This window comes from Pseudooceanicola onchidii (assembly GCF_004959925.1).
Classification (GTDB): Bacteria; Pseudomonadota; Alphaproteobacteria; order Rhodobacterales; family Rhodobacteraceae; genus Pseudooceanicola; species Pseudooceanicola onchidii.
The window spans coordinates 1-57,671 of the sequence record NZ_SPUW01000001.1; the positions used below are offsets into that span (position 1 = coordinate 1).

At 61.9% G+C, this 57,671-nt stretch carries 51 protein-coding genes (1 of these 51 running past the window's edge); 17 read left to right on the forward strand and 34 right to left on the reverse strand.

What is annotated here, in order from left to right; genetic code table 11:
• Positions 1 to 458: 458 nt before the first annotated feature.
• Entirely contained in the window at positions 459 to 1,010 is a 552-nt protein-coding gene (locus E4S58_RS00005; protein WP_136634280.1) for a fasciclin domain-containing protein, read from the forward strand.
• 71 nt (positions 1,011 to 1,081) lie between these two features.
• Positions 1,082 to 1,537 carry a peptide-methionine (R)-S-oxide reductase MsrB gene (gene msrB / locus E4S58_RS00010; protein ID WP_136634281.1) on the forward strand — a complete coding sequence of 152 codons (456 nt, stop codon included), beginning with the start codon at positions 1,082 to 1,084 and terminating at the stop codon, positions 1,535 to 1,537.
• Between the two features lie 161 nt (positions 1,538 to 1,698).
• On the opposite strand, the gene E4S58_RS00015 is transcribed toward msrB, so the two are convergent.
• The 3 genes from E4S58_RS00015 to E4S58_RS00020 all read right to left on the reverse strand — a co-directional run bounded on the left by E4S58_RS00015 (position 1,699) and on the right by E4S58_RS00020 (position 2,863).
• Positions 1,699 to 2,076: a response regulator gene (locus E4S58_RS00015; protein WP_136634282.1), complete on the reverse strand. Its 378-nt coding sequence runs from the start codon at positions 2,074 to 2,076 to the stop codon at positions 1,699 to 1,701.
• A gap of 341 nt (positions 2,077 to 2,417) precedes the next feature.
• Positions 2,418 to 2,594: a hypothetical protein gene (locus E4S58_RS17795; protein WP_169052558.1), complete on the reverse strand. Its 177-nt coding sequence runs from the start codon at positions 2,592 to 2,594 to the stop codon at positions 2,418 to 2,420.
• Positions 2,595 to 2,656: 62 nt separating this feature from the next.
• Entirely contained in the window at positions 2,657 to 2,863 is a 207-nt protein-coding gene (locus tag E4S58_RS00020; protein WP_136634283.1) for a cold-shock protein, read from the reverse strand.
• Between the two features lie 320 nt (positions 2,864 to 3,183).
• Here E4S58_RS00020 and E4S58_RS00025 point away from each other — a divergent pair, with 320 nt between their 5' ends.
• From E4S58_RS00025 to E4S58_RS00035, 3 genes are all read left to right on the forward strand, one after another.
• Positions 3,184 to 3,978: an alpha/beta fold hydrolase gene (locus E4S58_RS00025; protein WP_136634284.1), complete on the forward strand. Its 795-nt coding sequence runs from the start codon at positions 3,184 to 3,186 to the stop codon at positions 3,976 to 3,978.
• Positions 3,979 to 5,076, forward strand: a complete 1,098-nt coding sequence (locus tag E4S58_RS00030) for a PAS domain-containing sensor histidine kinase (RefSeq protein ID WP_136634285.1) — start codon at positions 3,979 to 3,981, stop codon at positions 5,074 to 5,076.
• A gap of 331 nt (positions 5,077 to 5,407) precedes the next feature.
• Positions 5,408 to 5,866, forward strand: coding sequence for a hypothetical protein (locus E4S58_RS00035; protein ID WP_136634286.1), 459 nt, complete (start codon positions 5,408 to 5,410; stop codon positions 5,864 to 5,866).
• Between the two features lie 176 nt (positions 5,867 to 6,042).
• Here E4S58_RS00035 and E4S58_RS00040 read toward each other — a convergent pair whose 3' ends face one another.
• Positions 6,043 to 6,417 (reverse strand): hypothetical protein, encoded by a 375-nt coding sequence (locus tag E4S58_RS00040; RefSeq protein WP_136634287.1) that lies wholly within the window; start codon positions 6,415 to 6,417, stop codon positions 6,043 to 6,045.
• 982 nt (positions 6,418 to 7,399) lie between these two features.
• Here E4S58_RS00040 and E4S58_RS17800 point away from each other — a divergent pair.
• A complete protein-coding gene (locus E4S58_RS17800; RefSeq protein ID WP_169052559.1) occupies positions 7,400 to 8,191 on the forward strand; it encodes a hypothetical protein in 792 nt (263 codons plus the stop codon).
• A gap of 742 nt (positions 8,192 to 8,933) precedes the next feature.
• Here the strand turns inward: E4S58_RS17800 and E4S58_RS00050 are convergent.
• Positions 8,934 to 9,392 (reverse strand): Lrp/AsnC family transcriptional regulator, encoded by a 459-nt coding sequence (locus E4S58_RS00050; RefSeq protein ID WP_136634289.1) that lies wholly within the window; start codon positions 9,390 to 9,392, stop codon positions 8,934 to 8,936.
• A 115-nt stretch (positions 9,393 to 9,507) separates the two neighbouring features.
• Between E4S58_RS00050 and putA the strand changes: the two genes are divergently transcribed.
• On the forward strand, positions 9,508 to 12,900 hold the full coding sequence (putA, locus tag E4S58_RS00055; protein WP_240789416.1) for a bifunctional proline dehydrogenase/L-glutamate gamma-semialdehyde dehydrogenase PutA: 3,393 nt from the start codon (positions 9,508 to 9,510) through the stop codon (positions 12,898 to 12,900).
• Between the two features lie 4 nt (positions 12,901 to 12,904).
• Here putA and E4S58_RS00060 read toward each other — a convergent pair whose 3' ends face one another.
• The 10 genes from E4S58_RS00060 to E4S58_RS00105 all read right to left on the reverse strand — a co-directional run bounded on the left by E4S58_RS00060 (position 12,905) and on the right by E4S58_RS00105 (position 24,935).
• Positions 12,905 to 14,149, reverse strand: a complete 1,245-nt coding sequence (locus E4S58_RS00060) for a hypothetical protein (RefSeq protein WP_136634291.1) — start codon at positions 14,147 to 14,149, stop codon at positions 12,905 to 12,907.
• A 22-nt stretch (positions 14,150 to 14,171) separates the two neighbouring features.
• Positions 14,172 to 15,407, reverse strand: coding sequence for a glycosyltransferase family 4 protein (locus E4S58_RS00065; RefSeq protein ID WP_136634292.1), 1,236 nt, complete (start codon positions 15,405 to 15,407; stop codon positions 14,172 to 14,174).
• Positions 15,404 to 16,495, reverse strand: coding sequence for a non-hydrolyzing UDP-N-acetylglucosamine 2-epimerase (gene wecB, locus E4S58_RS00070; RefSeq protein WP_136634293.1), 1,092 nt, complete (start codon positions 16,493 to 16,495; stop codon positions 15,404 to 15,406). The genes E4S58_RS00065 and wecB overlap by 4 nt, the downstream gene beginning before the upstream one ends.
• Positions 16,492 to 17,991, reverse strand: coding sequence for a hypothetical protein (locus E4S58_RS00075; RefSeq protein WP_136634294.1), 1,500 nt, complete (start codon positions 17,989 to 17,991; stop codon positions 16,492 to 16,494). Before E4S58_RS00075 ends, wecB begins: the two co-directional genes overlap by 4 nt.
• Positions 17,992 to 17,999: 8 nt before the next feature.
• A complete protein-coding gene (locus E4S58_RS00080; protein WP_136634295.1) occupies positions 18,000 to 19,205 on the reverse strand; it encodes an ATP-grasp domain-containing protein in 1,206 nt (401 codons plus the stop codon).
• Positions 19,206 to 19,286: 81 nt separating this feature from the next.
• Complete coding sequence (locus E4S58_RS00085) at positions 19,287 to 20,552, reverse strand: lipopolysaccharide biosynthesis protein (protein ID WP_169052560.1); 1,266 nt, start codon at positions 20,550 to 20,552, stop codon at positions 19,287 to 19,289.
• Positions 20,553 to 20,583: 31 nt separating this feature from the next.
• Positions 20,584 to 22,014, reverse strand: coding sequence for an aminotransferase class I/II-fold pyridoxal phosphate-dependent enzyme (locus E4S58_RS00090; RefSeq protein ID WP_136634297.1), 1,431 nt, complete (start codon positions 22,012 to 22,014; stop codon positions 20,584 to 20,586).
• Positions 22,015 to 22,108: 94 nt separating this feature from the next.
• A complete protein-coding gene (gene neuC, locus E4S58_RS00095; RefSeq protein WP_136634298.1) occupies positions 22,109 to 23,257 on the reverse strand; it encodes a UDP-N-acetylglucosamine 2-epimerase in 1,149 nt (382 codons plus the stop codon).
• Positions 23,254 to 24,279: an N-acetylneuraminate synthase family protein gene (locus E4S58_RS00100; protein ID WP_136634299.1), complete on the reverse strand. Its 1,026-nt coding sequence runs from the start codon at positions 24,277 to 24,279 to the stop codon at positions 23,254 to 23,256. Before E4S58_RS00100 ends, neuC begins: the two co-directional genes overlap by 4 nt.
• On the reverse strand, positions 24,276 to 24,935 hold the full coding sequence (locus E4S58_RS00105) for a NeuD/PglB/VioB family sugar acetyltransferase (RefSeq protein WP_136634300.1): 660 nt from the start codon (positions 24,933 to 24,935) through the stop codon (positions 24,276 to 24,278). The genes E4S58_RS00100 and E4S58_RS00105 overlap by 4 nt, the downstream gene beginning before the upstream one ends.
• 122 nt (positions 24,936 to 25,057) lie before the next feature.
• Between E4S58_RS00105 and E4S58_RS00110 the strand changes: the two genes are divergently transcribed.
• Positions 25,058 to 26,089 (forward strand): MraY family glycosyltransferase, encoded by a 1,032-nt coding sequence (locus E4S58_RS00110; protein WP_136634301.1) that lies wholly within the window; start codon positions 25,058 to 25,060, stop codon positions 26,087 to 26,089.
• Positions 26,086 to 26,775 (forward strand): acylneuraminate cytidylyltransferase family protein, encoded by a 690-nt coding sequence (locus E4S58_RS00115; RefSeq protein WP_136634302.1) that lies wholly within the window; start codon positions 26,086 to 26,088, stop codon positions 26,773 to 26,775. Before E4S58_RS00110 ends, E4S58_RS00115 begins: the two co-directional genes overlap by 4 nt.
• Positions 26,776 to 26,784: 9 nt before the next feature.
• On the opposite strand, the gene E4S58_RS00120 is transcribed toward E4S58_RS00115, so the two are convergent.
• The 5 genes from E4S58_RS00120 to E4S58_RS00140 are packed head-to-tail and all read right to left on the reverse strand — an operon-like array spanning position 26,785 to position 32,091.
• Positions 26,785 to 28,113, reverse strand: a complete 1,329-nt coding sequence (locus tag E4S58_RS00120; RefSeq protein WP_136634303.1) for a polysaccharide deacetylase family protein — start codon at positions 28,111 to 28,113, stop codon at positions 26,785 to 26,787.
• Positions 28,114 to 28,156: 43 nt separating this feature from the next.
• On the reverse strand, positions 28,157 to 29,272 hold the full coding sequence (locus tag E4S58_RS00125) for a DegT/DnrJ/EryC1/StrS family aminotransferase (protein WP_136634304.1): 1,116 nt from the start codon (positions 29,270 to 29,272) through the stop codon (positions 28,157 to 28,159).
• A 3-nt stretch (positions 29,273 to 29,275) separates the two neighbouring features.
• A complete protein-coding gene (locus tag E4S58_RS00130; protein WP_136634305.1) occupies positions 29,276 to 29,848 on the reverse strand; it encodes an acyltransferase in 573 nt (190 codons plus the stop codon).
• Positions 29,845 to 30,789, reverse strand: coding sequence for a Gfo/Idh/MocA family protein (locus tag E4S58_RS00135; RefSeq protein ID WP_136634306.1), 945 nt, complete (start codon positions 30,787 to 30,789; stop codon positions 29,845 to 29,847). Before E4S58_RS00135 ends, E4S58_RS00130 begins: the two co-directional genes overlap by 4 nt.
• 3 nt (positions 30,790 to 30,792) lie before the next feature.
• Entirely contained in the window at positions 30,793 to 32,091 is a 1,299-nt protein-coding gene (locus E4S58_RS00140) for a nucleotide sugar dehydrogenase (protein ID WP_240789489.1), read from the reverse strand.
• 405 nt (positions 32,092 to 32,496) lie between these two features.
• Between E4S58_RS00140 and E4S58_RS00145 the strand changes: the two genes are divergently transcribed.
• From E4S58_RS00145 to E4S58_RS00165, 5 genes are all read left to right on the forward strand, one after another.
• Positions 32,497 to 34,470: a nucleoside-diphosphate sugar epimerase/dehydratase gene (locus E4S58_RS00145; RefSeq protein WP_136634307.1), complete on the forward strand. Its 1,974-nt coding sequence runs from the start codon at positions 32,497 to 32,499 to the stop codon at positions 34,468 to 34,470.
• A gap of 72 nt (positions 34,471 to 34,542) precedes the next feature.
• Positions 34,543 to 35,409, forward strand: coding sequence for a phosphoserine phosphatase SerB (gene serB / locus E4S58_RS00150; protein WP_136634308.1), 867 nt, complete (start codon positions 34,543 to 34,545; stop codon positions 35,407 to 35,409).
• A gap of 48 nt (positions 35,410 to 35,457) precedes the next feature.
• Complete coding sequence (locus E4S58_RS00155; protein WP_136634309.1) at positions 35,458 to 35,790, forward strand: ArsR/SmtB family transcription factor; 333 nt, start codon at positions 35,458 to 35,460, stop codon at positions 35,788 to 35,790.
• Positions 35,787 to 36,266, forward strand: a complete 480-nt coding sequence (locus E4S58_RS00160; protein WP_136634310.1) for an SRPBCC family protein — start codon at positions 35,787 to 35,789, stop codon at positions 36,264 to 36,266. The genes E4S58_RS00155 and E4S58_RS00160 overlap by 4 nt, the downstream gene beginning before the upstream one ends.
• A gap of 36 nt (positions 36,267 to 36,302) precedes the next feature.
• A complete protein-coding gene (locus E4S58_RS00165) occupies positions 36,303 to 36,623 on the forward strand; it encodes a YciI family protein (RefSeq protein WP_136634311.1) in 321 nt (106 codons plus the stop codon).
• Between the two features lie 65 nt (positions 36,624 to 36,688).
• Here the strand turns inward: E4S58_RS00165 and E4S58_RS00170 are convergent, their stop codons facing one another.
• The 6 genes from E4S58_RS00170 to polA form a co-directional block, all read right to left on the reverse strand.
• The gene (locus E4S58_RS00170) at positions 36,689 to 39,031 is read right to left on the reverse strand and encodes an aldehyde dehydrogenase family protein (RefSeq protein WP_136634312.1); all 2,343 of its coding nucleotides are present in this window, start codon (positions 39,029 to 39,031) and stop codon (positions 36,689 to 36,691) included.
• Positions 39,028 to 39,417 carry a hypothetical protein gene (locus E4S58_RS00175; protein WP_169052561.1) on the reverse strand — a complete coding sequence of 130 codons (390 nt, stop codon included), beginning with the start codon at positions 39,415 to 39,417 and terminating at the stop codon, positions 39,028 to 39,030. The genes E4S58_RS00170 and E4S58_RS00175 overlap by 4 nt, the downstream gene beginning before the upstream one ends.
• Complete coding sequence (gene deoC / locus E4S58_RS00180) at positions 39,404 to 40,393, reverse strand: deoxyribose-phosphate aldolase (RefSeq protein ID WP_136634314.1); 990 nt, start codon at positions 40,391 to 40,393, stop codon at positions 39,404 to 39,406. Before deoC ends, E4S58_RS00175 begins: the two co-directional genes overlap by 14 nt.
• 127 nt (positions 40,394 to 40,520) lie before the next feature.
• Positions 40,521 to 41,168, reverse strand: coding sequence for a 2-dehydro-3-deoxygalactonokinase (locus tag E4S58_RS00185; protein ID WP_136634315.1), 648 nt, complete (start codon positions 41,166 to 41,168; stop codon positions 40,521 to 40,523).
• A gap of 52 nt (positions 41,169 to 41,220) precedes the next feature.
• Positions 41,221 to 42,981, reverse strand: coding sequence for a SulP family inorganic anion transporter (locus tag E4S58_RS00190; protein ID WP_136634316.1), 1,761 nt, complete (start codon positions 42,979 to 42,981; stop codon positions 41,221 to 41,223).
• Positions 42,982 to 43,254: 273 nt separating this feature from the next.
• Positions 43,255 to 46,062, reverse strand: a complete 2,808-nt coding sequence (gene polA / locus E4S58_RS00195) for a DNA polymerase I (RefSeq protein ID WP_136634317.1) — start codon at positions 46,060 to 46,062, stop codon at positions 43,255 to 43,257.
• A gap of 272 nt (positions 46,063 to 46,334) precedes the next feature.
• Here polA and E4S58_RS00205 point away from each other — a divergent pair, with 272 nt between their 5' ends.
• Positions 46,335 to 48,356 (forward strand): hypothetical protein, encoded by a 2,022-nt coding sequence (locus tag E4S58_RS00205; protein ID WP_169052562.1) that lies wholly within the window; start codon positions 46,335 to 46,337, stop codon positions 48,354 to 48,356.
• 74 nt (positions 48,357 to 48,430) lie between these two features.
• Here the strand turns inward: E4S58_RS00205 and E4S58_RS00210 are convergent, their stop codons facing one another.
• The 4 genes from E4S58_RS00210 to E4S58_RS00225 form a co-directional block, all read right to left on the reverse strand.
• On the reverse strand, positions 48,431 to 49,936 hold the full coding sequence (locus tag E4S58_RS00210; RefSeq protein ID WP_136634320.1) for an MFS transporter: 1,506 nt from the start codon (positions 49,934 to 49,936) through the stop codon (positions 48,431 to 48,433).
• On the reverse strand, positions 49,933 to 50,553 hold the full coding sequence (locus E4S58_RS00215; protein WP_169052563.1) for a TetR/AcrR family transcriptional regulator: 621 nt from the start codon (positions 50,551 to 50,553) through the stop codon (positions 49,933 to 49,935). The genes E4S58_RS00210 and E4S58_RS00215 overlap by 4 nt, the downstream gene beginning before the upstream one ends.
• 138 nt (positions 50,554 to 50,691) lie before the next feature.
• The gene (locus E4S58_RS00220) at positions 50,692 to 50,868 is read right to left on the reverse strand and encodes a zinc-finger domain-containing protein (RefSeq protein ID WP_136634322.1); all 177 of its coding nucleotides are present in this window, start codon (positions 50,866 to 50,868) and stop codon (positions 50,692 to 50,694) included.
• 114 nt (positions 50,869 to 50,982) lie between these two features.
• A complete protein-coding gene (locus E4S58_RS00225; protein WP_136634323.1) occupies positions 50,983 to 51,456 on the reverse strand; it encodes a DUF1203 domain-containing protein in 474 nt (157 codons plus the stop codon).
• 166 nt (positions 51,457 to 51,622) lie between these two features.
• On the opposite strand from E4S58_RS00225, the gene E4S58_RS00230 reads away from it, so the two are divergent.
• Positions 51,623 to 52,789: an MFS transporter gene (locus E4S58_RS00230; protein ID WP_136634324.1), complete on the forward strand. Its 1,167-nt coding sequence runs from the start codon at positions 51,623 to 51,625 to the stop codon at positions 52,787 to 52,789.
• 214 nt (positions 52,790 to 53,003) lie between these two features.
• Here E4S58_RS00230 and E4S58_RS00235 read toward each other — a convergent pair whose 3' ends face one another.
• From E4S58_RS00235 to E4S58_RS00250, 4 genes are all read right to left on the reverse strand, one after another.
• Complete coding sequence (locus tag E4S58_RS00235; RefSeq protein WP_136634325.1) at positions 53,004 to 54,482, reverse strand: NAD-dependent succinate-semialdehyde dehydrogenase; 1,479 nt, start codon at positions 54,480 to 54,482, stop codon at positions 53,004 to 53,006.
• A gap of 75 nt (positions 54,483 to 54,557) precedes the next feature.
• Positions 54,558 to 55,547 carry a P1 family peptidase gene (locus E4S58_RS00240; protein ID WP_136635766.1) on the reverse strand — a complete coding sequence of 330 codons (990 nt, stop codon included), beginning with the start codon at positions 55,545 to 55,547 and terminating at the stop codon, positions 54,558 to 54,560.
• 155 nt (positions 55,548 to 55,702) lie between these two features.
• A complete protein-coding gene (locus E4S58_RS00245) occupies positions 55,703 to 56,041 on the reverse strand; it encodes a cupin domain-containing protein (RefSeq protein WP_136634326.1) in 339 nt (112 codons plus the stop codon).
• Between the two features lie 61 nt (positions 56,042 to 56,102).
• Positions 56,103 to 56,660, reverse strand: a complete 558-nt coding sequence (locus E4S58_RS00250; RefSeq protein WP_136634327.1) for a hypothetical protein — start codon at positions 56,658 to 56,660, stop codon at positions 56,103 to 56,105.
• 185 nt (positions 56,661 to 56,845) lie between these two features.
• On the opposite strand from E4S58_RS00250, the gene E4S58_RS00255 reads away from it, so the two are divergent.
• Positions 56,846 to 57,671, forward strand: partial view of a coiled-coil domain-containing protein gene (locus E4S58_RS00255; RefSeq protein ID WP_136634328.1) — the 5' portion only. It continues 248 nt past the right edge of the window; only the first 826 of its 1,074 coding nucleotides appear in the window; the start codon lies at positions 56,846 to 56,848; its stop codon lies off the right edge, out of view.

Consider the following 57,671-nt stretch of genomic DNA (forward strand, 5'->3'; position numbering starts at 1 on the left):
GGCGCATCCCGCATAGCGATAAAGCTCTCGAAGAGAACTTCGATCATCGCCATCGAGTGCTCCATGGACGGAATTGTACAAAATGCTCCCTGTGGTCCGGCAAGTGCCGGTTACAACACCTGACACTATGACTGGCTGAGTGACCAAATCAAGCCTCATGGCGAGCAGTAACGAGCGCAGAGTCACCCTTCGCGTGCCGACCAGTTTGCATGATCAACACTTGGGTCAGCCGGTGCGGACGGAAAGCCGTCATTCGCTGCGGCGCGCGCTATTGTCCTGTTTGGGTCAGCATTTCCGTCACGCACGTGCTTTTGTGACCGGATATTGCATCCTCCAGGGCACAGAATGATTTATCTATGAAAACAAAAATCGTGTCGTTTTGAAACTTTCCACCCGGACCGACCCGTGTCTCCTGTATCGCAAGGCGAATGGGTCTTGCTTCACAAAGGAGACTGACCATGACCTTCAAGACACTTTTCGCCGCTTCCACCACAGCCATCGCTCTGGCCACGGCGAGCTTCGCAGCGAACCCGACCGTCGGCGGTGCGCCGATGCTGGAAGAGCGCAACATCATCGAAAATGCCGTGAACTCGCCGATACACACGACCCTGGTTGCCGCGGTCAAGGCCGCGGACCTGGTGGAAACGTTGCAGGGCGTGGGTCCGTTTACGGTGTTCGCGCCGGTCAATGACGCCTTTGCCGCCCTGCCGGCCGGAACCGTCGACACCCTGCTGAAGCCCGAGAACAAGGCGATGCTGCAAAAAGTGCTGACGGCGCATGTCGTCGCGGGTGATTGGTCGGCAGCCGATATCGTTGCGGCCACCAAAAAGAGCCGCGACGGTTTCTACCACTTCAACGCCGTGTCGGGCGACGCTCTCTCGGCCAAGGTCGTAAATGGCAACGTCTATATCTTCGACGAAAGTGGCAATGCCGCCAAGGTGACCGTGGCCGATGTCGATCAGTCGAACGGCGTGATCCACGTGGTCAACTCGGTCCTTGTGCCCAAGTAACGTCCGCACAGGTTGACCAACGCTCTCTCCGCCTTGGCGGGGAGAGCATCATCAAAGCTACAGGAGGTCCCATGAAACGCCGATCAATGATGGCCGGACTGCTTGCCTGCACCGCATTCCCGCTGCGGGCCGCCGAAGGCCCTTTCGAGGTAACGCGCAGCCCCGCGGAATGGCGCGCGATGCTCTCGGACACCGAATACAAAGTCATGCGTGAAGAGGCGACGGAACGCGCCTACTCCAGTCCGCTGGACAAGGAAAAACGCACCGGCACCTATCACTGCAAGGGCTGCGAGTTGCCGCTCTATAGCTCGAAGCACAAGTATGACAGCGGCACCGGCTGGCCCAGCTTCTGGCAAAGCCTGCCGAACGCGGTCGGGACCAAGGCGGACAACAAGCTTTTCGCCACCCGGACCGAGGTCCACTGCCGCCGCTGCGGATCTCATTTGGGACACATATTCGACGACGGACCGCAGCCGACCGGCAAACGGCATTGTCTCAATGGGGTAAGTCTGGTTTTCCGGACCTGACGTGTGGCGCTTTCGCCGTCTAAGATGTTGATATAATTCACAAATTCTCGGCTCCAAGCTCCAGAAACGCCAAGCATCACAGAATCAGTCGGCTGGGGCGCATCGTTGAAGGCATAGCAAGCGAGTGTGCAACTTCTGCACATGACGACACGGGAATGCCATCAATGGTTCGCTTCGAACTTGCTCAAAGCAGATTCCAAGTCGCTTAACATCAAAGGTTTGCGCAGGCAAACGCATCCCAACGGAAGGTCCGCAGGGGGAAGATGAGTGCCGCCGGAAATTATCAGAATATGACAGCCGGTCTGCAAGTCCCTGACATAAGCCGCCAAGGCCAACCCGTCCATTGAGCCCGGCATGTCGATGTCAGTCACCAGAAGGTCAAAATTCATCCCGTCCGTGATCAACGCGACCGCCTTGTCAGCATCCGCTGCCTCGCGGACAGAATGCCCCAAGTCCGACAGGCACAGCGCAAGGTCCATTCGGATAATCGCGTCGTCTTCGACAAGCAGGATTTCGAATGACCGTGAGACTCGATCCATGGCACGCACCTTTCGCTGAACTGGAAGCGCGCCGCTAAGCGGTGGACACGAGACCCTATGTCACCAACGGGGCAATCGGGGTCTTAGTTCCTTTGCTGACATAGAAATCCCGCGGAACCCAAACCAGTTTCGTCGCCACCCGGAACAGCGGCCAAATCGAGGTCTCGCCCGTCCGGGTGTCGTATCGTCAGCGATGATCGGATTGCGTTGACAGCAGGGTTCCGTTGCCCAGCCTCAAGAAGAACTCTCGCCAGCTGAGGTCCATACCGCGGGGCTCCGGATTTTCCGACGACGGTTTGCCACGTGCGCTTAAAGACGGTTCCGTCACAGCTTCGGCCACTTCATTCATCGTTGCTCGCGGCCGCGTCCCGAGCTGCTCTCGCGGCTTTCAGACGTTCGCCCTTGGCTGCGCGTTCACGCGCTTCTTCGTCGATGATCAGTTTCGCCGCTGCCGTAGTCTTATCCAGCTGCGTGCGGGGTTGCTCGGGCATGTCCTTGAACGCGCCCTCAGCTTTCAAGTGGCGCCCCCCGTTGCCACGCTGCGGGGGGACGCCTTGAATGAGGTCCTGGAGGGACCGCTTCAAGCGAGAGCCAGATTGGTCGCGGATTCGCGCCCGTCACGACCAGCTTCAACGTCGAAGGTCACTTTCTGACCGTCTTCGATGCGGGTCAGACCCGCGCGTTCGACGGCGGAAATATGCAGGAAGACATCCTTGCTGCCCGACTCGGGTTCGATGAAGCCGAAGCCTTTGGTTGCGTTGAACCATTTCACGGTGCCATTGGCCATGTCCGTGTTCTCCAAAATAAGTGCTGCCCGCAGAATGCGGCAGCCCGGCACAGTCGGTCCTGATCGATCAACTGAGAGCCGTCTTGTCGGAGGCAGAGGTTCGAGAGAAAAAACGTAAGCTTCACGTATATGGATGCGACCCTGCCGCATTGCAATGATCAACTGTGCAGAAACCGAGAATATGCGCGGTCCGCGATCTGTCGCGCGACAGAAAGCTAAACTGGATCATCTTGTGCCGGAGGGGCTTGCATGGACTCTTGGGACACCATTCGACACAGTCGTGACCAAGCACACCATCCATGCCAACGACCGGAAAGCCCTTGTCCGCACTCAAGCGACACAATGTAAAAACGACCGGGGCCGATGGTCGACAGATGATGTTCGCGCATGGTTTCGGTTGCGATCAGACGATGTGGCGCCTCGTTGCACCCGGTTTCGAAACCAACTTCGGCGTGGTGACGTTCGACTACCTTGGCGCGGGTGGATCGGACAAGTCAGCCTACGATCGTGACCGTTATGCCTCGCTGGCAGGCTACGTCAGTGATGTCGTCGAAATCGGCCGGGAACTTGACTTGCGCGATGCGGTATTCGTCGGGCATTCGGCCAGCGCGATGATCGGGGCACTCGCAGCAATCCGGGAACCCGATATGTTCAGCGACCTCGTGATGGTCTGCCCGTCCCCGCGCTATGTCGATGGCCCCGATACGGGGCATCGCGGCGGGTTCAGCCAAGGTGACATCGACAATTTGATCCGCTCGCTGGAAGAGAACCCTTTGGCATGGTCGGCCTCCATGGCCCCCGCGATCATGGGGACCCCGAAAGACCCGATGCTCGGGGCGGAACTGACGGAAAGCTTCTGTCGTCTCGACCCGCGGATCGCCCGCGATTTTGCCAGAGCGATATTCAATGCGGACAATCGCGCCGATCTGCCGAACGTCACGGCACGCACGCTGATCCTGCAATGCCGACAGGATATCCTGGCCGAAGTCTCTGTCGGCGAATACGTGCGCGATATGGTCCCGGACAGTTCGCTGGTCGTGCTTGACGCCACGGGCCACTGTCCGCACCTCAGCGCACCGGATCAGGTTGTCGCCGCTATGCGAGGTTTCCTCTGAATGTCCGCGGATGGAGAGGCGGCGCCGACCCGCGACCTGCTTGATGACGCGCCCTGCGGGTTCCTCCTGATCGACGAACTCGGCCAGGTGATCTCCGCGAACAGGACGCTCTCGGAATGGATCGGCGTTGCGCCCGATGACATCACAGGGCGGTCCGTTACTGCGATCTTTGGCCTCGCCAGCAGTGTCGTCTTCGAAACCAGCCTTCTGCCTCTCCTGCGATTGCAACAGGATGTCTCGGGCGTCAGCCTCGATCTGGCCGCGAACGACGGAACCTCTACCCCCGTGATGATAAGCGCCAATACCCACGGCGACGGGGCGTCCCGCATCACACGTCTGGTCCTGGTCAAGGCCGCTGCCCGTCGTGAATACGAGCGTGAACTCATCGACGCACGCGCGTCGGCCGAAACGCGGCTATCCGCGGAACAAGACCACGGCGAACTGCGCGAACAATTCGTCGCCGTTCTGGGACATGACCTGCGAAACCCAGTGGCGTCAATGTCGTCTGCCATCCGGATGTTGTCGCGCGATCTCGATGAAGCGAAGAAAGCGGAACTGCTCCTCTTGATGCAGGGCAGTGTCCAGCGCATGTCGCGCCTGATCGACAACGTGCTGGATTTCGCCCGCAACCGACTGGGCGGCGGGATCGAGCTGGACATCGGGAACGGGGATCTGAAAAGCGCGATCGTTCAGGCGGTGGATGAACTGAAATCCGTCGACCCGAACCGCGAGATCGAGCTCGATTTGTCGATCACCGAGCAGGTCGATTGTGACACATGGCGGATTGGCCAACTTGTGTCGAACCTGCTTGGCAATGCGCTGGTCCACGGCGACCCGGCGCACCCCGTGACGCTGGACGTGTCCACGCAAGCGCCTGGCCACCTTGAGATTTCCGTCTGCAACAAGGGAGAGCCTATTCCGGACGAATCCATGGCAAAGTTGTTCGATCCGTTCGAGCGAAACGGCGCTGCGGGCAAGCAAGGCCTTGGATTGGGGCTCTATATTGCCTCCGAAATTGCCAAGGCGCATGGTGGTGCCATCGACGTCACATGTGACGAGGTCATTTGTTTCACGTTCCGGATGCCTGCCGCTGCCTGAGGATAGTGACACCGAATAACCGGACAGACGTCGGCTTTTGGGGTAACGGCGAAACTCCCCAATCTCTGGTCCTGATGAAGGAAGTCTCAATGGGGTTGTTTGACCACAAAATCTTGCAACGACAGAAAGGCGACTGATCGCCAATAGCTGACGTTCACCGCACTGAGCACCGATGTCCGCAAAGGGCCGAGAGCGACGCCGCATGATGCGTGGTCAGTCATTTGCCCCTGCGGCGCAGCGAAGGTCGGGAGAGAGCCCAACCTGTTTGATGCTGCGTATTGCATGAAGGTCTGCTATCTGGGCCCAGACAAAATTTTCTGAGGGCCAAACTATGTCGGATGACTGGATTATGATTGTTCCAAGACTTCCGGAACATATTCCTTCATCCGACAAGGCTGAAGCCGCACTTGGACTTTTGGAAACGTCGATGCCCGACGCCGACGAATTCGAAGTTATTCAAAAAGAGCACGTCCAATTTTTTGATTGTGGTGCAAATCTTGAAACGATCGACTGCCCTCAGTGCAGTGCCAATATCGGCTTTGATTGGTGGGGCGAAACGATGTCTTCAGATTATGATGAAGAGAGAGGTTTCCGACTTGATGCCTACCCAGTGCCTTGCTGTTCGAAACCAGTCGCACTCAATGAGCTGGTTTATCAGTTTCATCAAGCGTTCGGTTGCTTCGCTTTGAGCGTTATGAATCCGAATATTGGAAAGCTGTCCGACGATGCCTTAAAAGAGATCGAGGTTGCACTGGGTTGTGAGGTCTCAGTCGTGTATCGACACCTTTGAACCTTGCGCGCATTGCTGACATTGGCGCAGCTGTAGCGAAAGTCCGTTTAGTCCCGCCCAGCCGACCTTCAGCCTCCGAAAATGCTGCGCGATGGACGAATGGCCGTTATGGGGAAGCCGCACCGCGGTGATCGGCCAGGGACTGAACGGCAGGTTGGGGCCGGTAGCCACGGGTTTCACAGCTTCTGAAATAGCCAGCCAAGGATAGCGTATGCCGTCACCGGATCCTGGATGTGCACTTTCACTTCGGCAGCAGATGTGACTTCGGCTCCCGGAAAAGTTTGAACGAGTTCGTCCAGGCTAAGCCCCAAGTCCGAAATGGCAGGACCTCGAAAATACCAAAGAACCCAGGACTTGTTGAGCACAGCCGCAAAGTACCACCGGCCATCTTTGGAAAAACGGAGTTCTCGATCGATGTAGCCGTGGCCACCGAACTGCGACGAGAGCGCCGTAGGTAGATTGGCCCGTGCGAATAGTTGGTAGGCAGCACGAGCGGCCATCGAGGTGTTGTCCCCAATTTGCTTTGCCAACTCCTGTTCGTCGATAGCCATAGGGCGCCTCCGCTTACTTGCTTATGTTGCTTCGTCGATACACCGTTGGCAAGCAACCAAAAGCCTCACACCGTGGTGAAGATGCCGCGCGATGGACGAATGGCCGATCTAGTGAACGTCGCACTGCGGCGGTTGATGCCGCGTCGAAGGTCCGCAATGGGTCGGCGGCGCCCGCAGACCTGGCGCGCCAAGGCGTGGGTTCTGCTGCGCCGCCGAAAGTCTGCTTCGAGCCCACGCTGTCTGATTTTGCGAGATTTAATAACGGAAGCATCTGTGGTTCTACGACTTTCTAATGAACTATAGCATTGTGGTTTGAGCCAGTCGGATCGCTGAACTGGTTTCGTTCTATAAAAGAGGCAAGTTGTGTGAACACGAAAAAGCAGCTGCGACACATCGAGCGTGATCTAAACGGCATCGTCGCCGCGATCACTCAGGTATCAGGAAGGCGCGCACGCCGGGCACGACGTGTCGCACAGATCGCAACTGGCAAGATCACTGGCGCGGCCACTATTGGTGGCATGCTAATGTTCATCTCTGCCTTCGGGTCAGCTTCGACTGGTACGGCCATTGGTGCATTGAGCGGAGCGGCTGCTACGTCCGCACAAATGTACTGGATCGGCTCGATCTTCGGCATGGGAGCAATTGCGGGCGCAATCATCCTGCCTGCCATAGGAGCCGTGCTCGGCCTGCTTGGCGTGTTCTTCATTTCGCGGGGGCTGTTTGGACGACCTCGGAAGCCGGAGAAGATGCATGAGTTCGAAGTGCGGACATTGTTTGCCAGCCTGCGCCTGGCCGATCCCATCGCTTCGCATCTTGCCGATGATGCGCCTGCGCCATCAAAAGACGTGCTAAGGGTCTATTCTCATGAAGGCTTACTGCCACTCTGCGCTTTGATCGGCGACCGTCTGATTGCCCCCAACAACCCGAACGAAACGGATACTGAATGCCAATCATTCGAAGACACACTCGCCCTGCTGCCCCAGTGGAAACTACGACGACACCATCGCCGACTATCCCGTCGCGCCTCGAAACTTGCACGGTCGAGGAAAGCGACAGGCATTCAAGGCTTGCTTCGATCGTCATCGCGGTCACGTTTCAGCGCCTGATCGAAGGCGCGTACCGTGAGTGGACGCTGGAAGAAGAATTGGTGTTCCAAGCGCTACGTCGCTCCATCGGTTCTCTAAGAACAGCAAGCGCTCAAGAGCTTTCGGACTATCTGTGTTCGCTTTCTCAAGACCAGCTTCGCGGCGTTGCGTCGAACGTGAAAGGCATCTACCACGAGCTTTTGTTCGTGGAGGCCGAAAACGGAGATTGGGACTCCGTGGCAGCCGAGGTGAAAGAGTTCACCAATCATCCGGGCGCCGACGTCGAATTTTTTGTCGATGGCAATGTAATCGGGGAAGTGCAACTAAAGGCCGTTGCGTCGGAAGCGCAGGTTCTGGAGCATCTGGCGCGTTACCCTGATATCGAGATCAGAGTGACTGATGAAGTGGCGGCGAAAATGCCCGGCATCGAAAGCTCGGGATTTTCCAACACCGAGCTGACTCGTAATGTCTATGATAGGCTCGCGGTGCTGCAGAGGGATGGCTTGGTTGAGGAGATAAGCGAGGGGCTGGCCACCTCTTCGCTCGTCAGTTCTGCCATCATTGCGGGCAAGGCGGTGCGAGGGCAGCACCTCTCGGGAACACAGATTCGATCATTCCTAGTCGATGCTGGTATCGGCGCGAGCACTGCTGCCGTCTTGGACGTTCTGCTGCTGCCTTTGACGAGCTGACAGTAGGAAGCGGACCTTTCATCATCGCACAGCGCTTATAAACCTTGTATTCTTCCGCACTGCTGACCTGGGGATCTTGGTTATTGCCACGTGGTGCCATGAAGGTCCGAAATGGGAAACCGCGCTTCGGCAGCGGTGATCCAGGCCAATGACCGGTGTGGGCCGGGAGGTGACGTAGTGGCTGACCTGAGCCCCGGCGCTTCTCCGGACTTCCCGAGATTCAGCTGGTGCGTCGTACTAATCTCATCCAGCATGGCGCTAATGAACCGAGCGCCGTCGTCCTAGCCCTGAACGCGGGCGATAGGAAGACACTAGGGTGGCAAATACGGACAGAGGCACTCGACCGGATGCGCAAACAGGATTTGATCGAAGGTGTAGCGACGCCGATTTGACCCGCCCAGTTCACGCCCTTTGCCTTGAGCGAATGGCTTCGCTGGTTAGGGCGTCCGGGTTCCGATGGATGGGGAGGGAGTTTAATTGGGCTGAGATGAGGACCTGAGGCGCCAGTCATTCATTTGATATTCTCAAGGTAAAGCAACCGATCTTCACCAATACAGTTTAGAACAGGCTAGGCATTGGGTCCTGAACAGCTTACGCAACTCTGCGTATTGCTTTGATGTGCGAGTTTCTCGGGTCTAAGCTCTGCAGCAAAGTTTGGTTCGACAACGCTCAGTGCGACCTCCCGCAACCAACACCAAACGCCCCGTGCCAAAAAGGCCGGGGCGTTCGGCGTTCGGGGCACCTAAACCTCGATCTCCGCATTCTCGATCACCGCTTCCATCGCCACGAAGCTTGAGGTCGACGCCACACCAGGCAGGGCCGAGATCTGGTCGCCCATGATCGTACGGAAATGCGTGATGTCTCGGCTGCGAACCTTGAGAAGATAGTCGAAATTGCCGGCGATCATGTAGCATTCCTCGACCTCGGCGATCTGGCGGACCGCGTCGTTGAACCGGCGTAGCGCCGCTTCGGTGGTGTCCAGAAGTCGGACCTCCATGTAGGTGACGTGGCTCAGCCCGAGCTTGCGCGGGGACAGGACCGCGCGGTAGGCCGCGATCACGCCCGATTTCTCCATCGCCTGAACGCGTTGTGTCACCGGCGTCTTGGACAGGCCGACCCGGCGGGCAAGCTCGGTCATCGAAATCCGCGCGTTCTGCTGCACCTCCCTCAGGATGGACAGGTCGATCTTGTCGAGCGGCATATGATCCTCCGTGTGACCCGATAAAAGTCGATACGTCTCTCAAGTATCTCACAAAAGGGCGCTCTGTCCATTCAGGCTGCGGTACAAAGGTCGCAACATGCCCACGGAGCCTGCCATGACAGCTGACCTGACCGCCTTTACCCCCGATGCCAAGTTCGCCGACGAGGCGCGTCTGACCGACCAGCTGATCGCCAACAGCACCCTGACCCCTGCCACCCGTCAGGCCATCCATGCCCGCGCCGTCGACCTGATCACAAAGGTGCGCAACGACGCCGCGCCCAGCCCGATGGAGGCCTTCCTGACGGAATACGGCCTGTCGACGCAGGAAGGGGTCGCGCTCATGTGCCTGGCCGAGGCCATGTTGCGTGTGCCCGACACCCAGACGATGGAGGCGCTGATCGAGGACAAGATCGCGCCGTCGGACTGGGGCCAGCACCTGGGCGCGGCCTCGTCGAGCCTTGTCAACGCCTCGACCTGGGCGCTGATGCTGACGGGCCGCGTGCTGGACGACAGGCATCCCGGGGTTTCGGGCGTGGTGCGGGGCGCGATCAAGCGGTTGGGCGAACCGGTGATCCGCGTGGCCGTGGGGCAGGCGATGAAGGTGATGGGCCGCCAGTTCGTGCTGGGCGAGGCGATCGCCCCAGCCATGTCGCGCGCCCGGGGGATGGAGGCCAAGGGCTATACCTACAGCTATGACATGCTGGGCGAAGCCGCGATCACGGGCAGGGATGCCGAGCGGTATTTCCAGGCCTACAGCAACGCCATGGCCGAGATCGCGCGCGCCTGCAGCCACGCGGACGTGGCCGAGAACCCGGGCATCTCGATCAAGCTGTCGGCGCTGCATCCCCGCTACGAGGTCGCACAGGAAACGCGGGTCATGGACGAACTGGTGCCGCGCGTTCTTGACCTTGCGCGGCAGGCCAAGGCGGCGGGCATGGGGCTGAACATCGACGCCGAAGAACAGGACCGGCTGGTGCTGTCCCTCAAGGTGATCCGCGCCGTTCTGTCATCCCCGGATCTTGCCGGATGGGATGGCTTTGGCGTCGTCGTGCAGGCCTATGGCAAGCGGGCGGGGCTGGTCATCGACTGGCTGGGCGCGCTGGCGACGCAGCTGGATCGGCGGATCATGGTGCGGCTGGTCAAGGGCGCCTACTGGGACACGGAAATCAAGCACGCGCAGGTCGAAGGGCTGCCCGGCTTTACCGTGTTCACCACCAAGCCCGCCACAGACGTCAGCTATATCGCGCTGGCCGAAAAGCTGTTTTCCATGGCCGACCGGATCTATCCGCAGTTCGCCACCCACAATGCCCACACCGTGGCCGCGATCCTCGAGATGGGGCAGGGGCAGCGATACGAATTCCAGCGCCTGCACGGGATGGGTGAAAGCCTGCATGACATCGTGCACAGGGCCGAGGGCACGCGCTGCCGGATCTACGCGCCGGTCGGCAAGCATTCGGACCTGCTGGCCTATCTCGTCCGGCGTCTGTTGGAAAACGGCGCGAACAGTTCCTTCGTGCATCAGATCGTCAACCCGGCGGTCACGCCAGAAACCATCGCGACCGATCCCTTCGATGCGGTCAGAACCGCCACCTCGCCCGCCGGGCTGGTGCCGCCGCAGCGGATCTTCGGGGCCCGCGAAAATTCGCGTGGCTGGGATCTGACGGACGATGCGACCTTGGCCGCCATGGACCGGACCGATGACATCGCCGATGTCACGCCCCGCACCCTGCGCCCGGCGACCGGAACCGAGGTCGAGGTGCTGAACCCCGCCACCGGTGCGGCGATTGCCACCGTGCGCGAGGCGGACGCAGAAACCGTCGACCGCGCCATTGCCGACGCCCGGCTTTGGGCGGCCCCGGTCGCGACCCGTGCCGATACCCTGCGCCGCGCCGCCGACCTGTATGAGGCCAACGCCGACCGGATCTTCGGCATCCTGGCCCGCGAGGCCGGCAAGACCCTGCCCGACGCGGTCGGAGAGCTGCGCGAGGCCGTCGACTTCCTGCGCTTCTACGCGGATGAAGCCGAGCGTAAGGGCTTGGAACCGGCCGGGATCTTTGCCGCCATCAGCCCCTGGAACTTTCCGCTGGCCATCTTCACCGGCCAGATCGCGGCGGCGCTTGCCGTGGGCAACGCGGTCCTGGCCAAACCGGCCGAGGCGACGCCGGTGATCGCGGCCCTTGCCGTCGACCTGCTGCACGAGGCCGGGGTGCCGCGCGACGCGCTGCAACTGCTGACCGGCCGGGGCGGTGTGGTGGGCGCGGCCCTGTCGTCTGACCCGCGCATCGCGGGCGTGGTCTTCACCGGCTCGACCGCCACCGCCAAGACGATCCGCCGCGCCATGGCCGACACCCTCGCCCCCGGTGCGCCGCTGATCGCCGAAACCGGCGGGCTGAACGCCATGATGGTCGACAGCACGGCCCTGCCCGAACAGGCGGTGACGGATATTATCACCTCGGCCTTCCAGTCCGCCGGTCAACGTTGTTCGGCCTTGCGCTGCCTCTATCTGCAGGAAGACGTCGCGGACCATATCCTCACCCTTCTCAAGGGCGCGATGGACGAGCTGACGCTCGGCGATCCCTGGCACCTGTCGACCGACGTGGGCCCGGTCATCGATCAGGCGGCCCATGACGCGATCAGCGCCTATGTCGACGCCGCCCGCCGCGACGGGCGCGTGCTGCACGAGGTAGCCAGCCCCGGGCAGGGGTTCGTCGCCCCGGTGATCCTGCGCGTTGCCGGGATCGCCGACATGGAGCGTGAGGTCTTTGGCCCCGTCCTGCACGTGGCCACCTTTCGCAGCCGCGACCGCGCCCGGGTGATCGACGACATCAACGCCATGGGCTACGGTCTGACCTTCGGCCTGCACACCCGGATCGACAGCCGCGTGCAAGAGGTCACCGACACGATCCACGTCGGCAACCTTTATGTGAACCGCAACCAGATCGGTGCCATTGTCGGATCCCAGCCCTTCGGCGGTGAGGGTCTGAGCGGGACCGGCCCGAAGGCCGGCGGTCCGAACTACCTGAAACGGTTCGCCAGGGCCGAGGCGCAGCAGGCCGAGGGCGATTGGCAGGAGGACTGCGACCCCAAGGCACTGGCCGCCCGGATCGCCGATGCCCCGACCGGCACCGAAATTTCCCGTACCGCAATGCCCGGCCCGACCGGAGAGGACAACACGCTGACCCTCGTCGCCCGGGGCCCGATCCTATGCGCAGGTCCGGGACCCAAAGCCGCCGCCGCGCAGGTCGCCGCTGTCGAGGCGCTTGGCGGGATCGCCGTATCCACCGACGGCCACCTTGCCGCGGGGCCGCTTGAGACCTTGGCGGGCATCGAAGGCGTGCTGTGGTGGGGCCCCGACCCGCGCCCCTACGCGCAGGCTCTCGCCCGCCGCGACGGTGCGATCCTGCCGCTGATCACCGGCCTGCCCGACCTCGGACACGTGGCCCACGAACGTCACGTCTGCATCGACACGACGGCCTCGGGCGGCAACGCGGCTTTGTTGGCGGGGTAGGCTGTCAGCTATGTTGCCACGAACGGATATTTCGCGGTGGTGTCAGGAAGGCCATGTAGAGGACCTTGAGGAACAGGAAGGTCATCAGAACGTAAAAGATGTTGAACGCCGAAAAGAGCGAGACGATCCCGCCAGAGTTCAGCAACGGCAGAAGGATGTTCGTGACCGCGATGCTCATCAGCGGAGCGGTGATAATCTTGTTACTGTTGATTGATGTGCGCAGAGCATTGCACATGAGCCCGGTGATGAAGCCGACCGGTATGGCGACGAACCAGAAACCACTCCGTCCAAATAGGTACACACCCTCTCCGGCAAGAGTGATCGTCAGATTGGTTTCGCCGGCCAGCACGACGGAAGGATCCGGGTGAACAAGGTACGTAACGTACTGGCCGCTGCCCAACATCAGATATTCGATCGAATCCCGGGGGATATCCATCATCATTGCCGTCAGGCGTGACCCGAAGATTGGCATGAGTGACAGCCAGCTGCTTGGGTGCGGCGTTTCGAAGATCTCCCAGCTCGCGATCAGACCCCAAGCAGTGCCTTCCGTGGCTCGGATAAAGAGGTACTGCGCTGCGGCCGTAAGGCTCTGCGCGTCCATGATGATCGCGGAGTAATAGATCAAGGCGCCTGTCAGAGCAGCGCCAATCAATGCCTGAACCCCCCAGGACAGCAACGGTATGACAATAAAGAGGAACGGCAAGAGCCCGACAATGATCCCGGACTTGTAGCCCATCATGGCCAGCGTCCCGAGCGTCAGGAGCAAGTGCACAATCGGAAAACCGTATCGGATCCCCTGTGTGCGGCCAATCCTGTACAAAATACCGGAAAGAGCCAAGGCCGTGGGCACCCAGAACTGAACGAAGGTCTTGTAAAGAAAGCCGAAGCCGCCGAACGACACACGAACGGCGCCCCGATGCGTCTTGCCCGTCAGGATGTCCTGACCGACCAAGGCGAAGACGATCAGGGCAGCAACAATTAGGAAAAGCGTGATGAACCGACCCAAGTTGGTCAACTGCCCCTGAGTGAGGCGGATCTCTTCCTGAACAAACCGACTTCCCGACCGGAAATATTGGGACAGGAAGAACGAAAACGCGAAACAGCCAAGGTAAAATGGATAGGCCAGTCGCAGATCATAAACTGTCTGGATCGACAGGTAATAGACGTTCAGAACAACATCGCTGACCGTGTAAAGCCCAGCCAGTGGCAAAAGCAGGTAAAGCAGGATAATGATGTAGACGACCCGCATACCGGCCCTTTCTACCAAAAGTTCAGGTTGCCAGATCCTGTGTCAGGATGACGTCCAACTGCTTGCCAAGCTCGGCGTAATTATACTCGGTCTCCACGGCATTTCGACCATTTTGACCCATGCGACACCGGTCCTCATCGGACAGCGCCGCCAGCTTGTTGACGGCTGCGACAATGGCCTCGGGGTCTCCCGGAGCGATCGCGACGCCCGCATGATGGGCCGACACCGGATTGTAGGGGCCTGAATCAACGGCATAGATGATTGGTTTGGCCGCAGCGAGATAGTCGAAGAGCTTGTTGGGCGATACACCGAATTTGAACAGCGGTTCTGCTGGCAATCCGATGTAGCAGGCGTCGAAGTGCGACAATAACGACTGCACCTGGGTCTTCGGTATCGCATCAATGAAGGTCACATTGTCCAGTTGCTCGCGCTGTGCGTAGGCCTTGAGCTCGTCTTTGTTTCGGCCGTCGCCGACAAGAACAAACTCAATGTCAGTTCTGGTCCGCAACTGAGCCGCCGCTGCCAAAAACACATCGAGGTTGTTGGCCTCGCCCAAGGTACCCGCATAGCCTACGATGAACTTCCCTGTCGGCAGTTGGTCATTGACCGAGGGTGCAAGCGGGTCTGCCATGGAACGGTCCCCCAGAAGTACGCCGTTCGGCAGCCAATGAAATTTCCCCCGGTCCATGCCCCGCGATGCCATGTGATCGACCGCGTTTTGAAGGTTCGAGATCACCTGATCCGACACGCGATAGGCGCGGTCTTCGACCCACTGAAGCAGCCTGATGAACGGGTGTGAAGGTTCGTAGTTTCCAATGATGACGAGCGACAGGGGCCAGATGTCTCGCACCTCGAAGACCAACTTGGCCTTGACCCTGCGCGCGACGCGTTCAGCGCCCAGAAACCCCAGCAAACCAGGGGAGGAGTAGAGCACCACATCGGGCTTTGGGACACCGTGCCGCAACAAACCGGGCAGTTTCAGGCCGAACTGAATCCATCCCAGGATTCGTTTTTTGTGATGCGCATGCGGATAGTCGAGCGTGGTCACGCGAACCATCGTATAGCCATCAACGCTTTCTTTGAACGGCGCTGCCTTGGCTATCTCCGGTTTGACCATGAGGTGGTGTTTTCGGACCGAAATCACATAGACATCGTGTCCCTGCTTCGCCAGTTCACGCGCCAGGTAGTGTTGTCGAAGGTGGCCGCCGACCGCAGGTGTCGACGCGTACTGACAGACCAGCCATATCGTCTGTCTCATGCCAGATAGGCCCTGATCACCTGAGCAATTCGATCACTCGCGTCGCCTAGACCGTATGGTTCGACAGCTGCACCGGCCACGCCGCGAGCCGAAAGGATCGCATTCTGGATCGCCTTGCTTCCCTGGGCCGGGCTGACGAGCCGGTTCCAGCCAGAATCCAAAAGTTCGACCCACTCGGTCTCATCTCTCAGTGTGACGCAAGGGACCTTATGGAAAAATGCCTCTTTCTGGACGCCACCGCTGTCGGTCGCGATTACGACGGCAGAGCGCTCCGCCTCGACCATCTGCAGGTATCCGAGCGGTTCTACGCAGGTCAGCTTGCTCAGCAGTTGATCCAGACCCGTTGCCGAAATCTTCGCCCGGGTGCGCGGATGAAGAGGCAATAGAACAGGTATCTCCTTTGCGATGGCTGCCAGCGCGTCCAATATCGATCCAAGGCGATCAGGATGGTCCGTATTTTCCTGGCGGTGAACCGTGGCGAGAATGTAGTCGCGATCTTTCAAGCCGAGCGATGCCAGAAGCTCTCCCTTTTCGGCGGCTTGTTTTCCGAAATGCACAGACGCATCGTACATCACGTCGCCAACACGGTGCACCTTGCCGCTCTCGATGCCTTCATTGGCCAGGTTACGGTCGGCGGTGTCTGTCGGGGTGAACAGGAGGTCAGAACAGTGATCTGTCAGCCTACGATTGATTTCCTCGGGCATCTTCATGTTGAAAGATCTCAACCCGGCTTCAACGTGGGCGACGGGAATGTGCATTTTCGCAGCACACAGGGCACCGGCCAGAGTTGAATTCGTATCACCGTACACCAGAACCATGTCTGGTCGAACCTGCGACAACACCCCTTCGACGGCCTCAAGCATGCGTCCGGTCATCGCACCGTGCGTACCGCCCGAGATGTGCAGGTTGTGATCCGGAGCCTGCCCCATGAGATCCGTGAAGAACACGGTCGACATGTTGTCGTCATAGTGTTGACCGGTGTGGATCAGGACTTCGCGTAGCCCTTCAGTTTGTCGGATAGCCCGGGTGATCGTCGCCGCCTTGATGAACTGGGGGCGGGCGCCGAGGACAGTGGCAATCGTCTTCACAAGTCTGCACCTTCAAGTCTTTTGATATCGAATTGGTCTGCGGCGGCGTCCGCCATGAAACGGGCCAAGGCCGTCGCGGGGGTCTTATCGTCAATGGGTGCGCCTGTCTTGGTCCGATTTTCAACACCAGTTGATGACAGGCGGACCAGTGCCGCTAGAATGGAAGACGGCTCGGTTTCCACCGATGTCATGCCATCCGACAGATGTTCATAATGGGATACCCCATATCCCGTCGTCAGGACAGACGGGATGCCGACACCCGCGGCCTCGATAACAACCGAGGAGAATTCTGTCACATGGACCGTTGAGAGCTTCAGCACCAGACTCAACGGCGCAAGTGAGGCGGCGTGTACCGGCAAGACGTTCGCGTGCCCTGCGAAACGTCGCGCAATTTCGTCAACTTGGTCAACGTGCCCCGGATGGCAGCGAACCGCCCAGCTGAATCGATCCGCGCCCGGAAGGGCAAGTAGGTCCTCCACCTTGGACAAAAGGGCAGAAGGTTCAGGCTGCAGCGTGACAAGAATGATCGGCCTCTCGCCTGCGGCTTTTTTCAAGGCAAGAAATTCAGGGCTGGTTCCGAGCAGATCTTCATCCATGTGCATCCACGGAATGCCGGACACGTAGCTTCTTCGACGGGCGCCGATCCAATTGGACAAATTGGAATGCTCTGCCTCGCTCCAGGTCATGAAGGCGGATGGGATCAACGAAGATTCCGATGTTGCGCTTGGCCATTCGCCATACATGCAATGGTGCGCGCCCTGTACCCCGTGTTGAAGGTCTGCCACCGGAATGCCCTGCCGCTGTGCGGCACTGGTGAATGCCATGCCAGTTGTCGCATACCACGTCACGGCGATCGCGATGTCCAGCGGACTGTGGGCGAACTGGGCTTCGAAAATACTGCGGCGTTTCACAAAAGCCGTCCACGTCCTGCCCCAGGCGTCCCGGGTCAGCCCATCCGTCTGCAAGCCGCGCGCCCTGGCGAGCTGGGAAAAGTCTGTGATTGCGGTATGGGTTGTCTTGTCTTTAGCACCGAGCGCCATCTTCACTCGGACCAAAATCTCGTCCCGACCGATGGAAAATGACGGCCCGATGGCGGGCCGCCTGTACTCTCCTCTGGCAGGTACTTCGAAAACCGTCATACGTTTATTCATGCCGCTGGCGGCTTCGGCAAAAGGATGCGCGAACGCGTCCGGCCATCCTGCGGGCAGGCGGAAAAGTCTCGATGTCGAATAAGACAACATCGCGACCTCTGCCTTGCCATCCGGTCGGCTTGGCCTGTTCCATTCGTGAGCCACGATATTCCAAAGGCCCTTCAATCGCTGCGCGCGACTTTGAGCGGCACCTTTCACGCCAGCAAGATTATTGGCCATCAGGCGTTGACGAACCAATGGATACACTTCGGCGAAACCGGGATCCGACAGCAGTCGTTCACCTTCGGTCGAAGTTTCACACGATCGGATGGCCTCGATCAGCGCGCGGTGCGTCAGGTGGGTCATGGTCTTGGTCAAGGTGCGAAGACACCAAGGTCCTTGGTCAGTGCCAGCAACTCATCCATGCTGTCATGCGTCAACACGATCATGCCCTCGCAGGGCTCGCCGGCAAATTTATGCGGTTTCATGTAAGAATCGAACACACGCGACGGATGCGTCTGCCGGATACGTTCTGCGACGTCAAAACTCTCACGTGTCCAGCAAAAGTACTGAACCAGAGGCTTCGGCGTGGAAATGGAATAGTCGATTTTTTCCGGAAGGAAACAATTGACATGCGCCTTGGCAAAATCTTCGCCTGACGCGAATGAGACAAAGCGCTCGTAGCCCATCCGATTGGCAAAATCGATTGGAACGGCCTGTTTGCCATCCATGCGCATTTCAACATGAAACGCCCCGTTGACGACCCGGGACGCAGCAAGGGTTTTAACTGCACATTCGGTCAGAGAGCTATCGCGATCTGGATCAATGACGGGATTGAACAGGAAGAAATGTGCTGCGAATGTCCCGTTCTGAAGGATGTAGCGCTCAAATACGCGGACCAGAATCCTTGGTTTGCCGTCCTCAACTACACCTTCGTAATCGTACTGATCGCCCGCGACGGCGGCTTCGAAGAAGCTGTCGGGACCGGCGTGGCGGACCTTGTCGTCCTCCGGGCCAAGCTGGATCACGCCAGCGCTGCCTGTTCCGCTGATCGGCTTTCGGATGCATGGTTTATGTTCGAAAAGCTTGGGATCCCTGCCATAGGCTGGCTGGGCGACCCCAGCCTCCGCAAGCGCGTCACGCCAAGCCAGCTTGTTGTTGTTCAGAACCCCGGTATCCGTGCCGACTGAAATAAGATCGAAGGCTTCTGCGATGCGGGCCTGCGCGGGCAGCAGCAGGTGTTTGATCGACACGCAGACGGCGATAAGCCGAAAATCGGCAAGTGATTTCAGGATCGCCTCAAGGTCGGTGAGTGGATCCAAAGCAATCAGCGCATCGGAGTAGAGCATCTCATGCGTCTGAGGAACATCCGTGATCAGAAGTACTTTCAAACCCAGACTTTTCGCGGCGCGGGCCGCGGAATAGGAGTGTCCGTTGCGGCCCATTGATAGGACGACGACGAATGGGCCAGCGGGTTTGCGCGCAGTCCGTCTCGATAGCCGCCATTCCAACATGGTTCGGAGGAGGCCGACTTTCATCGCCTTTCGGCCCAAAGTCATTTTCAGCTTTGAAATGGCCACTGAAATCTCCTTGCCAAATGCAAACTACCCTCGGGTCGCCGGAGACATAGCCGAGAATTCAGCAGGCAACCATTGGTAACTTCAGCTGCGGGCGAAGGGGACGGCGCGGATCCAGGGCATCGGATGCGCACGGATCGCGAACCCGAAGGTGACGAGGAATGACACCAGTTGGCCGAGGGCGTAGGCCTGTCCGGCCCCGACGAGGCCATGTGCCTTGATCAATATGATGGATGACGGAACAGCCACACCGGCAGAGACAAGCGTAGCCAGAGACAGCCAACCGGTACGCCCCGCATAAAACAGGTAATTCGTTACCGTATAGTACCAGGCCGTGAACACCGTTCCGGCAATGATCCAAGGAAGCACGGCAGCTGCCGGTTCAAATTCAGGAGGTGCGACCCAGGTAACGAGCGCAGGGCTCACGACTGCGGCGGGGGCTGCGATCATAGCGATACCAATCATGTAGATATAGCTCAGACGGACCACTCGCGCGTTTATGGCGTCGTCTTCCTTGGACAGCAGCCTCATGAGAACCGGTGCGAAAGCACGATTCACGGATACGATGACCAGGTTGAGAACCAATCCGATCTGAGCCGCCACCATGTAGGTTCCAAGCGCGTCGAGTCCCAACAGGTTCGACACCAAGAGACGGTCGGCAAAGGACAGTGTCAGGCTTCCCAGAAGATGCGGCAGAAGGGGCACGCCGAACCGCAGCGCGTCCCGTGCCGCTTCGCCGTCCAGGCCTCGCAGGATATAGCCCCCGCGGTAAAGAGAACGCAGGCACAACAGGCCGACCAGAATGAAGGCAAGGGTCATTGCAAAAGCGCGCCCCTGCCAGCTTTGCCAAATTGCCAAGACGAAGAGGATTGAAAACCCGACGTCAGTGAAGGCTTGCAGGATCCGAGTCGCACCGAACGCAGCGGCCCGCCGCTCTGCCTGCCAGATAGCCAGCCGCAAAAGGATCACACTATTCGCAGCTGCCGCGCAGATCGCCGCCAGAACCCATGGGGTGGGCATCTTTGCGACGCTGTGCAAAAGCGGTGAGAGTAATAGGTACGCCAAGCTGAGTATCAGCCAGAGAAGGGCGGTGATCCTGACGCACGCGTTGACGTAACTGTTGAAATCCCAGTCGTCCTGAAAATACCTGACGCTCAGTGCGCCGTTCAATCCCAGCCCGACAAGCGGGGTGGCGATGTTCACATAGATAAGAAACAAACCGACGAGCCCGTAGTCGGCCGGACTAAGCACGCGCGTCAGCAGAGGCAGCAGCAACACGGGAACGGCGGTCGCCACCGCGCTGGTTCCGGCATAGATCACGACAGACGTCAGGAAACGGCGGATGTCCATCGTCAGCCCAGCACTGTCGTGGGGAAGCGGTTCATCGGGCCGACAAAGTATTGCGCAGGGTGTCGGTGACGCGCGCGATAGTATCATCGTCCATGTTGGAGCCGGAGGGCAGGCATAGTCCGCGTGCGAACAGACCTGCCGAAACCGGTTCGTTGGCGCCGTCGTCATGTGCGTAGAACCGGCAGTGACGCAAGATGGGCTGCATGTGCATGGGTTTCCACAGATGGCGTGCTTCGATCCTGTGTTCCCCAAGACGAGCGATGATTTCGTCCGGAGATTTGCCTTGTTCAACCTGATCCAGCGTCATGCACGACAGCCAGCGGTTCGAAAAACTCCAGTCCGGCTCTGGCATCATCGTGGCCCCCGCGATGTCAGAGAGTTGAGACTTGTAGACATCTCCGACGTGCCGACGACGCGCCACGCGGTCATCCAGCACCTTCATCTGGCCCCGCCCCACGCCCGCCAGGATGTTGCTGAGCCGATAATTGTATCCGATTTCAGTATGTTCGTACCAGGCGACCGGCTGACGTGCTTGCGTGGCGAGATGGCGTGCGCGTGCGATCACTTCGGGATCATCGCCGACCAGCATTCCCCCGCCAGATGTGGTGATGATCTTGTTCCCGTTGAACGAGAAGCACCCCAGTTTGCCAATCGTCCCAGACGACCGCCCCTTGTACTTTGCGCCAAGTGATTCAGCGGCGTCTTCAAGGATCGGCACGCCATACTTTGCGCAAATCTCGCAAAGCGGATCATAGTCGGCGCTTTGACCATAAAGGTTCACCACGACGACGGCCTTTGGCATTTTGCCGTCTCGTCGGGCATCGTCAAAGGCGCGCTCCAGCGCGGCAGGCGACATGTTCCAACTTTGCGGCTCGCTGTCGATCAAGACAGGCTCTGCTCCCAGATAGAGAACCGGGTTCACGCTTGCGATGAAAGTGAAGTCCGAGACAAAAACGGTATCGCCTTGTCCGACGCCAAGAAGGTCGAGCCCCAGATGGATCGCCGCGGTGCCGGACGACAATGCGCAGGCCGCGGCGCTGCCGACATACTCTGCGACATCACGTTCGAACTGGTCGACATTGGGTCCTAGCGGGGCGATCCAATTCGTTGAAAAGGCCTCATTCACATAAGCCAGTTCATCCTCACCGATGTGCGGGGTGGACAAAAGGACCTGACCGCCAAGGTCGCGGCGATGAACAATCCGGATAGGCATGCCGTCGTCAGAAAGCACCGGCAGTTGATCGATACGTTTTGCGTCCATCGCTTCGATCATCTGCTTGGGCGTCGCGGACGGCCCGACTGTGATGGATCGCGTTTCAGGAAGGCGGCTCAAACTATCTGTCACGCCTGCTCCATCTAGCAGCAGTCGCCTGATGTCGCCATCCGTCACGGTCCGGAGAAAGCGCCCTTCAGTGTCGACGAGCAGCACCACGCCGATGGTCGAGTCGTCGATCGCTTTCATGCAGTCCCTGATCGGAACATCGCGTGTGACGCATCTCATGCCGGAGTGGCCCATTTCGTCCCCACAATCATGGTCGCGCCAACAGGCGCTGTGTTCAAAAACTGTAGCGTTTCTTGATCAAGCGTCGCGAAATGTCGAGAGAGGCGAGAACGTCTGGAAGTCGTTCTGCGCATCCTCCCGCGTCATAAACGCTTTCATAAGGTCCATCGTATGCCAAGGCCTTCGCGATGGTGTCGCTGATTGCGTGTGCCGTAACATCGCAGTCGAACACCGAACTACCCCTGTCGCGCAACGTTTGCCGATCACCGATGTTCACGACAGCCGTGCGCAACGAGGCCGCTTCGATGATGCCTGACGAGGAATTTCCAATCAGCAGATCGCTTGCCGCGAGCAGAGAAAGGTAACGGTCACGTTCAAGGTGCGTGAACCAGTGGAAACGGGCCGGGCGGTCGGCTTCGGATGCGGATCTTGCGTTGCGGTAGGTGGCTGAGATTGCAGCACTTCCCGCATCGGAATTAGGGGCCATGATTACGACGTCGGCATTTTGATCCGACAATGCCGACAAAAGCTCGGACGTCTGCAGCGCGGCCAGATCGGCGTCCTGAACGACTGGGTGAAAAACGACCATGAACAGCGGTCCGGATGGTCGCAGGCCGAGTTCAGTTCGCAGATCTTTGGCGTCAATTGGGGTGAAGCCGCGGATTGCGTCAAGGCCCGGCGCTCCGAGCCAGTGAATGTTCTCGGGGACTTCGCCCATCCGAAGAAGCCTGTCCCGGGCAGCCTCAGTCGGTGGAAAATGGATGTGAGCCAAGGCGCTGATCGCCCGACGGAATTGGTCATCCACAGTCCCGGAGCGCTCGCCCCCATGAAAATGGGCGATTGGAATCCCTAGAAAGACAGCAGCCAAGGCGCCGGCGACCATTTCTCCGCGATCGCCAAGCAGTAGGAGGAGATCGGGACGGATCTCGGCCAGCGCGGCAGTGATCGACTGCATTTGTTGCGCGACCGACGTCGACATCTCGGCCCGGTCCTCCCCGACCATCGGGACTTCTGCCAATCGACGCGACGCAAACCCGGAGCCTTCGATGTCCGTGGCGGTCAGGCCGTGAAGACCTGAAAGGTGCTGGCCGGAAATCAGGATCTCGAGATCCAGGCGTGGATCTGCATCGATCGCGCGGAGCGACCTTTCCATCAAGCCGAAATCAGCACGCGAGCCCGACAGATAAACGATCCGCCGTGTCACGAGATATCTTCTTCTCGTATCGGGCTGCCTGCAGGGCGGTCCTTGGTCAGCATCGATCCTACGGCCCGGGTCAACTCGGAAGGCGCGAGCCCTCCTTCAGGGCGCAGGATCCGAATGTGATCGAACGTAAGCTTGTCGCCTGCCGACAAGTCTCGCGCGGCGACAAGCGACCGCCGGACCAGGCCTCTGGCTTCGATTTCACACGATTGCGGGGCCTTCACACCATCCCCAAGCATCGCCGAGGCGCGCCGCATGTGCAGGACCAAATCGGCCAACTCGCCGGGCTCCATGGATGCGGCATGGTCAGGCCCGTCCATGGTTCGGTCCAATGTGAAATGCTTCTCGTAGGCGACCGCCCCAAGCGCCACGGACATCAACGCCGCGATAGGGCCATCGGAATGGTCAGAATAGCCGACGGGCAGGTCAAACTTTTCGGACAACGTGCGGATCGCAAGGAGGTTCAAGCTATCGTCGGGGGCGGGGTAGGCGCTTGTGCAATGCAGAATGCAAAGATCATCCCGAAGGTATTTGACAGCTTTCCCTTTCGTCTGGCTCACTGTCTCCACGGCCGCTTCAACTTCCGCCATCGTGCCCATTCCGGTGGACAGGATTATCGGTAACCCAAGCCCGGCCAGGTATTCAATGAAGGGCAGATTGGTCAGCTCTCCGGAAGGAACCTTGATGCGCTGGACGCCCAGTTCACAAAGCAAGCGGGCGCTGGCGGCGTCGAACGCGGTCGACATGAACTCGATCCCGGCGGCGTCACAACGCTTGCGCAGGATACGGTGCTCATCGGCGGTCAGTTCGAGGGCCTTGAGAAGGTCGTACTGGTTGGCCTGATCGGTCGTTCGCTTTTGATAAGCCACGGTCCCGGTTCCGGCCACGACCGTGGCGTCGGCGCTGAACGTCTGGAACTTGACGGCATCTGCCCCGGCCTCAGCCGCGACGTCGATCAGCCGCTCAGCCAGATCAAGACGCCCGTTGTGATTGACGCCGGCTTCGGCAATGAAGAACAGGCTCATGTTTCGTTTCTACCTTCCAGACGGTGGACCGGAGTGCCGACCCAGGTTCCCGGGTGTTCGATGTCGTTCAGGACAGTGCCGTTGGCCCCTATCACGACGTCGTCGCAAACCTTGCTTTGTTGGCGCAACACGGCGCCGGCGCCGATCCAGGTCCTGTCACCCGCCTTGCAGCCTCCTGTCATAATTGCACCGCAGCTGATGTGAGCCCAATTGCCGACATTGCAGTCATGTTCGACAATGGCACCGGTGTTCACGATGCAGCCGAAACCGATATTGGACCGCGGACTGACCACGGTTCTGGCCAGCATGCAGCTGCCGACGCCGATGTTCGAATGGCTGCTGACAATCGCGGAGGGATGGACGATTGTCGCCAGACCGTAACCGCGACCTGTCAGAGCTGCGGCGGCACCTTCGCGTGTGCGATTGTCGCCGATCGCCACATGGACCAACCAGTTTTGGGCAGGGTGGCTGTCCTGGGTTGGCAGGCCCTTTTGGACCGGTTCACCCAATAGGTCTCGCCCCGTCGGCGCACTGTCGAAAACGGCGACTGGACCTGCAAAGCCCGATTGCCGCAGCGCATCCAATACGACGGCGGCATGTCCGCCTGCTCCGACAAGGGCAATACCAATCTGAGACTTGCTGGAAATGACCGTCATTGTGTCCCTGAGTGGCGTCTGTTTGCGATTTGCTTAACGCGGCTCAGCTTGAAACTCCACCAGCATTCCTTTAGCTGACGGCATCGTACTCTGGGCAGGCAGCAGTTGAGGGATTTCAGTCAGTGACTTACCTTGTGTTGTCCGGTTGTCTGGCGTTTTGCGCTGGTGTCATTCTTACTGGCGTCGTCCGATATGCGGCTTTGCGCCGGGGTGTCATGGACGTGCCGAATGCGCGCTCTTCACATTCGGTTCCCACACCACGCGGCGGCGGTCTTTCGTTTGTGGCCATCACCTTGGCGTTTTCGGCAGTGGCCGGAGCTGCAGGTTGGATCCGACAAGACCTGGCATTGGCCTTGGGGATCGGGGGCGGTCTGATTGCGGCAATCGGAATCGCCGACGATGTGTGGACGCTCGGCACCAGGCTCAGGCTGATGGCCCATGCCGCGTCCGCCGTGCTGGTCATGGTCTTGCTTGGACCGGTAGCCACTTTGCCATACCCCAGCGGTGAACTGGCATTCGGGCCATTCGCCTGGATCATCACCTTTCTTTTCGCGATATGGCTCGTCAACCTGACGAACTTCATGGATGGCATCAACGGTATCTCAGGTGTTCATGCCCTGGCCTTCTGTTTGGTAACGCTAATTCTGGCCTTGTCCGCCGAGGACCATTCGACTGCTACGGCGAGTGTCGTATTGGGCGCCGCAGTCGGCGGATTTCTGGTTTGGAACTTCCCTGTCGGCAAGATCTTCATGGGGGACGCGGGCTCGGGTTTCTTGGGTATGGCCGCCCTGATCCTGATGCTGGCACGGGGCTGGTCAGCCTCAGAAGGATCCGCCGTCCTGATCCTTCTTGCGCCGTTCATCACTGACGCCACGCTCACCTTGGTCTTGCGATTGGCAGAGGGGGAGGCCGTCATGCAAGCGCATCGTCGCCATTTGTATCAAAGGCTTTCGCGGATCTGGGGCAGCCACGTCAAGGTTACCGTGTGCTTCGCGGCGGTTGAGCTTCTGGTCATGCTTCCTTTGGCTCTTTGGGCCAGCGGATTTTTTGGCCACCCTGCATCAGGCACTGCATTGCTTCTCGCCTATGCCCTGTGCGCAGGAACCTGGCTGCTCACTCTTCGGCCGACACAGCGCAAAGATCCGGCGCGATGAAAATTCTTGCCGTCATTCCTGCTAGAGGTGGATCCAAACGCTTGCCTGGCAAGAATGTCCGGCCGTTAGGGGGCATTCCACTTCTCGGGTGGTCTGCCCGTTTCGCAACGTCCTCGGGTTTGTTTTCTCGGGTCGTGTTGTCCACCGACGACCCTGCCATCGCCAAAGTCGGAGAAGCATTTGATCTGTCAGTTCCTGGCCTGAGGCCTGCGGAATTGGCCAGCGATACGGCAACGTCTGCGGACGCAGCCCTGCATGCGCTTTCGGTCGCATCGGGCGGACCTTTTGATGCGCTGGCCCTGTTGCAACCGACCAACCCTTTCAGGGACGCCAAGGACTGGCTCCGGGCGATCGATTGTCTCGGCTCGTCCGACGCTCCGGCAATCATCGGGGTATCGCAAGCGGATCATCCGCCACAGCACATGTTCTTGCACAGGGACGGAGCCTTGGCCCCACTCTTTCCCGAAGGTTTGAAGAAAAGAAGTCAGGACCTGCCTGAAACAGTATTTGTAAACGGCTCGATGTATTTGGTCCGGACCGAAGTTCTTGAACAGACCCGTAGTTTTTTCCCTGATGGCACCAAGGCTGTGTTGTGCGCGGATCGGGCTGCGTCAATCGATATCGACACGCATGAAGACTTTGACGACGCCGAATGGCTGGTCCATCGAAGAGGTCTTGCCCCTTAGCGCGGTCAGTCACGCCCGGTTGACGAGGTGTTCGAAAAGGGCCCAGTCCTGTGCGGACACGAAATGACTGTTGTGCCAGAGCAGTGTGAACGTGCCGCCATATGCCATAGCGCGGTCCTGCAGTGTCTCGAAGGCCGAATAGGCTTCTTCAGTGTATCCCAAGCCCATGTACTTGGGTGCAATCACCGAACACTCCATCGCGATCAAGGGGCGTTGCTGCAATTTCAATTCACGACCTTCGGCAAAGCTCCACATCGGAAAGGCGTGCGCAGTTCCGTACCTGAAACCCGCGGCATCCGGAAAACTGCCCGAGGTGTCGTAGGCAAAGCCGGCGGCCTCGAGATGCTCGGGTGTCTGCGCCATGTCCCAACGAAGATAATGCTGCCGATTGCCTTGCCCGTGAACATCTGTGGACATTCCGATCTGTTCGAGCGTGTTCAGAAGATTTGCACGTTCTTCCGAAATTTGCCGAAGGTCACGGAAGGTGTTGTAGCTGCCGTGCAGGCCCAAACGGTGGCCTCTGTTCGCAAGTCGCGCAAGCAGGTTGCGTATCCGCGGTTCACGTAGACAATAAGACCCGTCAATGGCACCACCGGAATGTCCCGAAATGATGTAGAATTCCCCGTGCTGCCCCGCGGTCTCAAGCACCTTCATATATCTGTCGAAGGTATTCGCGCTATCAAGATGCCCGATCCCAAGCGGCGCGAGACAGCCGTTCAGCGCGCGTCGGATCGCCAATCCCGGGTCTTTTCGATTGATGATGTCGCCGCCGACCGACCGGGCCCAAGCCAGCGGTTTCCGCAGATCGGGCGAGAAGGGTTGATCGACATCGCACGAGACCTGCATGTCACCGCGGGCAGGAGGGGAAATAGTTCCCGGCCAAAGGTGATTGATGAGGTTACGCAAAAGGTTGACCGCTTCGTCAACCACCGGCCTGTCCAACCAGCCTTCGCGAAAGGCAAGGCTCTGGCGTGCGGCAAAGCGGTCGTGGGTGTCACGGTCGACAGTCAGGGTTTCTTCGATGCCGGACAATATGATCGCCGGCAGGGCAAGGGGATCAAAGTTCAAACGCAGAGAGTCTTCGGCCGTTGTCAGGTCCGGCTCCGAGTCGGACAGTACGGGAAGGTCGGCCTGTGTGAGAAACGGGCTGAATGCCGCACCGAGGCGCCTGGTCGGGTCCAGTTGTCGTTTGCCCGACTGCAGGTCGCCGAACAGCGCCGCAGCTCGTGCCGGGAACGACAGCACCTTGCTGTCGCGCGACAACACGAACTCCTGACCTGTGCCAAGCTCTGTCGACGCCTGCAGGCCCAATTGATCTTCAAAGACCCATTTGGCCAACCAATCCCAAACTGGCCCAGCCGGGCGCGTTATCCGAAAGCTGTCACGCACGGCTGAGCACGTCGATGACGCGGTCCTGGTCCGCCTCGGACAGATAGGGATGCATCGGAAGGCTGAACACGGTTTGCGCCGCCAGTTCCGAATTGGGCAATCCGTTCGGGTCGCACGGAAACTCGCGGTAGGCTGTCTGTTTGTTCAAGGGGCGGGGATAATAGATCGCAGACGGAATGCCTGCGGCCTTCAGCGCAGACATTGCGTTGTCGCGCGCCGCAGGTGTGTCGGTTCGAAGGGTATATTGAGCCCAGATCGACCGGTAACCCTCTGGAATGACGGGTGTCGCAAACTTTGTGGACAGGCCCGTCGTGTATCGTCTGGCAATACGGTTCCGGGCTTCGATCTCCTCGCCATATACGGCCAGTTTTTCCAGCAGCACCGCTGCTTGCAGGGTGTCGAGCCGGGAGTTCCGTCCAATGCGTACATTGTCGTATTTCTCGGCGCCCTTGCCATGAACGCGCAGACTGTCGAGCAGGACTGCAAGGTCAGCATCGTCGGTGAACAAGGCGCCACCGTCGCCATAGCATCCCAGGGGTTTCGCCGGGAAAAACGATGTTGTCGTGATCTTGCCGAAAGTCCCCGTCATCTGTCCTTTGATCGATCCTCCGAACCCCTGCGCGCTATCGCCGATGACGACGGCACTGGCAGCCTCAGCGATGCGCGAGACCTCGGGGTAGTCGGCCGGGAGCCCGAAAAGATCCACCGGAATGATCACTGCGGGTCGCAGGCCCAGATCGCGGGCATGTTCAATCGCGCGCGACAGGCTGTTCGGACACATGTTATAGGTTGCGAGGTCGACATCAACGAAGACGGGGACGGCGCCTGTGCCCGGAACGACCTCGGCTGTTGCGGCGAAAGTAAAGGACGGCACCAGAACGGCATCGCCGGGACCGACGCCCAAAGCAATCAGGGCAAGCTCCAGCGCATCGGTGCCGTTTGCGCAGCTGACGCAATGTGCCGCGCCGCAAAACTCGGCAAGAGCGGTCTCAAGTTCCTTGACCTCGGGCCCCATGATATAGCTGCCATGCGAAAGGACCGCCGCGATCCGCTTTTCGATGCCAGTGCGCAAACGATCTTGTTGTGCGGCGAGGTCTATGAAGTGCATGGATCAGTCCTCTTGGCGTTGAAGGCGACCGTCCGTCTCGACATAACGTTCACCGGTTCGCGGACAAACGAGACTGTCGTCCAACCTTTCGCCGGATTGGCTGACCCATCCGATCTGTCGCGCGGGGACTCCGGCCATCAAGGCGTAATCAGGCACATCGCGTGTCACCACGGCGCCTGCCGCGATCATGCACCACTGGCCAAGTGTATTGCCGCAGACGATGGTCGCATTTGCACCGATAGTTGCTCCGCGTTTTACCAACGTGGCGCCGAATTCATCCTTGCGTTCGACGTTTGCGCGGGGCGTCAATACGTTCGTGAAAACGCAGGACGGGCCGCAAAACACGTCATTCTCAAGTGTGACGCCCTTGTACAGCGCGACATTGTTCTGGATCTTGCAGCCGTCGCCGATCGTAACCTGCGGCCCGGCCATGACGTTTTGCCCCAGGATACAGTCGGTGCCGATCCGGGTGTCCGACAGAACGTGCACAAAATGCCAGAGCTTCGACCCGGCGCCGATCTCGACCCGATCATCGATGTAGGCGCTCTCGTGCACGAAGGCTGTTTCGGCGATCATCGCAACACCTTTGTGATGTCCGGGTGTTGTTCTCCGCGCGTGGGCTGCAATGGCGCGTTCAGGATCTCGGTCACCAGTTCGATGGACGGGCGCACGGCGTCAAGACCGTATCCCTTGCCGTCCAGCACGTTTTGATAGCTGGCCGTATGCAGGTCGGTGAAGCCGCCCGAGAATTCGATTTCCTCGCCTTCAACCGTGATGGATCGATGTGTCGTCTGGCCTTCGGGCGTGTGCGACGGCAGGTGGTCGCGGTTGATGGACAACACCCACCTGACCCTCGCCTTTGCGAATTCCAGGTATCCTGCCGCTGCATCGTGGCCACGATGGTGCACGATGTTTTCCTTGAGCGGGCCGAAAATGAACCCGAGCATATCGTAGAAATGGACGCCGATATTCGTGGCGATGCCTCCCGACTTGGCGACAGCGCCTTTCCAGCTTGCGTGATACCACGATCCGCGCGATGTAAAGTACCCCAGGTCGACGTCATAGATCTTGTCCGCCGGGCCGTTCGCAACCTTGTCTCGCAGGGCAAGAATCGCAGGATGCAGCCTCAGCTGTAGGATCGAATTGATGCGCTGCCCGGTCTGACCTTCCAGCGCGGCGAGGCGATCGAGATCCTTGGTGTCGAGGACCAGCGGCTTTTCACAGATCGCATCCGCACCCGATCGCAAGGCAAAGGCCATGTGCGCGTGGTGCAGGTAATTGGGTGAACAGATGCCGACGTAAGACACTTTCCGGTCGGTCTGCTGCATGTCGGCCATGGCTGCGTCAAACCGCTCGAACTCGGTGTGAAAGGCGGCCTTGGGAAAGTAGCTGTCGATCACGCCGACGCTGTCGTTCACGTCCATGGCAAGCACAAGGTCTCCGCCGGTATCACGGATCGCCTTCATATGTCTGGGGGCAATATATCCGGCAGCGCCAATAAGTGCGTAGTTCGTCATGTGTCAGGCTTTCACTATGTTGTCGGCCGGGGTGCGGTAGACGCCACGACTATCGATGATGACAGCAGCGTTGTCCGCGATGACCTGATAGTCGAAACGGCTGTGGTCCGTGGCAAGCACGACCGCGTCGAAGCTTGCAATGGTCTCTGCGGTCAGTTCAGTGCTTGCGAGATCGAATTGATGTTCCCTCATCTTTGGGAAAACCGGGACATGCGGGTCCGAATAGGCGACGTCGCCACCAGAGGCGCGGATCAGCTCCATGATCTGGACCGACGGGCTCTCGCGCATGTCGTCGACGTTCTTCTTGTAGGCGATCCCAAGCACAAGGACCCGGCTGCCCTTCAAGGATTTCTCACGTTCGTTCAGTGCTTTGACCAGCTTGCCAACGACGTAGTCGGGCATGGCCTGATTGATTTCGCCTGACAGTTCGATGAAACGCGTGTGAAGCCCGTATTCCCGCGCTTTCCAAGTCAGATAGAACGGATCGATCGGAATGCAGTGCCCCCCGAGCCCCGGGCCGGGGTAATAAGGCGTGAACCCGAAAGGTTTGGTGGCTGCCGCGTCGATGACTTCGTGGATGTCGATGGCCATGCGATCCGCAACGATCTTCATTTCGTTCACGAGGCCGATGTTCACGGCTCGATGGATGTTCTCAAGCAGCTTGGTCATTTCAGCCGCGCGGGTTGAAGAAACCGGGACGATGCGATCGATGGCCTGCCCGTACAGCCTTTGGCCGACATCAAGGCAGGTTGCCGTATGGCCTCCGACAACCTTCGGTATCGAATGGGTCGAGAAACGTTCATTGCCCGGATCCTCCCGCTCAGGAGAATAAACCAGAAAGACGTCCTGACCGACCACCAGACCGCGCGTTTCGATCCGAGGCAGAATTTCCTCTTCGGTCGTGCCGGGGTACGTTGTGCTTTCAAGCGAGATCACCTGACCTGCCCGCAGAAACGGCACGATGGAATTCATGGTGTCGGTGACGAAGCTGAGATCCGGTTCGCGGTACTTGTTCAGTGGGGTCGGCACGCAGAGTATGAGAGCATCGGCCTCTGACGCACGGCTGAAATCGGTCGTGCACGTCATCCCTTGCGCGACCGCATTGGCGACGTCGTCATCGCTGATGTGTTCAATGCCCGAATGACCGGCGTTCAGTTCGTCAACCTTGCGAGAATCGATGTCGAAGCCAATGACCTTGTAACCGAGAGATGCAAATCGGAGAGCCAGAGGCTGCCCGACGTATCCCATTCCCAAGATGCCTATGACGGCCTGACGCGCGTCGAGCTTTGACCCCAATCCGATTGCTGCGTGCGGCGAAGTAATGTTGTCCAAGGAAGCCTCGCGAATGTCGTGAATCGATTATTGCAAATGCGCCCGAACGTATCGGCGGAGCGCGGGTCCGGTCTGGTTCGTCGCGCAGGACGGCTGGGTGTCATCCGGTGCGTTGGCAGTGAAACCTATCCAGTATTCGACCATCATCTCAACGAAGTCTCTTGAACCGTCATGCCGCCACACGATGATCGAGGCCTATTGCATGGCTACAAGATGCACAAGGCTGCCTCTGCCATGCCGGGTCCGTCGCTTCATCCGCCGGGCAGGACCCCAAGGGGGGCTGAGCCAAATTTCGCCAACAAAAAGTTGTCCTGCATTTGACCTTCGATTAGGGACTAGCGCAGGTTTCGATAGTAAATTGTGTGGAGTCCGGACATGGATGTCTTCACCGCGGATTTGAGCAAACTGTCCCGGACGACAAAAGTCGCCATTCAGGCCGTGGCCGATATTCTGCTGGTCATAGTGTGTTACCTGACAGCGATGGCCCTGCGCCTTGATGCTCTTGCGTTCGTTGCGCGCGACGGGATTTGGGGGCCGTTGGCGGTCGTTTTGCCCGTCACGTTGTTCGTCTTCCTGCGGTTGGGTCTGTATCGTGCGGTCGTCAGATACATAAGTACACGGGCACTACGTACGGTCCTGTTCGGAGTCGTCCTGTCGGCTGTGGCCTTGGCCATATCGGCGCGTGCCATGGATGCACCGGTCCCCCGCTCTGTACCGATCATATATGCGGTGCTGCTGTTCTTGTCGGTAAGCGGGGTCCGTTTTCTGATCCGCAGCCTGTTTCGCCGGACATACTACGGCGCGCGTGCCCCTGTGATCGTCTACGGCGCGGGCGAGGCCGGGCGGCAGTTGGTCAACGCAATGGACCTGGTGAAGCCCTACAGGCCGGTGGCATTCGTCGATGACGATGTCACTCTTCATCAGAACACGATCGGCGGTCTGCGGGTATATTCCCCGGACAGGTTGGCCGGTCTGATCGACCAGACCGGAGCGACGACACTTCTCCTGGCCTTGCCGTCCGTGGACCGTGCCCGTCTACGAGAGATCGTGCGCGGCCTGACGCGCTACAAGATCGACATCAAAACCATTCCGGGTGTCGAGGACATCGTGCGCGGCACCGCTACCCTTGCGGATGTGCGCAATGTCAGCCCCGAAGATCTTCTGGGGCGCGATCCTGTGGCGCCAATGGATGATCTGATGCGACGCAACATCACCGGCAAGACCATTCTGGTGTCGGGCGCCGGAGGGTCGATCGGCAGTGAGCTTTGCCGGCAGATCCTTCACATGAACCCGTCCGAGATGATCCTTCTGGATATTTCGGAATTCGCTCTCTACCAGATCGAAGCGGAACTGCGGGAGACGGCCAAACGGACCGGGCGCGACACCATCCGAATCTCGGCAGTTCTGGGGTCTGTTCAAAATCGTGAGCGTACGCGCGCGATCATGCGGACGTTCAAGGTCCAGACTGTGTATCATGCCGCCGCCTATAAGCATGTGCCGATGGTCGAGGAAAACGTGGTCGAAGGTATCCGGAACAATGTTTTCGGGACCAAGACAATTGCCGAAGCAGCGGTTGAAGCGGGCGTCGAGCATTTCATTTTGATTTCGACGGACAAGGCGGTTCGGCCGACCAATGTCATGGGTGCCTCGAAGCGCATGGCCGAACTTGTCTGCCAGGCTTTGGCGATGGAACAGAGTGATACCATCTTCTCCATGGTGCGCTTCGGGAATGTTCTTGGGTCGTCGGGTTCGGTCATTCCCCGCTTCCAGCAGCAGATCGATCACGGCGGTCCGATCACCGTGACGCATCGAAAGATCAATCGGTACTTCATGACGATCCCCGAAGCCGCCCAGCTTGTCATCCAGGCGGGGGCCATGGGCGTGGGAGGAGATGTCTTTGTCCTCGATATGGGTGAGCCCATGGAAATCCTGGAACTGGCACACTCCATGGCACGCCTGCACGGTCTGGCCAGCTATGTGATCGATCATGAAGACGAGATTGATCCTGAACGCGGCGACATGCCCATCTTGATCACGGGTCTGCGCAAGGGCGAAAAACTGTTCGAAGAGCTGCTGATCGGTGACAACGCATCTGGGACCAGCCATCCTCGCATCATGACGGCGTCCGAAGTCGCGCTCGACTACTCAAAGCTCTCCGTCCTGCTGGATCAGCTTTGGGAAGCCAGCCTCGCCTTCGATGCAAACAAGGTTATCGCGATCTTCCGGAAGGCTCCGTTGGGATATGCTCCCTCCAGTGACGAGATCGCTGATCTCATGTGGAACATGCGCAATCGGGCCGGGCCGCAAGACGGAGTTTCCCAGCTGCGGGTCGTCTCATCCGTCGACTGACCCCATCCAACCCTCTGGCTCTTCCGTCCGCGCCATGCTTTACCACGCGCGGACAACAGCCCCGGGATCGCCATGTATATCGCCACGCTCACCGCCCGCCAGCTTGACCCCGCCGCCGCCGACGCGCTGCGCAATGCCTGGGGCGGGGGCGCGCTGCAGTGGCTGGCGCCGGACGAGGCGGCGGAATTCGCGCTGTCGCAGGTGCCCGGCAACTTCCGCGAGGTCTGGGCCGATCTGCAGGGCCTGAAGGTCGATCTGAACATCCTGCCCGCCGCGAACCGCCGCAAGAAGATGCTGCTGGCCGACATGGACAGCACCATGATCCAGCAGGAATGCATCGACGAACTGGCCGAAGAGGCCGGGGTGGGCGAACGGGTCAAGGATATAACCGCCCGCGCCATGAACGGAGAGCTGGATTTCGAAGGCGCGCTGACCGAACGGGTCGGGCTGCTCAAGGGGCTGCCCGAAGGCGTCATCCAGCAGGTCATCGACAGCCGCATCACCCTGATGCCCGGCGGGCCTGAACTGATCGCGACCATGAAAGCCGACGGCGCCTATTGCGCGCTGGTCTCGGGCGGGTTCACGGCCTTTACAGCCAGGATCGCCGCAACGCTCGGCTTTGACGAAAACCGCGCCAATACCCTGATCGCCGAAGGCGGCGCGCTGACCGGAGAGGTGGGCCGCCCGATCCTGGGCCGCGAGGCCAAGGTGCAGGCGCTTGAGGAAATCACCGCCCGCCTCGGCCTGACCGAAGGCGACGTGATCGCCGTCGGCGACGGGGCCAACGACCTGGGCATGCTGGGCCGCGCCGGGATGGGCGTTGCGCTCCATGCAAAACCTTCGGTCGCGGCGCAGTGCGAGATCCGGGTGAACCACGGCGACCTGACCAGCCTGCTTTACCTGCAGGGCTATGCGCGCACCGACTTCGTCACGCCCTGATATTAATTAACACTTGCGTTAAATAAGGAATCGCGTCAGCCTGTCCCCATGACAGAGCTGACCCGAACCTTTGCCGCCCTTTCCGACCCGACCCGGTTCGACCTGGTCGACAAGCTGCTGCGCCGGGGCGAACTTCCCGCCGGCACGCTGGCCGAGGAGGCAACGATCTCTGCCCCGGCAATATCCCGCCATCTCAAGGTGTTGCGCGAGGCCGGGGTGATCCAACAACGCATCGCCGGCACGCATCGGTTCTATTCGGTCAACCCACGCGCGCTGCAGGGCATCCACGCCTGGACGATGGATCACAGCGCCTTCTGGGCGGCCAGTCTGGATCGGCTCGACACGCTTCTTGCCCTCGATCCCGAAGGAGACGACGCATGAAAGACACCGATCCCGCCGATATCGAATTCGTCCGCGACTATCCCGTCGCGCTGACCCGCCTGTGGCGGGCCGTGACCGAACCCGTCCAGATCATCCAGTGGTTCGGGCCCGAAGGCGTCTATCTTGAGGCCTGCGACATGGACTTCCGCACCACAGGCCCCTGGACCTGTTCAATGCGCGGCAAGGAGAGCGGCAATCTTTACAAGGTGTCGGGCCAGATCACCCGCGTTTCGCCTCCTGACGGCGGCAGGGGCACGGTCGGCTTCACCTGGGCCTGGCACGACGACAGCGATACGCGCGGCCCCGAAAGCCACGTGACCTTCACGGTCGAACAAACCGCCACCGGCGCACGGCTGACCCTGTCACACCGCGATCTGCCGGGCATCGAGGCGGGCCAGGATCACACCCGTGGCTGGCTGTCGTCGCTGCGCAAGCTCGACTTTTTCCTCGATCCCAACCCGTCCCTGCAAGAGTAGGCGAACGGAATTCCAGTGACCCAGAAAGGACAGATCATGCCCCAGTATCTCTACATCTACCGCGGCGATGCCTCACAGGTGCCCTCAACCCCCGAAGATCAGGAGGCCGCGATGAAGGCCTGGGGCGACTGGATGGGGGCGATCGGACCCAAGATGGTGAACCCGGGCGAACCGGTCGGGAAATCCGTGCTGGTCAGCGGCGCGGGTGTCTCGGACAAGGTGCCGAACGCCAGCTTCGGCTTTTCCATTGTCGAGGCCGCCACGATCGAGGAAGCCTGCGACATGGCCAAGGGAAACCCGATGGTCGCGGGCGGCGGATCGGTCGAGGTCGCCGAAATCGTGCCGATGGACATGTGATTGGCGGGGCGGGGGCTCTGCCCCCGTCCTTCGGACTCCCCCGGAGTATTTGGCGAAGGTGAAGCCTATTCGCCGTAAGGCACCCAGACCGTCTTGACCTCGGTCGCCTGGTCGAGGAAGGCACGCCCTTCGCCCTCGGCCCCCATCCAGTCGCGCGTGCGGCCGTTGTTGACCCAGGTCCGCTTGAGGTTGCCCGCGCTCTTCTTCTCGATTTCCTGCGACAGGTCGGTGGACGAAAAGCTCCAGACCGCGTCGATGTCCAGATGCGCCGCCATGGTGCCCGCCAGGTCCTTGTGCGCACCGGTGACGATGTTGACCACACCGCCCGGCACGTCCGAGGTCTCAAGCACCTGGTAGAAATCCGTCGCGGCCAGCGGGAAGGGGGCGGACGGGGCCAGCACCACCCGGTTGCCCATGGCGATCGCCGGGGCCATGACCGAAATCAGGCCCAGAAGCGGCACATCATCGGGGCAGAGCGCGCCGATCACGCCCACGGGTTCGCGCACGGCCAGCGCCATGCCGCGGATCGGCACCGACCGCAGATCGCCTGCGTACTTGTCGGCCCAGGCGCCATAGGTGAACAGCCGCGAAACAGAGGCCGCGACCTCGGCCTTGCCCTGCTTGCTGCCGGTCATGGCATTGATCCGGTCGGCAAACTCCGCCGCCCGCGCCTCGAGGTTCTCGGCGATGTAATACAGGATCTGCGCCCTCAGATGGCCCGTGGTGCCGGACCAGCCCTTGGCGCCCTGCGCGGCCTCGACCGCGTTGCGGATATCCTTGCGGCTTCCGCTGCCGACATGGCCGATCAGCTTGCCCTGCGGGGAGAAGACGCCGCGCGAATAGCCGCTGTCGGGGCGGGCCTGCTTGCCGCCGATGTACATCTTGGCGGTGCGGTCCAGCACGTCCTCGACCGGGTCGCTCTTGCCGGTATGGGCCGCGATGGTCGCCAGCGATTTGGTCTTCGCATGGGGTTTGAGGTAGGCCGACAGCCCCTCCCAACCACCTTCACGGCCAAACCCGCTCTCGCGCACGCCGCCGAACCCGGCGGCCGCGTCGAACATGTTGGTGCCGTTGACCCAGACGACGCCCGCGACCAGTTTCGGCGCCAGCCCAAGCGCGAGGTTGAGGTTTTCCGTCCAGACCGAGGCCGCAAGCCCATAGCGCGTGTTGTTGGCCAGTTGCACGGCCTCGTCGGGCGTGCGGAAGGTGCAGGACACCAGCACCGGGCCAAAGATTTCTTCCTGCATAAGCCGGTCGGCAGGCGCGAGCCCGGTGATCAGCGTCGGCGGATAGAAACACCCCTCGGGCACGTCACAGGCGGCGCGGTAGACCTCGCCACCCGACCCTTCGACCAGCCCCTTGATCGTCTCAAGCTGCACGGGATCGACCACCGCGCCGACGTCGATGGATTTATCCAGCGGGTTGCCCATGCGCAGCTTGTCCATCCGCGCGCGCAGCTTGTCGTGGAACCGCTCTGCCACGCCTTCCTGAACCAGAAGCCGGGACCCGGCACAGCAGACCTGCCCCTGGTTGAACCAGATCGCATCCACCAGCCCCTCGATCGCGCTGTCCAGATCAGCGTCGTCGAACACGATGTACGGACCCTTGCCCCCCAGTTCGAGCGTCAGGGACTTGCCCTGACCGGCGGTCGCCTCGCGGATCTTGCGCCCCACCTCGGTTGATCCGGTAAAGGCCACCTTGTCGATATCCTCGTGCGCCACGATGGCCTCGCCCACACGCCCGTCGCCGGTGACGATGTTCACGACCCCCTTGGGCACGCCCGCCTGGCGGCAGATGTCGGCAAAGCACAGCGCGGTCAGCGATGTATATTCGGCCGGCTTCAGCACCACCGTATTCCCCGCCGCGATGGCCGGCGCGATCTTCCACGCCAGCATCAGCAGCGGAAAGTTCCAGGGGATCACCTGGCCACAGACGCCCACAGGCTCCATCCCCGGCGCCTCGGTCTCCATCAGCTGCGCCAGACCGGCATGATAGTAGAAATGCCGCGCAACCAGCGGCACGTCGATGTCGCGCGCCTCACGGATCGGCTTGCCGTTGTCCATCGTCTCCAACACGGCCAGCAGGCGGGAATGTTTCTGCACCAGCCGCGCCAGCGCATAAAGCACCCGCGCCCGGCCATGACCGCCCAGCTTCGCCCACTTCGGCTGCGCCTTGCGCGCCGCCGCGACCGCCGCATCGACATCCGCCGGGGTGCCCTGGGTGACATGCGCCAGCACCTCGCCCGTGGCGGGGTTGCGGCTTTCAAAGGTCTCGCCGACCTCGGTCCAGTCGCCGTTGATGAAATGCCCGAACCGGTCGCCCTGATCGACCAGCCAGGCCAGCGCGTCACCCGCGCTCTCGGGGGCGGTGCCATAGTCCATGGTCTCGAAAATCTCTTTGACGGTCATTGGCTTGCCTCGCAGGTCGTGGTTGCCAGAATGGGGGTTGCGGAGTCATGCATCAGCCGCTGAAGGGTCACGCGGGGGCCGAACTCAGGCCCGGTCTCGCCGCGCACGAAATCGCCGTGGATCACCAGTGCCGATCCTTCGTCCAAGTAGATGCGCCGGGTCAGCGTGCCCTGCGCCATCCGGACGGTCACGGCGGGGCCCGAGGCCGCGCGCAGCGTGATCATCGACTTGCCGATCGACAGCGCCTCGATCCGCGCCATATCCGCGACGTCCCAGCCGTCACAGGCATAATCCGCCGCCACCGCCGTCGATCCGCACAGGGTCAGCGCCACGGCCGTCCCCTTCATCTTGCCGGAAATACTCAATCGGCCCTCAGCCCGCCGCATGACGCCACCCTGCGGAATAGGCGCCGGTCACGTGGTGTTCCAGCTGGCGTTCGATATCCCCCAGAAGCGACGAGGCCCCGAAGCGGAAGAGATCCGGCTGCAACCAGCGATCGCCCAGTTCCTCTTTCATCAGCGACAGGTAGACCAGCGAATCCTTGGCCTTCGAAATCCCGCCCGCCGGCTTGTAGCCGATGCGGAACCCGGTCCGTTCGTAGTAATCCCGGATCGCCCGGATCATCACCAGCGACACGGGCAGAGTGGCGTTCACCGATTCCTTGCCGGTCGAGGTCTTGATGAAATCCGCCCCCGCCATCATGCAGACCAGCGAGGCGCGCGCGACATTGCGCAGGGTGCCCAGCTCTCCGGTCGCGAGGATTGCCTTGACGTGCGCCTCGCCACAGGCGGCGCGGAATTCACGCATCTCGTCATACAGCGCCTGCCAGTTGCCGCTCAGCACGTGGCGGCGCGAGATCACGATGTCGATCTCTTCGGCGCCGGCCGCGACCGATTCACCGATCTCGGCGACGCGCAGGTGGAAGGGCGACAGCCCGGCGGGAAACCCGGTCGACACGGCGGCGACGGGGATGCCCGTGCCCTCCAGCGCCTGAACGGCGGCGGGGACCATCTCGTGATAGACGCAGACCGCGCCCGTGGTGATGCCCTCGACGCCAAGCGCGTCCAGCAGGTCCGCGCGCACCGGCTGTTTCGCCTTGGCGCACAGACGCCGCACGCGCCCCTCGGTGTCGTCGCCCGCCAGCGTCGTCAGGTCGATGCAGGTGATCGCCCGCAGCAGCCAGGCCGCCTGGTGATCCTTCTTGACCGATCGCCGCCCGGGCAGGGTCGCGCAGCGCCGTTCGATGGCCGAGGTATTGGCCTGCGCGCTCATCACCCAGTCGAGATCAAGCTCCATCCCCGGATTTCGCGCGTCCACCATCTGGGGAAGCTGCGCCGCGGGGCTGTCCACCTTTGTCTGCATGGGGTCCTCCTGAAGATCGCCTGACTGGGGTCTGCACGTCACTGGGGCCGACACGGGGGCCGGGTCGGTGGCACCGTCGCACGGGCGCAAAAGGCTGGCAAGCGCGCCGCAGGGGAAGGGGCGTGGGTCAGGCGTCGGGCGGGAAGGCCTCGGCCAGCGCCTCGAACCCCTTCTGGTACAGGGCTTTCAGGTCGGTCACGGTCACCGGAACATGCGCGGTTTGCAGCGCGGTGGCATAGCCGCGGGCCAGCGGACCCGCGCCGATCAGCACCGCCTGCTGCCCCAGCCAAAGCGTCCGGGTCGCGCCGACCTCGGCCCCCATAAGCGCGCCAAGTTCCGCGCCGGGCGTCGCCGCATCCTGAAGAAGAAGGGGCAACCGTTCGGGCCGGTCGAGCGCGGCATCAAAAGCCTCGGGTCCGACGTCCGAAAGCCCGAGCGCGGCGGCGATCCGTGGCGTGGCGCTGCCCTGCTGGTGGATCACCTCGCGCGCCGACAGGGTGGCCCAATGGGTTGCCGCACCGCCGACCAGAACCGCCACCCCGTCCCAATGCGGGTTGAGCGTCAGGAACCCCGCCAGCGCCAGCCGCAGCCGGGCAGGAATGGCCCCGAGTGCGGGCAGGTGCAGCACGCCGTCCGATCCCGGCATCCGCTCCGGCCGGACCGGGCCGTTCGCCTCGTCCGCCGGAACGTCCGGATGCCCGACGACGAACCGCCGCGCGGCCCCCTCAGAGCCCCAGGTGCCGTCCGTTCCGATGATCTCACCACGCCATGCCATCCGGGCGAGATAGGCGGCATGGCGTCCGGGGTCAACGTTGGCGCGGCGAGGCTCAGCCCGCCGCGGCCACGCCCCGCACCGGCGATTTGGTCAATGCGACATGGGCATCGTATTGCGACAGGAAGACCTCTCCGGTCAGCTCGTCCAGGAAATGCGACCGCTTCAGCCGGTCCATCACCGGGCCCTTCACCTCGGACATGTGCAGCTTGATCCGCATCTCGCCGAGCCGCGTGTTGATCGCCTCAAGGCTTTCCAGCGCCGAGGTGTCGATCTCGTTCACCGCCGAACACATCAGCACCACGTGCCGGATCGGCTGGTCGCAGGCGAGCCGGTCATAGATCAGGTCCTGCAGGTAATGCGCGTTGGCGAAATAGAGGCTTTCGTCGATGCGGATGGTCAGAAGCTCGGGATGGGTCAGCACCGTGTGGCGGTTGATGTTGCGGAAATGCTGGGTGCCCGGCACCAGCCCGACCTCGGCCACATGCGGCTTGGACGTGCGATAGAGGAACAGACCGATCGACAGCAGCACACCGGCCGACACCCCGACCTCGACCCCCACGGCCAGCGTCAGCAGGATCGTCGCGGCCACGGCGGCAAAGTCCACGCGGTTGTAGCCCCAGGTCCGCTTGAGAATCGAGAAATCGACAAGGCTCAGCACCGCCACGATGATGGTCGCCGCCAGCACGGCCTTGGGCAGCAGGTAAAGCAGCGGGGTCAACAGCATCGCGGCCAGCAGGATGCCGACAGCGGTGAAGGCTCCGGCGGCGGGCGTTTCGGCGCCGGCGTCAAAGTTCACGACCGACCGGGCAAAGCCCCCCGTCACCGGATAGCCCCCCGTCAGCGCCGCCGCGATGTTCGAGGTGCCAAGCCCGATAAGTTCCTGATCCGGCACGATCCGTTGGCGTTTCTTGGCCGCAAGCGTCTGCGCCACGGACACGGATTCGACGAAGCCGATGATCGAAATCAGCAGGGCAGAGACAAAGATCTGGCCCCAGAGATCCATGGAAAAGCTGGGCAGCGTCAGCGGCGGAAGGCCCATGGGCACGTCCCCGACGATCGCCACGCCCTTGGTGTCGAGGCCAAAGATCCAGACGGTCAGGATCGACACCGCAACGGCCGCGACCGGCCCGGCCTTGGCCAGCAGATCAGCCGTGCGCGGCTTCAGCCCGAAGGAGGCCAGAAGCGGCTTCAAGCCCTTACGCACCCAGAAGAGAAAGGCGATCGTGGCCGCGCCGATGATCAGTGTGATCACGTTCGTGTCGGGCAGGTTCGAGACGAGGTTCGTGACCAGCTCCAGCAGGTTGTGCCCGCCGGCCGAGACACCAAAGATATGTTTCAGCTGCGAGGTCGCGATCAGGATGCCAGAGGCCGTGATGAACCCCGCGATGACGGGATGCGACAGAAAATTCGCAAGAAAACCAAGGCGGAAGATCCCCATGACCGTCAGCATCAGGCCCGACACGAAGGCCAGCGTGATGGCCGCAGCGATATATTCCGGCGTGCCCTGAGCCGCCAGGTTGCCCGCCGCCGCCGCCGTCATCAGCGACACGACCGCCACGGGCCCCACGGCCAGCGCGCGGCTTGTGCCGAAGATCGCATAGGCCACCAGCGGCAGGATCGAGGCATATAGCCCCATTTCCGGCGGCAGGCCCGCCAGAAGCGCATAGGCCAGGGATTGCGGGATCAGCATGATGGTCACGATCACGGCCGCCACCAGGTCCGAGGTCAGGACATCCCGGTCATAGGTCTTGGACCACTCCAGGATCGGGAGATAGCGTCTGATTTTCAGTTGGCTGCGGCTTGGGCGTGACACGGGGGGTGTTCCTTAGAAGGGACTCGGCTTGCATACATATAAGATATATTGAATATGTATTGCAACCCCGGATGGCGCCTTGTGACGTCGGGGCGTGGATGGGGGGCTTCGCCCCCGGCCTGCGGCCTCCCCCAAGGTATTTTGGACCAGAAGAAGATCAGGTGCGGGGGTGGGGTCTGAAAGAAGGCGCGCGTGTGAGCGAAGCCAGGGCGCGTGCCGTGTCTTCCGCCATTGGTTTCAGTGTCTTGGGCCTGAAGTTCTGGCCGAGTGGGCCTAGTGTGCTTCGGCCCAGGTGTGACCAGATCCGGCATCGACCACCAGCGGCACGTCGATCTTCACGGCCGGGGCGGCGGCGGTTTCCATGACCTTGCGCGCGACCTCGGTGAGGTCGTCAACCGCGGCCTCGTCCACTTCGAAGATCAGTTCGTCGTGGACCTGCAGAAGCATCTTGGCGGGCAGCTTTTCGATCGCTTCGGGCATCCGGATCATGGCGCGGCGGATGATGTCGGCGGCGGTGCCCTGGATCGGGGCGTTGATCGCGGCGCGGCGGGCGAACCCGGCGCGCGGCCCCTTGGCGGCGATTTCCGGGGTGTGGATGCGACGGCCGAAAAGCGTTTGAACGTAACCGTTTGCCTTGCCGAATTCGGTCGTCGCATCCATGTAGTCGCGAATGCCGGGGAAGCGTTCGAAGTAGCTGTCGATGAAGCCCTGCGCCTCGGCCCGCGGGATGCGCAGGTTGCGGGCGAGGCCGAAGCCCGAGATGCCGTAGATCACGCCGAAGTTGATCGCCTTGGCCTGGCGGCGGATTTCCGGGGTCATGTCCTCCATCGGGACGTTGAACATCTCGGATGCCGTGGCGGCGTGGATGTCCTGACCTTCCGCGAAGGCCTCTTTCAGCGCGGGGATGTCCGCGATATGGGCGAGGATGCGCAATTCGATCTGGGAATAGTCAAGCGAAACCAGTCGCTTGCCGTCGTCGGCGATGAAGGCTTCGCGGATGCGGCGGCCCTCTTCGGTGCGGACGGGGATGTTCTGCAGGTTCGGGTCGGTCGAGGCCAGACGCCCGGTGTTGGCGCCGGTCTGGACGTAGGAGGTGTGGACGCGGCCGGTTTCGGGGTTGATGTGCTCCTGCAGGCTGTCGGTGTAGGTCGATTTCAGTTTCGACAATTGCCGCCAGTCCAGAACGCGACCGGGCAATTCGTGTTCCGTTGCAAGGTCTTCCAGGACATCGGCACCGGTGGCATAGGCGCCGGTCTTGCCCTTCTTGCCGCCCTCCATCCCCATCTTGTCGAACAGGATTTCGCCCAGCTGTTTCGGCGATCCGACGTTGAAATTCTCGCCCGCAAGCTCGTGAATTTCGGCCTCCAGCCCGGCCATTTTCTGGGCGAAGGCATTGGACATGCGGGATAAAACGTCGCGGTCAACCTTGATGCCGTGCATTTCCATCTGCGCCAGGACGGGCGAGAGGGGGCGTTCGAGGGTCTCGTAGACCGTCGTGACCTTCTTGGCGTGCAGTTGCGGCTTCAAGACCTTCCACAGGCGCAGCGTGATATCGGCGTCCTCGGCAGCATAAGCGGTGGCCTTGTCGAGCGGCACTTTGTCGAAGGTAATCATCGACTTGCCGGATCCGAGCAGATCCTTGATCGGGATAGGCTGGTGATCGAGATAGCGGTCGGACAGCGCATCCATGCCATGCTGGTGCAGCCCGGCGTTCAGCGCGTAGGAGAGCAGCATCGTGTCGTCGATCGGGGCGACGGTAACTCCGTACCTCTTGAGGATCTTGGCGTCGTATTTCATGTTCTGGCCGATCTTGAGGATCGACGGATCCTCGAAGACAGGCTTGAGCATGTCCAGCGCCTCGGCCTCGGCCATCTGCCCTTCGGCCAGGCTGTCAGAGGCGAAAAGTCCTTCGCCTTCAGAGGCTTTGTGGTTCAGCGGCACATAACACGCCTGCCCGGGGTCGGTGGCGAGGCAGATGCCGACAAGATCCACCCGCATCTCGTCCAGCCCGGTCGTTTCGGTGTCGACGGCGACGTAGCCGCGTTCGTAGATGCGGTCGATCCAGACTTGCAAGGCCTTGGCATCGCTGACCATTTCATACTTCGAGGTGTCGATTTCCGGCATCTCGACCGTCTCGGGCGCATCTTCGCCGCCCTGGGTGTTGACCTCGGGCAGGGCCGGGGCGTCGACCCCCATCTGGTCGGCGATGCGCTTGGTGAGGGTGCGGAATTCCATTTCGTTGAGGAAATTCAAAAGGGTATCCGCGTCCGGATCCTTCACCTCAAGATCATCCAGCGTGAAATCCAGCGGGGTGTCGCAATCCAGCTGCACCAGCTTCTTGGACAGTTCGATCTGGGCGCGGTTGTCGATCAGGGTCTGGCGGCGCTTGGGCTGCTTGATCTCTTCGGCGCGGTCGAGGAGTTCCTCCAACGTGCCGTATTCATTGATCAAAAGCGCCGCGGTCTTGATCCCGATGCCCGGTGCGCCCGGCACGTTGTCGACCGAATCCCCGGCCAGCGCCTGCACGTCGACCACGCGGTCGGGACCTACGCCGAACTTGGCCTCAACCCCTTCGACGTCGATGCGGAGGTTCTTCATCGCGTCGAGCATTTCCACGCCGCCGCCCACCAACTGCATGAGATCCTTGTCAGAACTGATGATCGTCACGCGCCCACCGGCCTCGCGCGCCTGGCACGACAGGGTGGCGATGATGTCGTCGGCCTCAAAGCCCTCAAGTTCCTTGCAGGCGATGTTGAAGGCCTCGGTCGCGCGGCGGGTCAGGGGGATCTGCGGGCGCAGATCCTCGGGCATGGCTTCGCGGTTGGCCTTGTACAAGTCATAGAGATCATTGCGGAAAGTGTGGCTGCCCTTGTCGAAGATCACGGCGACATGGGTGGGCGCATCGGGGCCGGTGTTTCCTTCGACATAGCGGTGCAGCATGTTGCAAAAGCCCGACACGGCGCCCACGGGCAGCCTGTCGGATTTCCGCGTCAGCGGCGGAAGTGCATGATAAGCCCGGAAAATAAAGGCCGACCCGTCGATCAGGTGCAGGTGACAGCCTTTGCCGAATTGCTGGGTCATGGGGGCCTCCGTTCCGCGTTGCGGAGGTTGTGCCATGATCCGCAGGACGGGGCCAGAGGCATTCGGCAGGCCCTTGAAAACAAGGAGAAACGCGGGATGGATCAGTTTTGCTAATGAGAACCCGTTTCAATAAGCAGGACTGATTTCGCGATGCCGGGTCAACGCGATTTTTGCGAAACTTCACTCAAAAGGTAAACTGCTACTATCGCCGGGCGCACCCTGCGCCGCACATATACTTTCGTATAGAAAGTGCGCATTCAGGATCAGATTTCATGCCGAAGAAAGATTTCACGACCACCGGCAAGGGTGGTGGCAAAGGCGGTGGTAAGAACAACGATGGTGGCTCGGACGGGGGTGGCGGTGGCGATACCGGATCGACCACGGAAACCTTCCGCGGCGGTCGCGGTGGGGACACCTATGTCTATGACGGATCCCGCTACGATTACGACATCACGACCGATGGCAATGGCAACTGGACGGTCATCGACCTGAACCCCGATGATGGCGACACCGGCACCGATTACTTCACCAAGTGGGAGTCGTTCGAGTTCAACGATTTCACCGTGTCGCTCAGAAACATCTATCCCGCTTACCTGACCGGTCCGGACAGCCTGCGCCTGACCCTGGGCGAGAGCGTGGAATTCACCCTGACCGCGACGGACGGTGACGGCGTGGATCAGTATGGCGAGATCAGGCCCTGGTCGCCCGGTGGGCCGATCCGGTTGGGGTCGATGACCTTTGTGGAGGACCGGTTCTGGAACGGCCCCGACGGCGGCACGATCGAGGCGACCTATGTTTTCGACAGCGGCGACATCATCTTCTACCACGAGGACGAAGCGGCCGCCCTGGCGGAAGGCGAAATCTTCTACGACACCCGCAGCTTCATCTATGGGCAGGTGCACGAGATCACCTTTGAAATCGTCGGGGTGAACGACCTGCCCGTCCTAACCGAACAGTGGTGGGACATCTTCGCCTTCCACAACGGCGCGAATGCTGTGCTTGACCTGGCGCCCGCCGGATCGGACGTGGACAGCGACGACACCGGCGCCAGCCTGACCTATGAAGTCGTCAGTGTGACCGAAGGATTCCAGGTGCGGATCGAGGGGACGACCCTGATCCTTGAGGGCGGGCCGGATCAGGCGATCCTTGACAGTGACGAGTCGGTTGAAGGTGCGGTCGAAATCCGCGCCCGCGATCGTCATGGCGCCTATGCCGAGGACACGATCATCGTGGATCTGTCCGTGACGGGCAGCGGTCAGCCGATTTCCCCGGTGATGCAGCCTGACGGCACGGTCGATCTGGCCGCGCTGGGGGTTGTCGCGGGCGAGGGGCTGTTTTTCGACATTGCGGATGGCTACGACGACGACCCGGCGCTTCTGGCGCTGCTGTCGGGCACCGATGGCGATGACCTGTGGCAGGTCACGGCGGCGCGCATGGGAAACATCATGCCGAACCCCGAGTATTACGATTTCTACGAGGACAATAACGGCCCGCTGACCAACTACGAGTCACTTCCCGTGTCGCTGGGCGACGGCAATGACCTGGCCGTGCTGCGGCTTGAAAGCGACAGCCTTGCCTCGATGGAGATGGTGTCGGTCGCGACGGACGGGGGCGATGACATCGTGCATGTGACCTTTGACGCCAATGTCTCGTTCTCGACCGGGTCGATCAATACCGGGATGGGCAGCGACCAGGTTTACCTGCGGATGGGCAGCAGCTTTGAAAACCTCTGGGCCGGGTCGATCAACACCGGGTCGGGCCATGACTATGTCGATGTGCACCTGTGGGACAGCGACACCACCAACGGGCCGGACGGGTTCGCGGTGTTCAACGGCGGCGTGAGCCTGGGCAGCGGCAATGACCACCTGCGGATCGTGATCGAGGGGACGGAGGCCCTGTCTTCGGCCGGGGTCGGTCTGGCGATCGACGGCGGCGCGGGGGATGATTTCATCTTCTTCGACAATTCGGCCGTGACGCTGCGCGAGGATGCCATCGGGTACAAGGGTGGCTACGACGGAGAGATCAACCTGGGCACCGGCAACGATCACCTTGTGATGAACCTGTCGCTGGCGGACGGCTGGACCAACGAGCTTGAGATCGACGGCGGATTTACCCGGGATGACGTGGACTATGACGTGGTCGAACTGCTGCACCTGACGGCGGCGGATGATTTCACCGTGACGCGCGTCAACGACTGGACGGTCGAGCTGCAGCACATGAAGCAGATCATCAGCTTCACCAATGTCGACGAGGTGACGCTGGGCGACGGCACGAGCCTGTTCGGCTATCTCTGAGCCCAATTGAAACGCAAAGGCCCCGCCCCGGGTGATCCGGGACGGGGCCTTTTTTCCGGGCGCATCCTGCCCGATTATTCGATGATCACCGGGGCCTTGGGCGCATCGTCATAGTCCGGCGCGCGCAGCAGCATCGCGCCAAGCGCCACAAGCACATAGGCCACGAGGTTGTAGATCATCGAGGTCGACATCGCGTCGACGAATGCCGCGTCCCGGGTCGCGCCGGCGGCCATCGACCCGCTGAGGGTCGAGAAGAAGATCTGGCTGACCACGGCGATGCCAAGCGCGCCGCCGGCCTGCTGGATCGCCTGCAAGGCGCCCGACCCGGCCCCGGCGTCCTGCGGCGGCACGCCCGCCAGGATCGTCTGGAACAGCGGCGCGATCGAGGTGGCCAGGCCCAGCCCGCCGATGAAGAGCGGCAGGAAGAAATCCCAGTGATCGACGGACTGGTCGACCCCCAGCACCACGGTGCGCAGGGCGTAGATCGCGACGAACAGCACGGCGACGCCGACGATGATCCGTTGCTTCTGCCAGCGCGCCCCCAGCTTGCCCGACACCACCGAGGCGATCAGGATGCCAAGCGGGAAGGGCACGGTCGTCAGGCCCGAGGTCAGCGGGTCAAAGCCGAAGCCCTGCTGCAGGAACAGCGCGAGCACCAGGAACAGCGCGGGCATGGCCGAGAAGTAGACCATCGACATCGCCCCGCCGAGCGCGAAGTTCCACGCCTTGAGAAGCGAGATCGGCATGACCTGCGCCTGTCCGCGCCGGTTCTGCCGCGCCTCCCACAGCACGAAGCCCACGAACAGCGGTGCCGAGGCGATCATGAGCGCAAAGCACCACCAGGGCCAGCCAAGCGCGCGGCCTTCGACCAGCGGGAAGATCAGCGCCAGCATGGCCGCCGCGATGAAGGCGATGCCGCCCCAGTCGTTGCGCAGGCTGCGGTCGCCCGGCAGGTCGGGGATCAGCCGCGAGGCCGCCACCAGCGCGAACAGGCCGATCGGCAGGTTGATCAGGAAGATCGGGCGCCAGCCCAGCCCCCAGAGGTCCGCATTGATCAGCGCCCCGCCCAGGATCGGCCCGGTGACCGAGGCCAGCCCCGCCGTCAGACCGAACAGCGCGAAGGCCCCGCCCCGTGCGCGGGGCGGAAAGAGGTTCTGCGCGATGGCCATGACCTGCGGCATCATCACCGCCCCGGCCGCGCCCTGAATCACCCGGGCCGCCACCAGAAATTCGATCGACGGTGCCACCCCGCACAGCGCCGAGGCGCCGGTAAAGGCCGCGACCCCGTAAAGGAACAGCCGCTTGCGCCCGACGATGTCGCCGTACCGCCCCATGGGCAGCAGGCCAAGCGCGAAGACCAGGATATAGCCCGCCACGACCCATTCGATCTGGCTTTCGGTCGCGCCGAGGCCCGATTGCAACGAGGGCAGGGCGACGTTCACGATGGTCACGTCGATCAGGTTCATGAACTGCGCGATCAGGATCGTCAGGAAGGCCGCCCACCTGGTGCGGTTGTCGATCGTGTCGTGAATCGGGGCGATATCGGGGGGCATGTCCTGCGGATCGGCAAGGGCGGTCATGAGAAGTGTCCTTTCAGGCGGTCGACCGGGCCGGAGGCAAAGAGCTTCAGCACTTCGGTCGCGTGATGGGGGAAATCGAGATTGCAGTGTTCCGGAGACCCGAGCGACAGGATCGACCAGATGAAGACCCGGGCCGAGGTCGGCGGATCGAGCGAGGGCCGGAGGCTGCCGTCGTCAACGCCCTTGGCGATCAGTTCGGTGATCTTGCCGTGCCAGAAAGCCTTCATCGGCAGCATGTGCCGGGCGATCCCGGGATCGTTGGGGGCACGGCGGGTCAGGGTCGCCATGATCGGATGGATGTCGGGGTGTTCCAGCCGGACCTGCCGGAAATCGGCCAGCTCCTGCGCCAGTTCCTCGAGCCCCGACATGCCGGTGCGGCTGGTCAGGTTGCGGCGGGCGCGGAAATCCTCGACCAGTGACTGGGCCACCAGGGCGATCAGCCCGTCCTTGCCGCCGACATGGTAATCAAGCGTCGCGACGTTGATGCCACAGCGATCCGCCACGGCGCGCATCCGCAGCCCTTCGAACCCCTTTTCCAGAAGCTCGGCGCGTGCGGCCTGCGCGATCTCGGCCTTGCGGCGTGCGGCGGTGGGGCTGTCGGTATCGGTGGATGTCATGGTGCGTCCTTCCATCAATCATTTGATTGAAAAATCAGGACGGATCAAGACGGGGTTTTCTGCAGCTGCGAAAACGTCTCTGTGCAGAATTGCAGAGGTGGGCAGAAACGTGGGCGTGGGCGGAGGGCCCGGCGCGGATCAGGCCGCGTCAGAGCCCTTCATCACGTACTTCGCGTCGCAATAGCCGCATTCGACAAAGTTCGTCTCTTCGGGGATGTGCAGCCAGACGCGGGGATGACCCAGGGCGCCTTCGCCGCCGTCACAGGCCACCTTGCGGCTGTCAACGATCTTGGTCTCGGGCGCATCGATGCTCATGTGGCGATCCTTTTCAGGGGCTGTCTGCTGCGCGGCAATATGGGCGAAAGCGGTCGGACGGGCAAGAGACGGCATGGCGGTTTGTCGGGCGCCCGGTGTCGCAGGCCGCGCCCCTCAGGCCCGCACCGCGCGCGCCTGGTAGCAGTTGTTGCGCGACGACCGGATGTCGGCAAAGGCCACGTCCGCCCGGGCCAGGATGGCGGTGATCGTCGCCGAAAGCTGATCCGCCGGAACGGTCGCGCCGGTGCCATAGGCGATGCGTTCGGTGGGGTGGTAGCCCTTGACCAGAAAGCTGTCGCGCCCCTTCAGCACCGGCGGCAGGCTGTCCGGCGCGGCCTGCCACGCGGCGCAGTCATCGCCGCACAGGAAGATCGGCCCGCATTCGGCATAGGGGTGCAGTGTCGCAAAGGGCCGATGGGCCAGGATCAGCGTCCCGGCCCCTTCGGGAATATCGCACAGGCAATGGCGGCAGGGGTTGCCGGTGCCCTGCGCCACCGCCCGTTCGGCGGGCTGGCCATTGGCGTCGGGCGCGCCCTGTCGCAGAGACCGGACAAGATCGGTGGCAAGCGGGAGGATGCGGAAGGTCATGGGGGGCTCCTGTTGGTTGGCCTTCGTCATGCCGCACGAAGGGGGCCGCGCGCGACCCGAAGCCTGCGCATTCGTCCCGGGCCGATCCCCGGCGTCCGGCGGAAACAGACACGCCCCTGCACGATGGGCTCTTGCCAGACCCGCGCCCCTCGGTCACTGACGGGGCATGGACCGCACGACCTCTCCGTTCGGGCTGATCGCCCTGCTTCTGCTGGCCGGCATGACCGCGGCGGGCCAGTTCGCCAAGATCTCGGTCATCTTCCCCGAACTGGCGCTGACCTATCCCGAGGCCGGCGCATCGCTCGGGTTCCTGGTGTCGATCATCAGCCTCACGGGCGTGCTGACCGGGCTGGTCGCCGGCATGATGGTGGCGCGGATCGGCCTGCGGCGGGTCGTCGTCGGAGGCCTGCTGCTGGGCGCGGCCCTGTCGGCGGTGCAGGCGCTCATGCCGCCCCTGCCGGTGATGCTGATGACCCGCGCGCTTGAAGGCCTGAGCCATATCGCGCTGGTCGTTGCGATCCCGACCCTGATCGCGCAGCTGTCGGCCGACCGGCACAGGCCCTACACGATGACGCTCTGGGGCAGCTATTTCGGCGTGACCTTCGCACTGGTCGCCTGGGCGGGCGCGCCGCTGGCCCGCAGCCACGGGCCCGGCATCCTGTTCCTGATCCACGCAGGCGTGATGGTGGTGCTGGCGGGGGTGCTGGCCCTGGCCCTGCCGCGCGGCGTCGTGGCGCGTCGTCAGGACCCGTTGCCCGGGGTGCGGCAGATCCTGGCGAACCATCCCCGCATCTATGCCTCACCGCGCATCGCGGCACCGGCGTTGGGCTGGCTGTTCTATACGCTGACCTTCGTGGCGCTGCTGACGGTGCTGCCGCCCTACCTGCCCGACGCCACCCGCGCCACGCTCAGCTTCTGGATGCCGATCGCGGGCATCATCGTATCGCTGACCCTGGGCGCGCAGCTGCTGCGCCGGATGCCGGCGGTGACCATCGTGCTGATCGGGCTGGCCGCTGCGGCGGTGTCGGTCGTGCTGATGTGGCTGATGCCGGGGGCCTTCCTGCCGCCGGTGCTGCTGTTCGGATCGCTCGGGCTGGTGCAGGGGGCGAGCTTTACCGCCATCCCGCAGCTGAACCCCGATCCGGCCGACCAGGCGCTGGCCAATGGCGCGCTGGCGCAGATGGGAAACCTGGGTAACCTGCTGGGCACGCCGGTGCTTCTGGCGATGGTCACGCCCATGGGCTTCGACGGGGCGATCCTGTTCGCCCTGATCGCCTATGCCGGCTGCGCGGCGGTCCACCTGCACGCGGCGGCGCGCCGGGCGCGGGGGTAGCGGGCGGCCCGCCCTTCGCTGCCCCCCCTCCCTGGCCCTCCCCCTGAAGGGGGAGGGGAACACGTTGCGCGGGGGGCGCCGGGGTGCCGTCCCGCACCGCGCCCCGCCACAAAGCAAAGGAAAAGGGCGCACCCGCAGGTCCGCCCTTCTTCTGGTCCGAAATACCTCGGGGGTGCGGGGGCAGCGCCCCCGTGTCTGTCCCCGGCCTCCGCCCTCAGACGCTCATGCAGACATACTTCATCTCGAGGTAATCCTCGATCCCGTGGTGCGACCCCTCGCGACCCAGGCCCGACTGCTTGACGCCGCCGAACGGCGCGACCTCGGTCGAGATGATGCCGGTGTTCACGCCGACGATGCCATACTCCAGCGCCTCGGCCACCTTGTACACGCGGCTCAGGTCCTTGGCGTAGAAGTAGGACGCCAGCCCGAAGATCGTGTCGTTGGCCATGGCGATCACGTCGTCCTCGTCCTCGAACTTGAACAGCGGCGCCAGCGGGCCGAAGGTTTCGTCCTGCGCGACCTGCATGTCCTGCGTGACGCCGGTCAGGATGGTCGGCGGCAGGTAATGCCCCGCGCCCTCCATCGGCTGGCCGTCGCCCAGGATGACCGTCGCGCCCTTCGAGGTCGCGTCCTTCAGATGCTCCTGCACCTTGTCGATGGCGTCGGCGTTGATCAGCGGACCAAGGTCCGTGCCGTCCTTCAGACCGTCGCCGACCTTCATCTTCTCGACCTTGGCCTTCAGGCGCTTGGCAAATTCGTCATAGACGCCCGCCTGCACGTAGATCCGGTTGGCACAGACGCAGGTCTGGCCGTTGTTGCGGAACTTGCACATGATGGCCCCGTCGACGGCGGCATCCAGATCGGCGTCGTCGAAGACGATGAAGGGCGCATTGCCGCCCAGCTCCATCGAGCATTTCATGACCTGGTCGGCCGCCTGGCGCAGCAGGATGCGCCCCACCTCGGTCGAGCCGGTGAAGGTCAGCTTGCGCACCTTGGGGTTCTCGCAGAACTCCTTGCCCGCGTCCGACGACCGCGAGGACGTCACGATGGAGAAGACCCCCTTCGGGATCCCCGCGCGTTCGGCCAGCACGCCCATGACCAGCGCCGACAGCGGCGTTTCCTTGGCCGGACGGCCCACGAAGGAACAGCCCGCGGCCAGCGCCGGGGCGGCCTTGCGGGTGATCATGGCGTTCGGAAAGTTCCACGGGGTGATCGACGCGGCCACGCCAATGGGCTGCTTCAGCACCATGATCCGCTTGTCGCGCTGGTGGCCGGGGATCATCTCGCCATAGATCCGCTTGGCCTCTTCGCCGAAGAACTCGATGAAGGACGCGCCATAGGCGATCTCGCCCTTGGCCTCGGCCAGCGGCTTGCCCTGTTCGGCGGTCAGGATGGTGCCCAGGTCGTCCTGGTGTTCCATCATCAGGTCGAACCACTTGCGCAGGACGGCGGCGCGTTCCTTGCCGGTCCACTTGGCCCAGTCCTTCTGCGCCTCATGGGCCTTGTCGATCGCCATGGCGATCTGCGCGCGGCTCAGGTCGGCGACCCGGGCGATGACGTCGCCCCGTGCCGGGTTGGTGACGTCGAAGGTGCCCTCGTCGCCCTCGACCCACTCACCGGCAAGATAGGCGGCCTCGACCAGCAGGGTCGGGTCCTTGAGCAGAGATTTCAGATCGGTGGATTGGTCCAGCATGTCAGCCTCCCTAGGTTTGCGACATCTTGCGCCATGTTGGATCACTTAGCGCCGCACAAGTCCAGTGCCAGCCCGTCAGCCAAAGCGCGCCGCCCATGTCGGAAACGGATCGCCCGGCGCGGCGGTGGCGGCATGGACGCCGCGCGCAATGGCCCGCGCCATGCAGGTCGCCGCCGCATGGCCCAAAAGCAGCGTGTCGGCGACCGGATCGGCCAGCGGCCGCGCACCGGTCGCGGCGGCGAAGATCAGGTCGCCATCCATTGGCGTATGGCTGGGCACCAGCGCCCGGGCAAAGCCGTCATGCGCCGCCGTGGCCAGCCGGGTGCATTGCGCCTGGGTCAGCGCGGCGTCGGTGGCGATGATGCCTATGGTCGTGTTGCGATGCGAGCCCAGCTTGGTCACCGGCAGATGCGGGTCGGGATAGCGCCGCGCCGCCCCCAGCCCGCCGAATTCCGCCCCGACCTCGAACGGCGCGGCCCAGAACTCCGGCCCGTCGCCGACGATGGCCGAGCCAAGCGCATTGACCGCCACCAGCGCCCCCACGGTCACGCCCGAGGGCAGCACGACCGAGGCCGACCCCAGCCCGCCCTTGAGCTGCGCCGTCACCGCCCCGGTGCCTGCACCTGTGGTGCCAAGGGTAAAGTCCACCCCCGCCGCGTCCAGCGCTGCGCGCCCCAGCCGCTTATAGGGGTTCTCGGTCCAGGCCTTGTCGCCACCGTTGAGCAGATCGAACAGGATCGCGCCCGGCACGATCGGCACGGTCATCCCGCCCACGTCAAAGCCGCGCCCCATCTCGCGCAGCCCGTCCGCCACGCCCGAGGCCGCGTCGAGCCCGAAGGCCGACCCGCCCGACAGCACCAGCGCATCGACCTGTTCGACCGTCTTGTCGGGGGCCAGCAGATCGGTTTCGCGTGTGCCGGGCGCGCCACCCATGACATGCACGCCGGCGGTGAAGGGCACATCACCCAGCAGCACGCTGACGCCGGTCTTCACACCCGCATCCGAGGCATGTCCCACCACAAGGCCGGGGACATCGGTGATGAGGTTGCGCGCGCCAGGTTCCATCTGATGTCCCTTCATCTTGCCTGAAATACTCCGGGGGGGCGGCCCATGCCCGCATGGGTCGGCAGGGGGCAGCGCCCCCGGCCCGGTCGCCCGACCATTCCCGCCCGGGGGCGGAAGCGCAACCGGATTCCGCGCAGCCCCGGGACCGCAGGCCCCTACAGCCGGATCACGTAATCCTTGCGCACGGTTTCAACGACCTGCCAGGTGCCGCGCCAGCCCGGCCGCACGATGAAACTGTCGCCCGCGCGGTAGGTCACGGGCGCGCCGTCTTCCGGGGTCACCACCAGCACGCCCGCATGGATGTAGCAATATTCCCATTCGTCGTAGACCGCGCGCCAGGTGCCCGGCGTGCTTTCCCAGATGCCGCAATAAAGGCCATCGCGATCCTCGAGGTTCCAGGTGGTGAAGACCGGGTCGCCCGCGATCAGGCGGTCGGGCGCCGGGCGGTCGGTTTCGGGGGCGACGGTGGGGGCGACAGGTTGCATGAGGGTCATGGGGGCTCCGGGGTGATGATGCGCCATCAGGCCCCGAAGCCGGGGGCCGTGTAAAGCCGCCTCAGTTCCCGAAGCGCGACAGCTCGCGATAGTCGATCTGTTTCAGCAGATCCAGCATCTGCTCGACCTCGCCGCCCTCGGCCTTCACCAGGATGCGGTTGTCGATCAGGCCCTGCACGGTGCCGTCCTGCACCGCGAATTTCTCGCGGCCCACGCGTTCGACCTTCATGCCCATGGCGGCGGCATTGCCGATCATCGCGCCCATGGCACCGACCATCGGGTTGTCGGCCAGGATCGACAGGGTAAAGCTTTCGCCATCCCCGGAATATTCGGCCTCGGCCCCGACACCGCCGCCCATCATCCCGAGCGAGGCGTTGATCTCGGAGTTGATCTCGCGCGTCCAGCCCTCGGGCGCGGCGGGCAGGAAGCCCGACAGCACGTCGGTCTTCATGGTCAGCATCAGTTGCCGGGCATAGTCCAGCTCTTCCAGGGCGTATTGCAGATCGCCGTCCTGATAGGCGGACAGCGCGCTTTTCAGCGTGTCTTCGACGTCATCGGCCTGGGCGGCAAGGCCCGCGGCGCTGAAGGCTATCGTCAGGGCGGCAATGGTCTTTTTCATCAATAGTCTCCTCAGGTCCCCGCAATGTCCGGGGCTATGCGGTGCAGCCTGCCGCAGCCCGCGCCCGCCCGCAAGGTGGGGGAAACATGACCCCGCTCGCGCGCCTTTTCCGGTGACGACATCATTAAAATGACGTTAAGTGACCCCCATATGCTGAGAAAGTGATTTGGAACGGAGCCCCAGAGATGTCCGATTTTGACGCGCAGGTCCGCGAAAGCCAGGAACAGGTCGCGAAAGCGCAGTCCAAGATTGCCGAACTGACCAGCCGGATCGAAACGGCGCGGCAGAAGATGGAGACCGGCACGGATGTCACCATCGACATCGAGAATGCCTCGCTCGAGGATGTGCATTCCCATACCGAGGTGATGAACGCCAACATCGCCGAGCTCATCATGGGTCTGGACGACGTGACCGCCGCCTTTTCCAAGGATTTCGACGAGATGCGGTCAAAGACAGGCTGGGAAAGCTTTGTCGGCATCTTTTCCGGCGCCAAGTCGGATTCGATGCGGCAGGAACGCATCCGCACCGCCTCGATCGATGACAAGCTGCAGGACCTGATCGCCAAGTCCGACGTGATCACCAAGCTGCTGGAAGGCCAGCTGGCCGTGCTGAACGACCAGAAAGAGAAGGTCGAGGTCAACCTGACCGCCACGCTCGACGATCGCGAGATGACGGTGCAGGAACTGGAAGACACCCGCGCCAAGATCCTGGCGATGGATCCCAGGATCATCGAGCTGGAAAACAGGATCAGCGTCGAACAGGACGCCGCCGCGCGCACCAAGCTTGAGACCGAGCTGGCGGATCTGAACAAGGAATACAACGCGCTGGTTCAGGACGAACAGGTCAAGCTGGCCAAGTCCCAGACGCTGGAACGCTATATCGAGAAGGGCAAGTCCTGGGTCGACAGCCTGCAGAACCAGGCGGCGACGCAGATGGTGCTGATCAACAAGCTGAAGACCGACACGCAGCAGCGGGTGGTGCTCTATGATGCGCTGACCAAGTCGCTGAAGA

Coding starts and splice junctions, on each gene's coding strand:
- E4S58_RS00005 (WP_136634280.1), top strand. CDS start 459: ATGACCTTCAAGACACTTTTCGCCGCTTCCACCACAGCCATCGCTCTG.
- msrB (WP_136634281.1), top strand. CDS start 1,082: ATGAAACGCCGATCAATGATGGCCGGACTGCTTGCCTGCACCGCATTC.
- E4S58_RS00015 (WP_136634282.1), bottom strand. CDS start 2,076: ATGGATCGAGTCTCACGGTCATTCGAAATCCTGCTTGTCGAAGACGAC.
- E4S58_RS00020 (WP_136634283.1), bottom strand. CDS start 2,863: ATGGCCAATGGCACCGTGAAATGGTTCAACGCAACCAAAGGCTTCGGC.
- E4S58_RS00030 (WP_136634285.1), top strand. CDS start 3,979: ATGTCCGCGGATGGAGAGGCGGCGCCGACCCGCGACCTGCTTGATGAC.
- E4S58_RS00035 (WP_136634286.1), top strand. CDS start 5,408: ATGTCGGATGACTGGATTATGATTGTTCCAAGACTTCCGGAACATATT.
- E4S58_RS00040 (WP_136634287.1), bottom strand. CDS start 6,417: ATGGCTATCGACGAACAGGAGTTGGCAAAGCAAATTGGGGACAACACC.
- E4S58_RS00050 (WP_136634289.1), bottom strand. CDS start 9,392: ATGCCGCTCGACAAGATCGACCTGTCCATCCTGAGGGAGGTGCAGCAG.
- putA (WP_240789416.1), top strand. CDS start 9,508: ATGACAGCTGACCTGACCGCCTTTACCCCCGATGCCAAGTTCGCCGAC.
- E4S58_RS00060 (WP_136634291.1), bottom strand. CDS start 14,149: ATGCGGGTCGTCTACATCATTATCCTGCTTTACCTGCTTTTGCCACTG.
- E4S58_RS00065 (WP_136634292.1), bottom strand. CDS start 15,407: ATGAGACAGACGATATGGCTGGTCTGTCAGTACGCGTCGACACCTGCG.
- E4S58_RS00075 (WP_136634294.1), bottom strand. CDS start 17,991: ATGACCCACCTGACGCACCGCGCGCTGATCGAGGCCATCCGATCGTGT.
- E4S58_RS00085 (WP_169052560.1), bottom strand. CDS start 20,552: ATGGACATCCGCCGTTTCCTGACGTCTGTCGTGATCTATGCCGGAACC.
- E4S58_RS00090 (WP_136634297.1), bottom strand. CDS start 22,014: ATGAAAGCGATCGACGACTCGACCATCGGCGTGGTGCTGCTCGTCGAC.
- E4S58_RS00100 (WP_136634299.1), bottom strand. CDS start 24,279: ATGAGCCTGTTCTTCATTGCCGAAGCCGGCGTCAATCACAACGGGCGT.
- E4S58_RS00105 (WP_136634300.1), bottom strand. CDS start 24,935: ATGACGGTCATTTCCAGCAAGTCTCAGATTGGTATTGCCCTTGTCGGA.
- E4S58_RS00115 (WP_136634302.1), top strand. CDS start 26,086: ATGAAAATTCTTGCCGTCATTCCTGCTAGAGGTGGATCCAAACGCTTG.
- E4S58_RS00125 (WP_136634304.1), bottom strand. CDS start 29,272: ATGCACTTCATAGACCTCGCCGCACAACAAGATCGTTTGCGCACTGGC.
- E4S58_RS00130 (WP_136634305.1), bottom strand. CDS start 29,848: ATGATCGCCGAAACAGCCTTCGTGCACGAGAGCGCCTACATCGATGAT.
- E4S58_RS00135 (WP_136634306.1), bottom strand. CDS start 30,789: ATGACGAACTACGCACTTATTGGCGCTGCCGGATATATTGCCCCCAGA.
- E4S58_RS00145 (WP_136634307.1), top strand. CDS start 32,497: ATGGATGTCTTCACCGCGGATTTGAGCAAACTGTCCCGGACGACAAAA.
- serB (WP_136634308.1), top strand. CDS start 34,543: ATGTATATCGCCACGCTCACCGCCCGCCAGCTTGACCCCGCCGCCGCC.
- E4S58_RS00155 (WP_136634309.1), top strand. CDS start 35,458: ATGACAGAGCTGACCCGAACCTTTGCCGCCCTTTCCGACCCGACCCGG.
- E4S58_RS00160 (WP_136634310.1), top strand. CDS start 35,787: ATGAAAGACACCGATCCCGCCGATATCGAATTCGTCCGCGACTATCCC.
- E4S58_RS00165 (WP_136634311.1), top strand. CDS start 36,303: ATGCCCCAGTATCTCTACATCTACCGCGGCGATGCCTCACAGGTGCCC.
- E4S58_RS00170 (WP_136634312.1), bottom strand. CDS start 39,031: ATGACCGTCAAAGAGATTTTCGAGACCATGGACTATGGCACCGCCCCC.
- E4S58_RS00175 (WP_169052561.1), bottom strand. CDS start 39,417: ATGCGGCGGGCTGAGGGCCGATTGAGTATTTCCGGCAAGATGAAGGGG.
- deoC (WP_136634314.1), bottom strand. CDS start 40,393: ATGCAGACAAAGGTGGACAGCCCCGCGGCGCAGCTTCCCCAGATGGTG.
- E4S58_RS00185 (WP_136634315.1), bottom strand. CDS start 41,168: ATGGCATGGCGTGGTGAGATCATCGGAACGGACGGCACCTGGGGCTCT.
- polA (WP_136634317.1), bottom strand. CDS start 46,062: ATGACCCAGCAATTCGGCAAAGGCTGTCACCTGCACCTGATCGACGGG.
- E4S58_RS00205 (WP_169052562.1), top strand. CDS start 46,335: ATGCCGAAGAAAGATTTCACGACCACCGGCAAGGGTGGTGGCAAAGGC.
- E4S58_RS00210 (WP_136634320.1), bottom strand. CDS start 49,936: ATGACCGCCCTTGCCGATCCGCAGGACATGCCCCCCGATATCGCCCCG.
- E4S58_RS00215 (WP_169052563.1), bottom strand. CDS start 50,553: ATGACATCCACCGATACCGACAGCCCCACCGCCGCACGCCGCAAGGCC.
- E4S58_RS00220 (WP_136634322.1), bottom strand. CDS start 50,868: ATGAGCATCGATGCGCCCGAGACCAAGATCGTTGACAGCCGCAAGGTG.
- E4S58_RS00225 (WP_136634323.1), bottom strand. CDS start 51,456: ATGACCTTCCGCATCCTCCCGCTTGCCACCGATCTTGTCCGGTCTCTG.
- E4S58_RS00230 (WP_136634324.1), top strand. CDS start 51,623: ATGGACCGCACGACCTCTCCGTTCGGGCTGATCGCCCTGCTTCTGCTG.
- E4S58_RS00235 (WP_136634325.1), bottom strand. CDS start 54,482: ATGCTGGACCAATCCACCGATCTGAAATCTCTGCTCAAGGACCCGACC.
- E4S58_RS00240 (WP_136635766.1), bottom strand. CDS start 55,547: ATGGAACCTGGCGCGCGCAACCTCATCACCGATGTCCCCGGCCTTGTG.
- E4S58_RS00245 (WP_136634326.1), bottom strand. CDS start 56,041: ATGACCCTCATGCAACCTGTCGCCCCCACCGTCGCCCCCGAAACCGAC.
- E4S58_RS00250 (WP_136634327.1), bottom strand. CDS start 56,660: ATGAAAAAGACCATTGCCGCCCTGACGATAGCCTTCAGCGCCGCGGGC.